The sequence below is a fragment of the Mycobacterium sp. NPDC003449 genome, from assembly GCF_053588415.1.
Genome location: NZ_JBSFPX010000035.1, coordinates 1 through 44,977 on the forward strand (window position 1 = coordinate 1; position 44,977 = coordinate 44,977).

General features: G+C 64.9%; 57 protein-coding genes. 14 read left to right on the top strand and 43 right to left on the bottom strand.

Annotated elements, in window-relative coordinates; all coding sequences use genetic code 11:
• The 5 genes from ACWDTP_RS12045 to ACWDTP_RS12065 form a co-directional block, all read right to left on the bottom strand.
• Window positions 1-1,370, bottom strand: a 1,370-nt coding sequence (locus tag ACWDTP_RS12045; protein WP_450019845.1) for an MCE family protein, incomplete at its 3' end; no start/stop codon positions are given.
• Window positions 1,367-2,395 (bottom strand): MCE family protein, encoded by a 1,029-nt coding sequence (locus tag ACWDTP_RS12050; RefSeq protein ID WP_450019847.1) that lies wholly within the window; start codon window positions 2,393-2,395, stop codon window positions 1,367-1,369. The genes ACWDTP_RS12050 and ACWDTP_RS12045, both read right to left, overlap by 4 nt.
• 37 nt (window positions 2,396-2,432) lie before the next feature.
• Window positions 2,433-3,884, bottom strand: coding sequence for an MCE family protein (locus tag ACWDTP_RS12055; protein WP_450019849.1), 1,452 nt, complete (start codon window positions 3,882-3,884; stop codon window positions 2,433-2,435).
• A gap of 3 nt (window positions 3,885-3,887) precedes the next feature.
• A complete protein-coding gene (locus ACWDTP_RS12060; protein ID WP_450019851.1) occupies window positions 3,888-4,742 on the bottom strand; it encodes an ABC transporter permease in 855 nt (284 codons plus the stop codon).
• Entirely contained in the window at window positions 4,739-5,509 is a 771-nt protein-coding gene (locus tag ACWDTP_RS12065; RefSeq protein ID WP_450019853.1) for an MlaE family ABC transporter permease, read from the bottom strand. Before ACWDTP_RS12065 ends, ACWDTP_RS12060 begins: the two co-directional genes overlap by 4 nt.
• A 479-nt stretch (window positions 5,510-5,988) precedes the next feature.
• Here ACWDTP_RS12065 and ACWDTP_RS12070 point away from each other — a divergent pair, with 479 nt between their 5' ends.
• The gene (locus ACWDTP_RS12070; protein WP_450019855.1) at window positions 5,989-7,953 is read left to right on the top strand and encodes an AMP-binding protein; all 1,965 of its coding nucleotides are present in this window, start codon (window positions 5,989-5,991) and stop codon (window positions 7,951-7,953) included.
• A 48-nt stretch (window positions 7,954-8,001) separates the two neighbouring features.
• Here the strand turns inward: ACWDTP_RS12070 and ACWDTP_RS12075 are convergent, their stop codons facing one another.
• On the bottom strand, window positions 8,002-8,586 hold the full coding sequence (locus ACWDTP_RS12075) for a TetR/AcrR family transcriptional regulator (protein WP_450019857.1): 585 nt from the start codon (window positions 8,584-8,586) through the stop codon (window positions 8,002-8,004).
• Window positions 8,587-8,890: 304 nt separating this feature from the next.
• On the opposite strand from ACWDTP_RS12075, the gene ACWDTP_RS12080 reads away from it, so the two are divergent.
• On the top strand, window positions 8,891-9,352 hold the full coding sequence (locus ACWDTP_RS12080) for a cupin domain-containing protein (protein WP_450019859.1): 462 nt from the start codon (window positions 8,891-8,893) through the stop codon (window positions 9,350-9,352).
• 61 nt (window positions 9,353-9,413) lie between these two features.
• On the opposite strand, the gene ACWDTP_RS12085 is transcribed toward ACWDTP_RS12080, so the two are convergent.
• Entirely contained in the window at window positions 9,414-10,226 is an 813-nt protein-coding gene (locus ACWDTP_RS12085; RefSeq protein ID WP_450019861.1) for an SDR family NAD(P)-dependent oxidoreductase, read from the bottom strand.
• Window positions 10,227-10,728: 502 nt separating this feature from the next.
• Here ACWDTP_RS12085 and ACWDTP_RS12090 point away from each other — a divergent pair.
• Window positions 10,729-11,289, top strand: coding sequence for a TetR/AcrR family transcriptional regulator (locus tag ACWDTP_RS12090; protein WP_450019863.1), 561 nt, complete (start codon window positions 10,729-10,731; stop codon window positions 11,287-11,289).
• A gap of 87 nt (window positions 11,290-11,376) precedes the next feature.
• Here ACWDTP_RS12090 and istB read toward each other — a convergent pair whose 3' ends face one another.
• Window positions 11,377-12,225 (bottom strand): IS21-like element helper ATPase IstB, encoded by an 849-nt coding sequence (gene istB, locus ACWDTP_RS12095; protein WP_450019865.1) that lies wholly within the window; start codon window positions 12,223-12,225, stop codon window positions 11,377-11,379.
• On the bottom strand, window positions 12,222-13,583 hold the full coding sequence (locus ACWDTP_RS12100) for an IS21/IS408/IS1162 family transposase (protein WP_450019867.1): 1,362 nt from the start codon (window positions 13,581-13,583) through the stop codon (window positions 12,222-12,224). The genes istB and ACWDTP_RS12100 overlap by 4 nt, the downstream gene beginning before the upstream one ends.
• A gap of 214 nt (window positions 13,584-13,797) precedes the next feature.
• On the opposite strand from ACWDTP_RS12100, the gene ACWDTP_RS12105 reads away from it, so the two are divergent.
• Window positions 13,798-14,983, top strand: a protein-coding gene (locus ACWDTP_RS12105; RefSeq protein WP_450019869.1) for an IS3 family transposase whose coding sequence is annotated in 2 segments (ribosomal slippage) — window positions 13,798-14,040 and window positions 14,042-14,983 — 1,185 coding nt in all. Because the reading frame shifts where the segments join, the coding sequence is not laid out codon by codon here.
• A gap of 21 nt (window positions 14,984-15,004) precedes the next feature.
• Here ACWDTP_RS12105 and ACWDTP_RS12110 read toward each other — a convergent pair.
• The gene (locus ACWDTP_RS12110; RefSeq protein ID WP_450019871.1) at window positions 15,005-15,313 is read right to left on the bottom strand and encodes a hypothetical protein; all 309 of its coding nucleotides are present in this window, start codon (window positions 15,311-15,313) and stop codon (window positions 15,005-15,007) included.
• A complete protein-coding gene (locus ACWDTP_RS12115; protein WP_450019873.1) occupies window positions 15,300-15,788 on the bottom strand; it encodes a hypothetical protein in 489 nt (162 codons plus the stop codon). The genes ACWDTP_RS12110 and ACWDTP_RS12115 overlap by 14 nt, the downstream gene beginning before the upstream one ends.
• Window positions 15,789-15,956: 168 nt before the next feature.
• On the opposite strand from ACWDTP_RS12115, the gene ACWDTP_RS12120 reads away from it, so the two are divergent.
• Both ACWDTP_RS12120 and ACWDTP_RS12125 read left to right on the top strand, forming a co-directional pair.
• Entirely contained in the window at window positions 15,957-16,436 is a 480-nt protein-coding gene (locus tag ACWDTP_RS12120) for an AAA family ATPase (protein WP_450019875.1), read from the top strand.
• Between the two features lie 119 nt (window positions 16,437-16,555).
• The gene (locus tag ACWDTP_RS12125) at window positions 16,556-16,855 is read left to right on the top strand and encodes a hypothetical protein (protein WP_450019877.1); all 300 of its coding nucleotides are present in this window, start codon (window positions 16,556-16,558) and stop codon (window positions 16,853-16,855) included.
• 92 nt (window positions 16,856-16,947) lie between these two features.
• On the opposite strand, the gene ACWDTP_RS12130 is transcribed toward ACWDTP_RS12125, so the two are convergent.
• From ACWDTP_RS12130 to ACWDTP_RS12140, 3 genes are read right to left on the bottom strand one after another with little or no spacing between them, the layout of a single operon-like run.
• Window positions 16,948-17,163, bottom strand: coding sequence for a helix-turn-helix domain-containing protein (locus ACWDTP_RS12130; protein WP_450019879.1), 216 nt, complete (start codon window positions 17,161-17,163; stop codon window positions 16,948-16,950).
• A gap of 49 nt (window positions 17,164-17,212) precedes the next feature.
• Complete coding sequence (locus ACWDTP_RS12135; RefSeq protein WP_450019881.1) at window positions 17,213-18,436, bottom strand: hypothetical protein; 1,224 nt, start codon at window positions 18,434-18,436, stop codon at window positions 17,213-17,215.
• A gap of 32 nt (window positions 18,437-18,468) precedes the next feature.
• A complete protein-coding gene (locus tag ACWDTP_RS12140; RefSeq protein WP_450019883.1) occupies window positions 18,469-18,744 on the bottom strand; it encodes a DUF7460 domain-containing protein in 276 nt (91 codons plus the stop codon).
• Window positions 18,745-18,957: 213 nt separating this feature from the next.
• Here ACWDTP_RS12140 and ACWDTP_RS12145 point away from each other — a divergent pair, with 213 nt between their 5' ends.
• Entirely contained in the window at window positions 18,958-19,221 is a 264-nt protein-coding gene (locus tag ACWDTP_RS12145; protein WP_450019885.1) for a hypothetical protein, read from the top strand.
• Window positions 19,205-19,453, top strand: coding sequence for a hypothetical protein (locus tag ACWDTP_RS12150; protein WP_450019887.1), 249 nt, complete (start codon window positions 19,205-19,207; stop codon window positions 19,451-19,453). Before ACWDTP_RS12145 ends, ACWDTP_RS12150 begins: the two co-directional genes overlap by 17 nt.
• A gap of 15 nt (window positions 19,454-19,468) precedes the next feature.
• Here the strand turns inward: ACWDTP_RS12150 and ACWDTP_RS12155 are convergent, their stop codons facing one another.
• The 3 genes from ACWDTP_RS12155 to ACWDTP_RS12165 are packed head-to-tail and all read right to left on the bottom strand — an operon-like array spanning window position 19,469 to window position 20,596.
• Window positions 19,469-19,783: a hypothetical protein gene (locus ACWDTP_RS12155; protein ID WP_450019889.1), complete on the bottom strand. Its 315-nt coding sequence runs from the start codon at window positions 19,781-19,783 to the stop codon at window positions 19,469-19,471.
• 60 nt (window positions 19,784-19,843) lie between these two features.
• Complete coding sequence (locus ACWDTP_RS12160; RefSeq protein ID WP_450019891.1) at window positions 19,844-20,146, bottom strand: hypothetical protein; 303 nt, start codon at window positions 20,144-20,146, stop codon at window positions 19,844-19,846.
• A 24-nt stretch (window positions 20,147-20,170) separates the two neighbouring features.
• Complete coding sequence (locus ACWDTP_RS12165; protein WP_450019893.1) at window positions 20,171-20,596, bottom strand: hypothetical protein; 426 nt, start codon at window positions 20,594-20,596, stop codon at window positions 20,171-20,173.
• A gap of 162 nt (window positions 20,597-20,758) precedes the next feature.
• On the opposite strand from ACWDTP_RS12165, the gene ACWDTP_RS12170 reads away from it, so the two are divergent.
• Window positions 20,759-20,896 (top strand): hypothetical protein, encoded by a 138-nt coding sequence (locus tag ACWDTP_RS12170; RefSeq protein WP_450019895.1) that lies wholly within the window; start codon window positions 20,759-20,761, stop codon window positions 20,894-20,896.
• 6 nt (window positions 20,897-20,902) lie between these two features.
• Here the strand turns inward: ACWDTP_RS12170 and ACWDTP_RS12175 are convergent, their stop codons facing one another.
• A complete protein-coding gene (locus tag ACWDTP_RS12175) occupies window positions 20,903-21,610 on the bottom strand; it encodes an HNH endonuclease family protein (RefSeq protein WP_450019897.1) in 708 nt (235 codons plus the stop codon).
• Between the two features lie 338 nt (window positions 21,611-21,948).
• Here ACWDTP_RS12175 and ACWDTP_RS12180 point away from each other — a divergent pair, with 338 nt between their 5' ends.
• A complete protein-coding gene (locus ACWDTP_RS12180; RefSeq protein WP_450019898.1) occupies window positions 21,949-22,323 on the top strand; it encodes a hypothetical protein in 375 nt (124 codons plus the stop codon).
• A 22-nt stretch (window positions 22,324-22,345) separates the two neighbouring features.
• On the opposite strand, the gene ACWDTP_RS12185 is transcribed toward ACWDTP_RS12180, so the two are convergent.
• The 10 genes from ACWDTP_RS12185 to ACWDTP_RS12230 all read right to left on the bottom strand — a co-directional run bounded on the left by ACWDTP_RS12185 (window position 22,346) and on the right by ACWDTP_RS12230 (window position 30,183).
• A complete protein-coding gene (locus ACWDTP_RS12185) occupies window positions 22,346-22,963 on the bottom strand; it encodes an exonuclease domain-containing protein (RefSeq protein WP_450019900.1) in 618 nt (205 codons plus the stop codon).
• Between the two features lie 65 nt (window positions 22,964-23,028).
• Window positions 23,029-23,676: a hypothetical protein gene (locus ACWDTP_RS12190; RefSeq protein WP_450019902.1), complete on the bottom strand. Its 648-nt coding sequence runs from the start codon at window positions 23,674-23,676 to the stop codon at window positions 23,029-23,031.
• Window positions 23,673-24,395 carry a hypothetical protein gene (locus ACWDTP_RS12195; protein ID WP_450019904.1) on the bottom strand — a complete coding sequence of 241 codons (723 nt, stop codon included), beginning with the start codon at window positions 24,393-24,395 and terminating at the stop codon, window positions 23,673-23,675. Before ACWDTP_RS12195 ends, ACWDTP_RS12190 begins: the two co-directional genes overlap by 4 nt.
• Before the next feature lie 61 nt (window positions 24,396-24,456).
• Entirely contained in the window at window positions 24,457-24,930 is a 474-nt protein-coding gene (locus ACWDTP_RS12200) for an HD domain-containing protein (protein ID WP_450019906.1), read from the bottom strand.
• Window positions 24,931-25,172: 242 nt separating this feature from the next.
• Entirely contained in the window at window positions 25,173-25,484 is a 312-nt protein-coding gene (locus tag ACWDTP_RS12205; RefSeq protein ID WP_450019908.1) for a DUF2694 family protein, read from the bottom strand.
• Entirely contained in the window at window positions 25,481-25,798 is a 318-nt protein-coding gene (locus ACWDTP_RS12210; protein WP_450019910.1) for a type VII secretion target, read from the bottom strand. Before ACWDTP_RS12210 ends, ACWDTP_RS12205 begins: the two co-directional genes overlap by 4 nt.
• A 9-nt stretch (window positions 25,799-25,807) precedes the next feature.
• A complete protein-coding gene (locus ACWDTP_RS12215; RefSeq protein ID WP_450019912.1) occupies window positions 25,808-27,628 on the bottom strand; it encodes a DUF4226 domain-containing protein in 1,821 nt (606 codons plus the stop codon).
• Between the two features lie 273 nt (window positions 27,629-27,901).
• Window positions 27,902-28,267 (bottom strand): DUF4226 domain-containing protein, encoded by a 366-nt coding sequence (locus ACWDTP_RS12220; RefSeq protein ID WP_450019914.1) that lies wholly within the window; start codon window positions 28,265-28,267, stop codon window positions 27,902-27,904.
• A 177-nt stretch (window positions 28,268-28,444) separates the two neighbouring features.
• Complete coding sequence (locus ACWDTP_RS12225) at window positions 28,445-28,894, bottom strand: hypothetical protein (protein ID WP_450019916.1); 450 nt, start codon at window positions 28,892-28,894, stop codon at window positions 28,445-28,447.
• 380 nt (window positions 28,895-29,274) lie between these two features.
• Complete coding sequence (locus ACWDTP_RS12230; RefSeq protein WP_450019918.1) at window positions 29,275-30,183, bottom strand: ParA family protein; 909 nt, start codon at window positions 30,181-30,183, stop codon at window positions 29,275-29,277.
• 856 nt (window positions 30,184-31,039) lie between these two features.
• Here ACWDTP_RS12230 and ACWDTP_RS12235 point away from each other — a divergent pair.
• Window positions 31,040-31,405, top strand: a complete 366-nt coding sequence (locus ACWDTP_RS12235) for a hypothetical protein (protein ID WP_450019920.1) — start codon at window positions 31,040-31,042, stop codon at window positions 31,403-31,405.
• Window positions 31,406-31,566: 161 nt separating this feature from the next.
• Here ACWDTP_RS12235 and ACWDTP_RS12240 read toward each other — a convergent pair whose 3' ends face one another.
• The 15 genes from ACWDTP_RS12240 to ACWDTP_RS12310 form a co-directional block, all read right to left on the bottom strand.
• The gene (locus tag ACWDTP_RS12240; RefSeq protein WP_450019922.1) at window positions 31,567-31,749 is read right to left on the bottom strand and encodes a hypothetical protein; all 183 of its coding nucleotides are present in this window, start codon (window positions 31,747-31,749) and stop codon (window positions 31,567-31,569) included.
• 255 nt (window positions 31,750-32,004) lie between these two features.
• On the bottom strand, window positions 32,005-33,945 hold the full coding sequence (gene dnaB, locus ACWDTP_RS12245; RefSeq protein WP_450019923.1) for a replicative DNA helicase: 1,941 nt from the start codon (window positions 33,943-33,945) through the stop codon (window positions 32,005-32,007).
• Window positions 33,942-35,084 (bottom strand): hypothetical protein, encoded by a 1,143-nt coding sequence (locus ACWDTP_RS12250; protein WP_450019925.1) that lies wholly within the window; start codon window positions 35,082-35,084, stop codon window positions 33,942-33,944. Before ACWDTP_RS12250 ends, dnaB begins: the two co-directional genes overlap by 4 nt.
• A gap of 725 nt (window positions 35,085-35,809) precedes the next feature.
• Window positions 35,810-36,343, bottom strand: a complete 534-nt coding sequence (locus tag ACWDTP_RS12255) for a hypothetical protein (protein WP_450019927.1) — start codon at window positions 36,341-36,343, stop codon at window positions 35,810-35,812.
• Window positions 36,340-37,308, bottom strand: coding sequence for an alpha/beta fold hydrolase (locus ACWDTP_RS12260; protein WP_450019929.1), 969 nt, complete (start codon window positions 37,306-37,308; stop codon window positions 36,340-36,342). Before ACWDTP_RS12260 ends, ACWDTP_RS12255 begins: the two co-directional genes overlap by 4 nt.
• Before the next feature lie 38 nt (window positions 37,309-37,346).
• Complete coding sequence (locus tag ACWDTP_RS12265; protein WP_450019931.1) at window positions 37,347-38,054, bottom strand: hypothetical protein; 708 nt, start codon at window positions 38,052-38,054, stop codon at window positions 37,347-37,349.
• Window positions 38,051-38,332 (bottom strand): hypothetical protein, encoded by a 282-nt coding sequence (locus ACWDTP_RS12270; protein WP_450019933.1) that lies wholly within the window; start codon window positions 38,330-38,332, stop codon window positions 38,051-38,053. Before ACWDTP_RS12270 ends, ACWDTP_RS12265 begins: the two co-directional genes overlap by 4 nt.
• A gap of 22 nt (window positions 38,333-38,354) precedes the next feature.
• Window positions 38,355-39,212 carry a DUF6551 family protein gene (locus ACWDTP_RS12275; RefSeq protein WP_450019935.1) on the bottom strand — a complete coding sequence of 286 codons (858 nt, stop codon included), beginning with the start codon at window positions 39,210-39,212 and terminating at the stop codon, window positions 38,355-38,357.
• 259 nt (window positions 39,213-39,471) lie between these two features.
• Complete coding sequence (locus tag ACWDTP_RS12280; RefSeq protein ID WP_450019937.1) at window positions 39,472-39,723, bottom strand: hypothetical protein; 252 nt, start codon at window positions 39,721-39,723, stop codon at window positions 39,472-39,474.
• On the bottom strand, window positions 39,720-39,905 hold the full coding sequence (locus tag ACWDTP_RS12285) for a hypothetical protein (RefSeq protein ID WP_450019939.1): 186 nt from the start codon (window positions 39,903-39,905) through the stop codon (window positions 39,720-39,722). Before ACWDTP_RS12285 ends, ACWDTP_RS12280 begins: the two co-directional genes overlap by 4 nt.
• Window positions 39,906-39,915: 10 nt before the next feature.
• Window positions 39,916-40,551, bottom strand: a complete 636-nt coding sequence (locus ACWDTP_RS12290; RefSeq protein WP_450019941.1) for a DUF1643 domain-containing protein — start codon at window positions 40,549-40,551, stop codon at window positions 39,916-39,918.
• Window positions 40,548-40,823, bottom strand: a complete 276-nt coding sequence (locus ACWDTP_RS12295) for a hypothetical protein (RefSeq protein WP_450019943.1) — start codon at window positions 40,821-40,823, stop codon at window positions 40,548-40,550. The genes ACWDTP_RS12290 and ACWDTP_RS12295 overlap by 4 nt, the downstream gene beginning before the upstream one ends.
• On the bottom strand, window positions 40,820-41,125 hold the full coding sequence (locus ACWDTP_RS12300) for a helix-turn-helix domain-containing protein (RefSeq protein WP_450019945.1): 306 nt from the start codon (window positions 41,123-41,125) through the stop codon (window positions 40,820-40,822). The genes ACWDTP_RS12295 and ACWDTP_RS12300 overlap by 4 nt, the downstream gene beginning before the upstream one ends.
• Complete coding sequence (locus ACWDTP_RS12305; protein WP_450019947.1) at window positions 41,122-41,811, bottom strand: hypothetical protein; 690 nt, start codon at window positions 41,809-41,811, stop codon at window positions 41,122-41,124. The genes ACWDTP_RS12300 and ACWDTP_RS12305 overlap by 4 nt, the downstream gene beginning before the upstream one ends.
• 38 nt (window positions 41,812-41,849) lie before the next feature.
• Window positions 41,850-42,281 (bottom strand): WhiB family transcriptional regulator, encoded by a 432-nt coding sequence (locus ACWDTP_RS12310; protein WP_450019949.1) that lies wholly within the window; start codon window positions 42,279-42,281, stop codon window positions 41,850-41,852.
• A 146-nt stretch (window positions 42,282-42,427) separates the two neighbouring features.
• Here ACWDTP_RS12310 and ACWDTP_RS12315 point away from each other — a divergent pair, with 146 nt between their 5' ends.
• The 3 genes from ACWDTP_RS12315 to ACWDTP_RS12325 form a co-directional block, all read left to right on the top strand.
• Window positions 42,428-43,213 carry a helix-turn-helix domain-containing protein gene (locus ACWDTP_RS12315; RefSeq protein ID WP_450019951.1) on the top strand — a complete coding sequence of 262 codons (786 nt, stop codon included), beginning with the start codon at window positions 42,428-42,430 and terminating at the stop codon, window positions 43,211-43,213.
• Complete coding sequence (locus tag ACWDTP_RS12320; protein WP_450019953.1) at window positions 43,197-44,036, top strand: C40 family peptidase; 840 nt, start codon at window positions 43,197-43,199, stop codon at window positions 44,034-44,036. The genes ACWDTP_RS12315 and ACWDTP_RS12320 overlap by 17 nt, the downstream gene beginning before the upstream one ends.
• Window positions 44,037-44,075: 39 nt before the next feature.
• Window positions 44,076-44,977, top strand: a 902-nt coding sequence (locus ACWDTP_RS12325) for a hypothetical protein (RefSeq protein ID WP_450019954.1), incomplete at its 3' end; no start/stop codon positions are given.

Here is a 44,977-nt window from a genome sequence, read left to right on the forward strand (position 1 = left end):
TCATTCGGCCGCGCATCGGCAATCGGCGGGCTGGCTACGGGCGGGGCGGGTTCGGCCGGCGCGGGGTGAAGCACCGGCGACGGCGTGGGTTGAGGTGTTGATCCGAGATCCGGTGGAGCCTCGGCGGGCGGGCCGGGGGGCGCTCCCCCGGGCGGTGGCGCCGGCTGCGATTCACGAGCGGGATAGCAGCCGGGGCCGGGTAGCGGCACACTCTCGGGACCACACGGTTGGTCGGCGGCGTTTCCACTGATCGCGTCGGGCAGTGTGAGGCGGGGATCTCCCGCTTGGCCCGTACGCGGGTAGGGCATGGGCAGTGGCGGGGTGCCGGGCTGTCCCACGGGGGGGTCGGCGATGCGGGTCGGCGGCAACGTGTTCGGATCGACTCCGAGGTCGGAGAACGCGGCGTCGATGAACGGCTGGACGAATTGTCCCGGCAGGAGGTTGCCGATGTAGGCTTGGAAGTACGGGCCTCCGGCGACCGTCTCGCCGAGAGCGAGCGCGAATCCGTTCAGCCTCTTCAGTGCCTCCTGTACTTCGGTTTTGCGGTTGTCGATGATCGCAAGGGCTCCGTTCAGTTTCTCCAGTGCCGGCTTGAGGGTGTCGCGGTTGTCCGCGATGAAGCCCTTGACCTGGGTCGCCAGAGTGGTGATGTTCTGCGAGATCTCGTCGAGCGCGGCACTCTGACTGCGCAGTTCGCCCAACAGCTGGCTTCCGTTCCTGATCAGACCGACCACCTGATCGGCTCGCTCGGCCAGCACTCCGGTGACCTTGTTGGCATCGGCGAGGAGGTGTCGCAACTGTTCGTCGCGTCGATTGATGGTGGTCGAGAATCGACCGACTGCGTCGACGGCGGCCGACAACTCCGGCGGGGTGTCCTTGAACGTCGTCGAGAGCGTCGCGAGCGAGTCGGACAGCTGACCGGTGTCGAGTCCGCTGATGGCGGTTGTGAGGTCGCCCAGTGCGTCGGGCAGCTGGTAGCCGGAGGTGGTGCGTTCGATCGGGATGGGACTGGACACCGTTCCGCCGCCGCGTGGGGTCACTTCGAGGATCTTCGAGCCCAGAAGCGTTCTGGTCTTGATCGCGACTTCGGTGCGATCTCCCAGCTGTATGCGGTCCGCGACGGTGAAATCGACCAGCACCCGCGGCCCGTCGAGGGAGACCGACTCCACTTGACCGGCCTTGGTGCCCGAAACCTCCACGGGCGAACCGGGTACGAGACCGCTCGCGTCGGCGAAGTACGCCGAATAGTCGTCACTCCTGTTGAAGAATGGCAGCGACTGGTAGTTGAGGGCGCCGATGACGATGGCCAGCGACAGTGCCACGCCGACGGCGCAGATGATGAGGGGGTCGCGCTCGGCGAACGATTTCATCTCGGGGCGCACCTTCCGGTGTCCTGACTCGCGACCTTGATGTAGACGGGCTGGCCGCCCTTGCCGTTGATCTTCAAGAGGACGTCGCACAGGTAGAAGCTGAAGAAGTTGCCGTACAACCCCTGTCGGCCCAGGGTCTTGTAGGTGTCCGGAAGCGTCTTGAGCAGCTCGTCGAGGTAGTCGTGATCCGCGACGACGATTCCCGATGTTCGATCGGTCTCGTGCACCACCTTCGACAGTGGTGTTCGCACCTGGGCGAGGAGATCACTCACCGATCCGGCAGCCGCATCGATGTGGGCGATGGCGTTCGCGATGTCCTTCTTGCGGTCGGCGAGGGTGGCGACGAGCGCCGACAGCGACTCGACCCCCTTCGCGAACTCCGTCTCCTGATCTCCGAGCGAGCCGAGAACCGTGTTCAGATTGACGACCACCTCGCCGATGAGCCGGTCTCGGTCGGCCAACGAATTCGTCAGTGCCGCAGTGTGTGTGAAGAAGGACCGGATGGAGTCGGACTGGCCTTCGAACGCCTTGATCAACTGACCCGTCAGCGCGTTGGTCTGATCCGGGTCGAGCGCGCGGAACAGTGGTCTGAAGCCGCCGATGAGAGCATCGAGATCCAGCGCCGGCGAGGTGTTCGACAACGCGATCGTATCGTCGGGATGCAGTGTCCGCGTGCTTCCGGCGCCTTCCTCCAACGACAGGTAGCGACCGCCGACCAGGTCGGCGTACCGGATGACGGCGCGACTGCCCTGCGTCAGAACCACCGACGATTCCACGCCGAATTCGACCAGAACCGTGGCGTCGGACTGGACTTCGACGCTGCGCACCTTTCCGACCTCGACGCCCGCGATGCGAACGAACTGCCCTGGTTCGAGGCTGCTGGCGTTGGTGAAGAGTGCGCGATACGGCACTTCGTCGGTGAATCTGAGTCGTCCGAAGATAGCTATCAGCGCGAAGAGGAAAAGACTGCATACTAGGACGAATGCCGACAGTCGCCAGACTGCGGATGCCAGTCTTGCTCTCATGTCTCACTCCTCCTGAGGTGGTTCGGCGGTCCTCCCATTACGGCGACGCCGGTGCTGGTGGTGGCGGTTGAACGGGAGTCGGTTGCTGTTCCATGGGGTGCGGCACCACGTACGGTTCGGCTCCCGGCGTCGGGCCCCCGTCGCGTGGCCGGCCCGGTGGCGGCGCGGGCGGAAGCCCCGGGTAGAGCGGTGTGCCGTCGCGTGCGTACAGCTGTGCTCCGTAGGGTGGGGCGCCGGGGTAGGGAGTCGGTCCCGGTGCGGGCCCAGGGAGGCACTGTCGCAGGCTGATGGATTCGGGGACACCACGCGTGGCCGGCAGATAGTCGACGTAACAGGGACTTCCGATGCCGGGGTTGGGTCGCATGTCGAGGCCCGTGCCCCATCCAGTGTTCGCTACGAGGTAGCGAAGGGGGAAGTTCTTCGATACGTCCGGCAGCGATCCGCAACCGGGCTGCCCGCCGGGACCGCCCTTGGCTCCGACGATGGGCAGGTTCTCCGGGTACTTGTACATGTCGTTGCCCATGAGCACCGCGCTGTCTGTGGTCAACGTCCGGCCGTTGCTCCCGGTCATGTCGTAGAAGCCGGTGTCCAGAAGGAGTTTCGCGCCGGTGAGCGTGCACGTGTAGATCGGGTTGTACTTGAGGAGCAGGCTGGTCGTGGGCTCCAGCGCGTTGATCCCGGTGACGAGGTCGTCCTTCGCGGGGCCGACGGCGTTGACACCGGCATCGGACAGGCCGATGGTGCTGAGCAGAAGCTGATCGAGCGCTTCGGCGTTCGACGTGAGGGTTTCGCTCGTCGTACTCGCGGCGTCCAGGACCTTCACGAGGTCGTCCGCGGCACCGAAATAGGTGTCGCTGAACCCCTTCAAGGATCGCCAATCCTGCCGAAACACGTCCGCTCTCGGGTTGAGTTCGTGCAGAACCTGATTGGCGTCCGTCATCGCCGTCCCTATAGCGTTGCCCTGTCCGCGCAGTCCTTCGGCGAAGGCAGAGAGGATGGAGTTCAGTTTGGCCGGATCGATCACCTTCAGCAGGTCGGTGAGGTTCTGGAAGACGGTGTTGACCTCCGTGGAGACGTTCTCCGACACCAGTACCGCACCGGACTTCAGCCGCGCAGAGGTCGGTTGCTCCGGCGGGATCAGTTCGACGTACTTCGCGCCGAACGCTGTGGTGGCCTTGATCTGCGCGGCGACGTTGGCGGGGATGAATTTCAGTTCGCTGCTGTTGATCTGGAGCTTCAGGTTCGCAGAGTCGTTGCGGCTCTCCACAGCCTCCACACGGCCGACCTCGACCCCGCGCATCTTGACCTTGCCCCCGGATTCCATGACAAGTCCGGCACGATCGGATGTCAGCGTCACTGATGCGTACGAGCGGTAAACGCCGCCGAACAGCGCCAGCGTCACGTACACCACGAGCGCGATCAGTGCCAGGAGAATGACAGTCCACCACGCCAGCGGAATGCCCTCTCCATCTCTGCGAATTGTTTCCATGACCTACCCGGAGAGGTGGAAGTTGCCGGACTGGCCGTAGATGGCCAGGGATACGAAGAGCGTCACCGTGACCGCCGCGATCAGCGATGTCCGCACAGCTCGCCCCACGGCGTCACCGACGCCGCCGGGCCCGCCGAAGGCGGTGAACCCGTAGTAGGTGTGAACGAGCATCACCACGATTCCGGTGACCACGGCCTGGAGGAAGGACCAGATCATGTCGGTCGGATTGAGGAACGTATTGAAGTAGTGGTCGTACGCCCCCGCCGACTGGCCGTAGATCATCGTCGTTCCGCTCCTGGTGGCGATGAAGGCCATGAGGACCGCAACGCAGTAGAGGGGGATCACGACGAAAATGCCCGCGATCAGACGGGTGGATGCGAGATAGGCGATGGCGCGGATGCCCATCACCTCGAGGGCGTCGATCTCCTCGCTGATCCGCATCGCCCCCATCTGGGCGGTCGCCCCGGCGCCGATGGTGGCGGCGAGTCCGACGCCTGCGATGATCGGGCCGACGAGCCGCACATTGAAGAACGCCGATGCGAATCCGGTGAGCGCATCGATTCCAATGTCCTGCAACTGCGGAAAGACCTGGACCGCGATCAGGGATCCGGTCGAGAGCGTGAGGAACCCGACAACGACGACCGTGCCTCCGATGAGCGCCAGTGCACCTACGCCCAAACCCATTTGCGCGACTTGGCGAATCACCTCACCACGGTGGCGGGTGATCGCGTGAGGTACCCCTCGAATGGTCTGCACGTAGAACCACATCTGGAAGCCAATTCGCTTCCACGTGGACGAGGCGCCGGTCGCCGCTCGCCGGAGTGTCGGGTGCAGGGTGCTGGGCCGGGTCTGCGTCATCGGGTGGCCTGAACACCGACGGCGGTCGCGACCACGTTGATCATGAAGAGCGCCAGGAACGTGAAGACCACGGTCTCGTTCACGGCGTTGCCGACGCCCTGCGGGCCGCCGCCTACGGAGAGCCCCTTGTAACAGGCGATCAATCCGGCGGCCATGCCGAAGATCGCCGCCTTCACCAGACCGACGAGCACTTCGGGTACGCCGACGAGGAGAGTCAGTCCGGCGACGTAGGCGCCCGGTGTCACGTTCTGCAGATATACGGAGAAGAAGAAGCCGCCGACGAGGCCCACCATGGTGACCACCGGCGAGATCAACAGCGAGACCAGGGTGGCGGCAAAGATGCGGGGAACGACCAGAGCCTGGACGGGGTCGATCCCCAGCACCTTCATCGCGTCGATCTCCTCACGAATGGTTCGGGCGCCGAGGTCCGCGCACATCGCCGTTGCCCCGGCTCCGGATATGACGAGGACCGTCACCAGTGGACCGAGTTGCGTCACCGCGGCGACGGCCGCCCCGGTACCGGACAGGTCGGCGGCGCCGATCTCGATGAGCAGAATGTTCAGTGTGAAGTTGATCAGGACGGTGAAGGGGATCGCCAGTAGAACGGTGGGCGCCAACGAGACTCGCGCGACGAACCAGGACTGAGCGAGGAACTCCCGCCAGGCCCACGGTGGTCGGAACGTCTGCAACAGCGCGTCGAGGCACAGGGCGAAGAAGGCACCGACGTTGCGCGCCGGCTTGCCGGCGACACTACTGATCGTGAGCATCCCATTCCCCAACTATCCGAGAACAGGCTGTCGGGCCTGTCCTGCGCGGCTGCCCGCACCTCAGTGAACCATCGTTATCAGTAAGCTGCGTCACAACGTGCCACGGTCCGCAACTCGGTGTCAAGCGTCGATGATGCGACGAGTCGGTTCTGGCGAATCTCGGGTGAGAGTGTCGACCCGCGGTGATATCTCATATGACGTCGTTAATCCATTGCATAGCAGTGCTTATCTTCAGTTCCACCGTGACGAACCCCGAAACTTGGGTGGTGCGCTGGCGAAGAGAGCCGCGCAACCTCGTGTGGTCGCTGCCGCGCATCGCGCTCATCCGGAGGGCATGGAGTAAGGCATCGTTAATCACTCGCCCACTAGCCGTGGAAGCTCATCCGGACGGCGATAATCGCGATCCCTCCGGCGGCTCCGTTCGTCGATGCTAACGTTAACCGTCGTTTACGTCAGCGAGTTACCGAGGTGAGATGCTCATGGCCGATCAGCTGTCTCCGTTCTTCCTGCACGATCGTTGGCGTCCCGATCCAGCGACGGTCGGCGACTATCGGGTGAGCAGGTTCATGGCGTCAGCCGGTCTCGATTCGTACTCCGAGCTGATCGACCGCGCCGCAGCGTCACCGGAGTGGTTCTATCCCGCCGCCATGGAGTTCCTCGGACTGAGCTGGATGCGCGAATGGTCCAGTGTGGTGGACGATTCACGCGGCCAGGCGTTCTCGCGGTGGTTCCCCGACGGTGGCACCAACGTCGCGTGGCTCGCCTTCCGACTACTGGACCCGACCGCGACGGCGGTCGTCTGGGAGGGCGACGACGGCGAAGTGCGCACCATCAGCGCCGCCGAACTCGACATCAGTGTGGCCCGTGCGGCCAAGGGCCTGCGGGAGATGGGAGTCGCCGGGGGCGACGTCGTCACGTTGCACCTGCCGATGATTCCGGAGGCGGTCGTCGCGATTCTGGCAACCGCCCGAATCGGGGCGATCATCGCACCGGCCTTCAGCGGCTACGGTGTGGAGGCACTCGCCGAACGGATCGAACTCGCCGGCGCGAAGGTGGTCATCACAGCCGACGGCTTCTACCGCCGCGGCGGCGTTGTTCGCATGGCCGAGACCGCGGTGGAGGCGGCACGACGGTCCCCCGCCGACTGCCGCGTCGTCGTCGTCCCCCGCCTCGACGCCGGCGCCACGCCGGCGGGAGCCACGCCGTGGTCCGACCTCGTGAGTCACGGAGAAGACGGTCCCCCCGAAGCGTTCGACGCCGGCCTTCCGTGGTGTCTAGCCTTCACCTCCGGCTCCAGCGGAAGCCCGAAGGGGGTTCTGCACACGCACGGCGGGATGCCGTACGGTGCGGCGATCGACGTCGCCTTCACGATGGACCTGGGCCCCGGCGATCGCCTGTGCTGGCCCAGCGACATGGGTTGGCTCGTCGGCCCGCTCACCGTGGTCGCGACGTTGACTCTCGGCGCCACCCTGGTGTTGTTCGAGGGCGTCATGGACTATCCCGAGCCGGATCGCCTGTGGCAGATCGTCGAACGACACGGCATCACGCATCTGGGCATCGCGCCGACCACCGCGAGGGTCCTGGCGATGGCCGGAGACGAGTGGGTCTCGAAGTACGCGCTCGATTCGCTTCGCGTCCTCCCGTCGAGCGGTGAACCGTGGACGACGCCCGCCTGGCGCTGGGTGCACCGCCACGTCGGTCGCGGAAAGGCCGCGATCATCAACTGGTCCGGCGGCACGGAGATCGGGGGCGGCATACTCGCGGGCTGTCCGATCGTCGAGACCCTCGAGGGCAGGTTCGCGGGACCGGTGCCGGGGATGGCGGTCGACGTCGTCGACGACGAGGGGCAGCCCGTGACGGGTCGAGTCGGAGAACTGGTCCTGAATCGAAGCTGGCCTTCGATGACCAACGGCCTGTGGCGCGAGCCGCAGCGATACGTTGACGCCTACTGGTCCAAGTACGGGAACCGTTGGCAGCAGGGCGATCAGGCGATCCGTCATCACGACGGCAGCTGGGAGGTGCCCGGTCGTTCGGACGACGTCATCAAGGTCGCCGGAAAGCGGGTCGGACCGTCCGAACTGGAGGCACTCGCGCTCGACGTGCCCGGAGTGGCGCTCGCCGGCGCCGTGGGATTGCCCCACGATCGCAAAGGGCTGGTACCGGTCATCGCGATCACCCTCTGTGACGGCGTGGATGATGCGGGGGACGTCGCCTCCTCGGTTTCGCAGGCCGTCGAGCGGTCCATGGGCAAGCCCATGCGCCCCGAGGCCGTCGTCGTCATGGCCGAACTCCCGGTCACTCGATCCAACAAAGTGCACCGCAGGGTATTACGGTCATGGCTCTCCGATACCGATGCGGGAGACATCTCGGGACTCGCGAATCCCCATGTGGAGCAGGCTGTCCGGATGGCCGGCCGAGCGGCGTTGAAGCGCGGGTCTCACTGACGCCGGATCCGGCATCCGCGTCAGGCGTCAGGCGTCAGGCGTCAGGCGTCAGGCGAAGATCGCCGCACGTGCCATGACGGCGATGTGGGCGCGCACGTCGTCGATCGGGTCGATGCCGTCCTCGAGTGCGACGTATCCGATGAAGACGTGGACGGCGTGCATGGCTCGGCGGATCACGCCGGTCGCAACGCCCGGACGCAATGCGGCGATCACCCTCAACCAATCAGACAGGTAGACGTCCTCGAGCGCGGCGACCTCGCGCATCGCTTCCGGGGAGATGTTGTCGTACTCGTTGCGGTGCATGATGAACGAGTAACGATCCGGACCGAAGGCGAAGTCGAGACGCACGTCGATGAGCGCATCGAGCCACTCGCCGGCGTCGGATTCCGGCCGAGCGACGGCCTGTGCCGATCGCAGCAGACGCTGCATGCCCTCGACGACGAGGGCGTCGAGTATCGCCTGCTTGTTGGCGAAGTGACGGTACAGGGCCGGGCCGGTGATCCCGGCCGCTTCACCGATCTCGTCAACGCCCGTTCCGGCGAATCCGCGCGCTGCGAACATCCTGCCCGCGACTCCGAGGATCTGCAGCCGTCTCGGGAGCCGCGGATCTATCGCCTCGTCGATCCATCTCACCTTCCGACCCACCTTCCGTCAGCTCCGAAAAGCGTTCTGCAGGCGCGGGATCGATGAGCCGCGCGTGTCGTCGTGACAGGTTCGTTCTCTCCGCGACGGCAGCGCGTTCGTGGGCGGTTCGGCGCGGCCTGTCTCGACGATCGTGGGGCGGATGGCCCGCACGAATCGGATTCCAATCGGTGAACGATGGCATACATGCGTCCTCATTCCCCGATATATTCGTTAAATGCCTGCGTAAGTTAGTATGGATCTGACCTTAACAATGATTCACTGTATGTGACTCAGCCAGGAGAAGGGCGGATCGATGCAGATCTGGCGTATAGCCGCGGACGACTATTGGGGAATCACCCCGCCCGAGGCTCAGTGGGCGGGTCCGCTGGCCGCTGCGGGAGAGCAACAGGGACTCCGAACGACCATGCACGTCCTCGGAGACCCCTCTGACGAAGGCAGTCCGGCGGCGGTGGTGGTGGAGTATCCACCCGACTACGTGCTACCGCGGCATTCGCACGACGGCGCTCGCCTCGAACTCGTCGTCCGCGGTGCGGTTGAAGTGGACGGGCAGTGGCTCGGCCCCGGTGACATATGGGCTTCGGGGGCCAACCAGTTCTACGGCCCGCACAACGTCGGCCCTCAAGGTTGTACGACTCTCGAACTGGCGACCACCGGTGGCATCCACCGGTTGACGTTCGACGCCGGCGACAACACGTTGAAGGTGGATTTCAGTGATCCCGAATCCGTTGCCGTCGCCGCGGAGTTCCTCGCGTAGTCGCGACGTCGAGGGGCGGCGTTGACGGGCACCGAACGGCTCGCAACGCCGCCCCGTTCGATCAGTAGGCGCTGCCGCCCAAGCGCCTGGCCTCGGCGAGGTGGGGCACGTGGGCGAGCAGTCCACCGTCGACGTGAACGATCTGGCCCGTAATGTACTCGGCATCAGGGGAACTGAGGAACACGGCGAGATTCGCTACATCCTCCGGTCTGCCCAGCCGGGGAAGCAGGCAGTTGTCCTCGATCAGGGCGTAGAGCTCACTTCGGTAGAAACCACTCGACTCGGCGGTGGGTCGGTCGGCATCGGAGAGATGAACGCCGGGAGAGATGGCGTTACAGCGGACGTTCTGCTTACCGAAGCTCGCCGCCACATAGCGCGTCAAGATGTTGACCCCGGATTTCGAAGCGGCGTAGGCGAAGTTCGCAACGTCCCCCAGAACCGCGCTGTCCGACGACATGTTGATGATCGTGCCGCCGCCTCTGGCGAGCAATCGGGGGACGACGTGTTTGCAGCCCAGCATCGTTCCGCGCAGGTTGACGGCCAGTATGCGATCCCACACCTCCACGTCGATGTCGAGCAGGCCCGTCCCGTGTTCCAGGCCGACCAGCCCGGCGTTGTTGAAGAGGATGTCGACTCCACCAAACTCCGCAGTCGCCCTGTCGATCATCTCGACGACGTCGCTCTCCTCGCTGATGTCCGCGGTGTGGGGACGAACGTCGCCCGACGACCCTGCCGCCGCAGCTTCGGCGCCGGCCGCATCGACATCCACCGCAAGCACCGATGCGCCCGCCCGCGCCATCGCGGACACGCTGGCTCGACCCAGTCGCCCTCCGGCCCCCGTCACGATGGCCACCTTGCCCTCAAGCGTCGTCATCCCGCTACCTTTCACCGCTTTTCCGGTCGCCGGCTCCCGCGTGGAACCGACTCTCGGCCATGCGCATTGAGCGATGGCGGATGCCACGTCCCGAAACCCGAGTGCTGCACTGGTCGGCTCGAATACCGTACGTCGAGCCCGCAGAACCAGACCCGGCACGTTAACACGAGTTCACTACACGATTCCATGACCACTCTCGTCGGTCAACAGTTCGGCGTCCGAGTCGTCCCTGAGGCAACGCCATTCGCCAGCCTTCACCCGCTCGACGATCCTCGGCTGAAGCGTCGTCGGCGAGTGCGTGACGGACCGGAGGGCGACACCGCCGGAGCAACCGCTGCGCCGCGGACGATGGCGTACGTTCCGCGTTGTGCTACTCGGGACAGTAGCCGCGTCGATGCATCGTGGCCTCGCCGTAGCCCGATAGGGCACACCGCGGGGGGCGGTTCGCAAAGGACTCCGGAGTGTGCGCACGGTCGAGTCGCCGGTGTGCGAAGGTGGACGGGTGAGCTCACCTGCGCGACCATTGAGAGCTGATGCCGTCCGCAATCGCGCACGCGTCCTGGAGGTCGCATACCAGGCGTTCGCCACCGACGGACTGATGATCGCGATCGATGAGATCGCCCGCCGGGCGGGCGTCGGCGCCGGTACCGTCTACCGCCATTTCCCGACCAAAGACCTGCTCGTTCAGGCGGTCCTCGTCGAACGGATGCGCAGCATCGTCGAGTCGGGACGCGCATTTCTGAAGACCGAGGGGCCCGAGGACGCGCTGTTCGTGTTCATCCGATCGATGGTTCTCGATTGGGGCGCGGATCGCGGCCTCGTCGAAACTCTCGCGGGCTCCGGCTTCGACTTCGACAAGTCGGTGCCCGACGCAGAGAAGGAATTCCGGAACCTCCTCCGCAGACTCCTGCATGCGGCACAGCGTGCGGGCACCGCGAGACGCGACGTCTCGGCCGACGAGGTCAAGGCTCTCATGATCGGGTGTCAGGCGTCGCAGATGTACGACGCGAGCCTCGCCGAATCAGTCACCCGGATCGCCTTGGACGGCTTGCGACCGCGGTGATGCGGTGAACGAGAGCCTCGTGGGGTGATCGCGCTCGTCGAAAATCCCCAGGGGTGCTCGTTGAAATTCCTCACCTGTGAGCGTCGGTCAGTGTAGTGGTTGGCGGGTTCCTGTGGCGGCTCGTCGGAGGGTGTCGGCGGCGGCGTGGTGGTCGCGTAGGCGGTAGGACTCGCCGTCGAGGTTGATGACCACTGACCGGTGTAGGAGGCGGTCGAGCATGGCGGCGGCGACGGTGGTGTCGCCGAGGATTTCGCCCCAGGCGCCCACCCCGCGGTTGGTGGTGATGACGATGCTGGTCTTTAGATAGCGTTGGGACACAACCTGGAACAATGCCGAGGCGGCTCCTGCGGGCAGTGGCAGGTAGCCCAGTTCGTCAATCACCAGCAGTGTCGGTCCGGCGTAGAACCGCATGGTGGTGGCCCAGCGTCCCTCGATGGCCGCACGGTGACAGCGGGCCGCTAGATCGGCGGCGGTGGTGAAGTAGGTGCGATACCCGGCATGGGCTGCCGCGCGTGCTAAGCCGACTGACAAGTGCGTCTTTCCTGTCCCGGGCCGCCCGATGAGCAGAACGTTGGTCGCTGACTCCAGATAGCGGCAGGTGCCTAGTTCGTCGATCAGAGCGCGGTCGACACCGGCGGCGGCATCGACATCGAAGTCGGCCAGCGTCGCGGGGGTGGGCAGGCTGGCGAACCGTAACCGGCCAGCCAGTCGGCGGGCGGTGGAGGCATCGACCTCGACGGCCAGCAGTCGTTCCAGGGCCACTGTCAGTGACAGCCCCTCGGCGGTCGCCTGATCCAACACCGACGGCAGCGCTTCGGCGGCAGCGCTGAGTTTGAGCTCGGCCAGATGCGAACGCAGCTGCTGATAGCGGCTCGCCGCAGCCGAGGGTGTCTGCGTGTCGGTGGTGGTCTTCGGGGTGCGGGCGGTGGGGGTCATTGCAGGGTCCTTAATTGGGCGGCCCGCTCGTAGACGGACATGTCGATGACAGTGGAATCGGTTGGTGGCATTGCTGATTCGGCGATACCAGCGTCGGTATCGCGGAGTTGAACGAGTTGTGCGGCAGCGGTTTTGGCGGCCGGCCCGGGTGGGATGCGTTCCTTGCGGCGGTGTGGGCGGCCGGTGGCCGCGGTGGCCATTGCCGCGGTGTCCAGGGCAATCACGTGGCCGCTGTCGCGGACCATCACCCCCAACCCGTCAGCGGCCATCCGGTGCCGCGCGATCACGATCCCGCTCGTGGTGGCGATATCGCAGAACTCACCACCGACGGGGTGGCTCACCGTGACCTGCGCGGCAGCCAGCTCCGGTGGCACCGAGTACCGGTTGCCGCGGTAGGACACCAACGCCTGCCTCGAGGCGGTCCGGGACTCGGACACGATCACCGGATACGGCGTCGCCGGCACCGGCGACAGGGGTTCGGCCTTGGCGACCACGGCCACCGAAGACCGTCCGTCGGCGGTGGCCCGGATCCGGGTGTCACCACGAACGTTGGCGAAGCGGTCCACGCTGGCTTGGGCCGCCTCGACGGTCATGTCGTCGGCCAGGGTGCGCCACCAGCGTTGCGCGGCAGTGTGGTTGACTTTTTCCACGACACCTTTGCGGTTCCCACGCCGCGGCGGGCAGATCGCCACCGAGACCCCGTAGTGCTTGGCGACCCCGGCGAACGAGGCCGTCACCCGGCCCGAGCCGGGATCGCAGACCGTGGCCATCCGGTCGAACCGCCACACCCGGGTCAGCCCGCCCAGACCACGCACGATCCGATCGATGGCGGCAACCAGGTGCGGTTGATCCATCGACGGTGAGAGCACCGCCCGCCACTTGCCGGAATGGGCGAGCGAGCCGACCAGCAGGAAGGCTTTCTTGCCCCAATCCCAGGATTCGGGTGGATCAGGCAATTCCAGCCAGTCCCATTGGGTTTCCTCACCCGGTGGATGCGCGATGATTGCGTTGGGCCGGTCGGTGGCGGTCCGGCAGGCTTGGCAGTCCGGGCGCAAACTACGGGTGCGGATGTTGCGGGTCAGGCTCTGATACGACAGTCCGAAACCCAAGTCTTCGAGTTCGTCGTAGAGGGTGCGGGCCCACAGATGCGGGTCCTCGGCCAACCTCGCGGTGACGTAGTCGACGAACGGGTCGAACGGATCAGGGCCGGGCCGGGCCCGCACCCCGGGCTCGGCGTCGCCGGCCAGATACTTGCGGACCGTTTTGCGGTCGAAGCCGGTGTGGCGGGCGATCGCAGAGATCGTCCAACCGCGTTTTCGTAGGGCGTGTACTTCCATGTCGTCCTCCCATGTGAGCATGAGAAAGCGGGCCTCCTTCGACTGGAGCTACTGGCGTCAGACACCAGCAGCATCGAAGGAGGCCCGCCCTTCTCGGCGGAGCCACACGGGTGGGGATTTTCGATGAGCGTCAGTGGGGAATTTCAGCGAGCGCGGTCAATGCACGGTTGGGGTTGACCCCTGATGGTGGACACCTGACTGGTGGGACTGCTGGTCCCGCGGGAAGGATGTCCGTATGTCGGGCAAGCGTAAGAAGTACACCCCGGAGTTTCGGGAGCAGGCTGCCCGCCTGGTGATTGAAACTGGACGGCCGATTGCGCATGTGGCCGCCGAGATGAACCTTGGTGAGCAGCTGCTGGGTCGGTGGGTGCGCCAGGCCCGTGAAGCGAGCGGCGATACTGCTGGAGTGTTCGATGCTGATGAGCGCACCGAGTTGGAGCGGCTGCGCAAAGAGAACGCTGAATTGCGTTTGGATCGTTGGAGCTTTTAAAAACAGCGGCGGCCTTCTTCGCCTCCGAACAGAACCGGTAGACGCCTACCGGGTCATCGAGACGGAGAAGGCCAACTTCACCATCGTGCGGATGTGCCGGCTATTGGCGGTGTCGCGGTCGGGGTTCTACAAGTGGCGCGCAGCCCAGGCTGGGGGGCCCAGTGCCGCTCAGCAGCGCCGTGAGCGGCTCGACACTGCGGTCTCGGGGTTTCATGCCGATTCGGACAAAGTGAATGGGGCACCGCGCATCCTGGCCGATCTCCGCGACGACGGCTGGACCATCTCGCGCAAGACGGTGGCAGCATCACTGCGCCGCCAAGGGCTGTACGGGATCAGCCCTCGCACCTTCGCCCCGCCAACCACGGTGGCCGATCCGGAGGCAGAAGCAATCCCGGACCTGGTCAAGCGCCGTTTCGACACCGGTGTGCTCAACCGGGTGTGGACCAGCGATATCACCTATCTGCGGACCGGGGAAGGCTGGCTGTATCTGGCGGCGGTGCGTGACGGGCACAGCCGTCGGGTGATCGGCTGGGCAATTGCCGACACGCTGCACACCGACGTCGTGGAGTCGGCGTTGTCGATGGCGATCGCGTTGCGCGGCGAGTTGGCGCGCAAGGTGATCTTTCATGCTGATCGGGGATGCCAGTACACCTCGCAGCAGCTGGCGCGGTTCGCCCGCGATCATGATTTGTTGCGTTCGGTGGGTCGTACCGGGGTGTGCTGGGATAACGCGGCTGCTGAAACTTTCTGGGCCACACTGAAAGTCGAGTTCTATGACCGGTACTTGTGGCCCACCAAAGCGGCCGCTAGGCTCGCCGTCGGTGACTGGATCGAACGGGTCTACAACCGGCGCCGACGCCACAGTGCACTCGGCATGATCAGCCCGGTCGATTTCGAGGACCGGATCAATCAGACGGCACAAGCCGCCTGACCCCGTGTCCACCAAACGGGGTCAAGCCCAGTCTGGGCAGCGGAATGCGGTGATGGTGCCGACCATGTGGCGGCCCTTGTCCAGTCGTGCGCGTCCGATCGCTGGTGGTGCGGTGGCAGGGTCGGTCCACACTCGGCCGAGGTTGATCAGGGGCGGCTGGGTGCTGCGGCAGGCCTCGCAGCGTTCGGGCCGGCGCGGCGGCGGGCAGATGAACCTGCCGGCGGTGTCATCCCATTTGCTCCATTCGACGGGCAGGCCGTCCCAGCGCGGTGGTAGGTCGTGGTCGCGTGGCCAGAGTTCGAGTGCTGGTTGTCCGCTATCGCTGGGCACCGGTCGCTCCGTGGTCGTGGTGCGAGCTCGGTGGGCGTTGTTGGCCTGCCGTGGTGAGCTCCAGCTGTTCGGTGACGATGTGGGCGGCCCGAGCGGCTTGGGTGGCGATGGTGGTGAACTTGTCGCGTAGGTCTTCGAGCCTCTGGCCGCGGATGTAGGTGACGAGTGTTTCGATGGGTCTGGGGTCGGCGCCGAGTTCGTCGTAAATCATGGCGGCGAGGTCGATGACGTGGTCGACGTCGCCGTCGCCTTCGCATGTGGGACAACGGCGTTCCTCTGGTACGTCGTTGTCTGGGCATTGAGCGTCGAGCTCGGCGTAGCGGATGCTGTCGAGCCAGAGTTGGCCCGGGTGCGTGTGTTCCCACGCGGCTCGTGCTTCGTCGTGGGCTTTCCACCATGCCGTCCAGGCGGGGTGTTCGATCGTTCCGCTGCCGGCGCAGTCTGTGCAGACATCGGGGTCGATGTGTGCGGTCATGGTCGGAATACACGGCGGGAGTTGGGTTTCGCGTTTCACTCAAAGGTCCGTGGATGAGCACTGTAGATCGCCGTGATTTAGATGTAGCTTTTAACCTACCCTTACTGTAGGCTAAAACCTACAGAGGTGGTCGATGGGAACCCTAACCCGACACCGAGGAGGTGCGAAATGTCCAACATCACACAGGACTTCGCCATTTCAGTTCTTCAGGGCCTCCCCGGCTCAGGCAAAAGCGCACACGCTGAGCAGTGGCTTGCGGGCGATCCGAAGCGGCGCGTTGTCGTCAACCGCGACCGGATCCGGTTTCATCTCTACCGCCAATACAGCGACCTGAGCCGCATCCAGGAGGATCTCGTCACCGGCGTCGAGTTCCGCCTGGCCGACCTCGCGCTTCGGCAGCGGAAATCGGTCATGGTCGACAACACCAATCGCCGGCAGGTGTACGTGGACCAGTGGATGCAGTTGGCCGACAACCACGGCGTGCCCTGCGCGGTGATCACGATCGGCACCCCACTGAGCGAGTGCCTGCGCCGTAACCGCGCCCGGGCGGCAGCTGGCGGACGCTTCGTGCCCGAGGACGTTATCCATGCCATGAGCCGTACCGCCCAATGGGTAACCGACCCGGACCGGAGCGGCAAGATCGCGTGATCAGTCTGCACGTGGACGTCGAGAAGCTCCCGGTCAACGCGTGCGTACACCCCTTCCCTCTACGGTGTGGCACACCAGCGGTCGCAGTCGGCGGCCACGTGAAACAGGAGTGCACAACCATGGTGAAGTTCTTTGTTGCCGACCAGGTCCGTTCATCGAGCGAGTTCGAGGTCAGTGAGAGCTATTTCCGGGAGAACCTCGACGCCGAGCGGGGCGGCGTCAGAATCGTCCGGGACGACGGCGTCACCGAGTTGATCGCCGGAAGCCGCTATCTGCCGCCTGACACTGGGATTCGCACCAAGATGCTCGACGGCAAGCTGCAGGTGGTCTACCGCGACACGGTGCTGAGGGAATTCACCCACTGGCTCGACGCTTCCGAGATCCAGCCGCGGGACTATCCGCTGGGCGCCGACCGGTAGCGGTCTCGGCAGGGGCGATGTCCCTTATTCGTGATCGCGATAGCGTCTGATAGCGCCGGCCGCCTGGCAGCCGTTCCCGGTCTACGTGGTGTTCAGTCAGGCAGGAGCGAGCCTGCGGGCACGCCGAGATGGTCAGCGATGCGATACAGGGTGCTCAGTGTGACGTTCTGTCGTCCGGATTCGATTGTCGATAGGTCAGGCCGTTGCATGCCAATAGCTTTGGCCAATGCTGTCTGAGTCACTTCGCGGTCTTGCCGGGCGGCACGGATGCGCGCGCCCACCGCGGTTAGGCGGGCGTCGAGGTCCATCACAGTGTGGATTATATCCTACGTTGGCAGTGGTGGCCGGTCCGCCTGGTCAGACGACAACAGTTATGAACACGATGAGCAGTATTAGCCCTGCCGCTGCTCCGATACCCCAACTGATCCATCGATCCAGTTGGCGCTGTCGCTCTTGCTCGCGAACCTCGGCGATCTTGCGTGCGCGTTCTGCGTTTTCAGCCTGCTGCCGGCGCTGCTCGGCAATGACCTTCTCTCGCTCCTGGCGGGAGCGTTCACGCTCCTCATCGATGGCTCGTTGTCTAGCCTGCGCCTCGGCTCTGCGCTGTTCTTCTTGCTCGATCCGCGCTCTCTCACGATCAGCCCTCAGGCGGGCGTGTAGGTCGGCGATCGCTTGGTCGTCTTGGACTTTCGAATCTGTTGGTGTTGTGACCACCCCGGTGATCGGGTCGATTTCGCACTTGACGATGTCGTCGGAGTGGAGCCAGGACCATTGGCCATCGACAACCGTGGTGGTGCGCTGGAGGTAGCCGCGTGGCAGGTCGGGCTCGCGCTTGCTTGAGATGCGCTGCACGAGTGTGCCGATCTGGCTGAATGTTGGGTCAATCCAGTAGACGGTTTCGCCGGCATTGATCATTGATGCGGCGTAGCTGCCGAACACTTCCACTTGCCAGGCGCCGTTATCGATGTACTTGGTATTGGCTGTTGTTGCCCAGGGCGAAACGAGCCACACCACCCCCAGGCCGATGGCATCTCTCAGTTCGCGGTAGTCGTCGACCCGGTTCTGCCACTGTGCGCGGTAGTCGGCCGGATCAGTGCCGGCCATCGACTGCTGTTGGCACTCAAATGCGACCCGGGCCCCGTTTTCAAACTCGACGTAGACGTCGGGTTTCCGTTGTCGCCCATCGCGCAGACGTGGCAGGTGCTGGTATTCGAGTTCGAGCACGGGAGGGTGCATGCCAGCCAGCCAGTCATGGATTGCGAGCTTGGCCTGCTGGTGCCAGATGGATTCGGGTCCGCCTCGGTGTATTTCTGGATCGGGCTGCTTCTCGTGGACGAAATGTGCTCGTCGTGCCGCCCCTTGACTGATGGTGCCGAAGGGTTCACATCCCGGTACTGGACACCACAACTCGCCGGCTTTGGTCACCTGTCTGTATGTTCGGCCGCTCGGATCGAAGGGTGCCGGTTCGTCTTTTGCGCCGCGCGGCAGGTAGATGATCTGTGCGTCGGCGTCGCTTCCCAGGCGGGCGTATACCTGGCAGGTCTTTTTGATCCACCAGTCACGCTCTGGGTTGCTGGTCATGTGGGTCAACCTAGCCGCGCCGTATGACACGCTCATCGCCCACGTCGCAGCCCGGCGGCCGCTGCCTGGATGGGATGGTGTTCATGCCCGTGTACAGGCGTCGTGGGCTCAATCTGCGCGGCGTTTCGCTCTGCGCTGATCATTCGGCCGATCGCGTGGTGAGCACTCATGGGCGAGCCGTCGAGCAGGACCGCGTCGCCTCCCCAGGCCCGCACGTCACGGCCGTGCTCCGCGCCCAGGGCGATAGCTTTCGCCACGGTGGAGTTCATCGACTGCGCCCGATTGTCGGTACTGCCTGTGTGGCTCATGCGGTGCACTGTAGGTCGAAACTCGGTTGCCGCGTTTCGTCGAGTTGCGTTGCCTTGCCGGGCCCGGCGTTTACGGTCTCGGTCCCGTCGACAGCCACCGCGTGTACAGGCGCACTGATAAGCCCCCTTATCAGTGACGATTGTTGATCACTGGCGCCTCAGCGGTGAAAGTGGTTTGTGTACAGGACAATACAAGCCGCAGGAGATGCCGCGATGATCGACCAGACAGGGCCCGGGCCGGGGCGATGGAGTGATTTCAGCAGGCCGGTGTTTGATTTCGCGGTCGTGTTGCGGGATGCCGAGGTCATGCCCTACGACGAGGACGAGTACTGGGACAAGCCGCATAAGTGGGATCGCGAGCACCAGCTGTGGCTCGATGCCGGCGCACCGTCCTGCCCTGAGCCGGGAGCACCGCCGGCGCTGAGCTGGCAGCAGTTTCTTCGCAGCGTTGGAGGGGACGGTGACGATGATGAATGAGCTGTCAGCCGCCCGGTTCGCCGGCCAAAAGTTGATCTACCGCGGAGTGCGTTACACGATCGACGATGCTGACGACCTGCCCGAGCTGCTACCAGATGGGACCGGAATGCTCCTGGCGCGCAACCGCCGTGGTGATCTCGTGATCCTGGCGGTCCTCGCTCGTGACGGACGGCTTGAGCGCGCGGCCACTCTGCGCGGTCCGTGGGCGGATGTCACGATCGTTGAGCAGTGAACCTGTCGGCGCCCGTCAGGACGACCTGGCTAGAACCTTCGCGGGGGTCAATCCGTTGATGGTCATTGTCGGTGCGATTCGTTTGGCCAGCTGCAGGGCCTCGTCGAGGCTGTGGCGGAAATTGCGCTTGAATTTGTCGGTGCGGCTTGACGGATTGGCCTCGTATTCGGCGTTGCCGTTCAGGTCGTAGCAGTATGCGCCGTCGGTGACGCACCAGCTGTCCGGGTTGGTGCTGCGCCGTTCGACACTCAGCGAGAAGTGGTGGGCGTCTGGATGGACCGCCGGCAGGCAGGACACCTGGTATCTGGTGACCTCAACAGTTGGTTCCATGGTCTCCCCCGATTATCGACGGACATTGCGATGAGAGTTGTTTAGCACCAACGTCTGACATCACGCTCCGGCGTAGTGGGCCTCTGCCATTTGAGTTGCGATGCTGAGGGGGACATCGGCCTGGCCAATAGGGATGTAGCCGCGCAGCCAGCCGTCGAGGAGGTATTCGCGGCGGATCCACTCGTCGATGTCTTCGCCGGCGGCGTCGAGTTGGTCGAGGATCTGCGCTGCGCGTTGCAGCTGGCCGGTGTCGACTCCGTTGCGTTGGGCGGTGTCATACAGGTCGGTCACGTCTTCGCCGCTTCGTTGCGCGGTGAGCACGATTGCAGCGAGTTCGAAAGTGTAGGGCCGGTTTTCGGGCATTGCGAGTGTCTGGCCTTTCTTTTGTCAGCTGCCGACGACGTAGCCGATGGACATGCCGAGTTCGATGATGAGCAGTGCGGCCGCGGAGGCGGCCAGCGACAGTCGGGTGTTGAGCCGTTCACGAATTGTGGCTGCTGGCTGCGGTCCGGTGGACTGTTGGGGGAACCTGGCGCGGACTTGTGCCCACCGTGTACGCATGTCGGCGAGTTCGTCACCGGAGATCGGTTCTTTGGCGCAGAATCGCACGAGGTCGTACCGGATGCCGGCGGCGATCATGTCCCGGGCGATGCAGGCCCGGTCGACGCTCTCGGCACTGTAGACAGCGGCGCTGGTGTGATACGCCGTATCGGATTTCAGTCGTGGGAGCAGGTCTCGGACGAGGGGCCCAGGCAGTCCCGATTCACGCATGACGTCGAGCTCGGTCAGTGGAGCTGTCGCGGTGATGGTCATCCTTTGCCCCTCGAATAATTGCACGTTGTGTGCCGAGTTTATCCCGGTCTAGATTTTCCCGTTTCACCCAGAAATCGGTATCTACCAGCGGATTTCCTCAGACCACCCTGCTCGATCGGCTCGTCTTGGAACCGGATGTGGCCCGCGTGCGTCCAATCGGACATGGACGCTGAGGAACGCGCCGAGCTGCGCGCGCAGGGGTTGGATCCAGATGACCCTCGGGTGGTGGCAGCGATCGACCTGGTGCGCTGGGAGCTTTCCCTGCTGTGGGTCGACCTCGGCTGCGGTGATGGTGTGTGAGCGGGCTCAGGCGGCGCCGGGCGGGCATGTCGATACTGCCGTGGCGCGATCGGCGGGGCTGATCGGCAGGTGGTACTTGGCGGTCACGCGAAGGAAGCGGGCAACGTATGTGCATCGCTGGGTGTCGGGAAGCCATTCCGACAGGCTTGAATCCTGCTTTGAGGAGTTGCTGGACGCGGAGACAGCCAGCAGGTTTTCGGGGTCGTTGGCGAAAGCCACGCGCTGCTCTAGCGGCCATTGCCACGCACCGGCATTCCATGAAAATGACAGCGGAACAATGTGATCGATAGACGTCTGCTTCAAGGTGATCCGACTTCCGGTGTACGGGTCGGTCGTCCATCCGGCGATTACCTTGCAGTTGCGGGTGCCCGGTTTGTACTCGACATCATGTGGCTGGGCGCGCAGAATTCTGGATCTTGTGTCGCACCCCGAGTGGTCTTGGGGGTCGTTCCACGCCGGCCCGTACACGCAGCCGTGCCCCTTATTGCAGCTGCGGTCGTATCCGTCGACCCGTCCGATCTCGGCAATGGGTGTGGCGTCGAGCAGGTCGGCAATCTCGGTGGAACTGGCAGCTGGCGCCGCCGGCGCGGCCTGCACACCGCCGGGCGCGGTGGCCAGGGTGGGCAATTTGTCGTGGGCTCCGAGGGTGAGGGCGAGCGCGGCCAGGGCGCCGGCGCCGATCGTGATCAGTGATCTTTTGTGTTTGCGTCTCATGGCCGATCGTCCTTGCCCGGTTGGCTGGCGTGCGACTCCGAGGGGGTGTGCCTGTCAGGAGTCGCGCTGCTTGGTCACACTGTGTGGCGAGTGTATCCCGGTTCAATTTTCCTCGTTTCGCCGCGATTTACGCTCTGCACCAAGTGCTTTCATGTCTGCGCGGCTCGGGTGGGCATCGAATGGCCTGGGCCCTGCGGCTGCTCCGGGCGGCCGCCGCGTGGTGGCGGTGGCCGTAGCTGACGCATTCGTGGCGCAGCTCGATCGCGGTGGTTGCCCCGCTGGTGAGCTCTCAGCCGGTCCCACTGACGGCGCGATGCGCACGGTCTAGACTCGAACGGGTGTTCGATCTGTTCGCCGGATGGGAGGAGTCCCCGGACTATCCGACGTTGTTCCGGGTTGATCGGCAGGTGCGTGTCGAGATGGGCCGGGTGCTGCCGCCTTCTGGTCGGCGGCAAGACGAGATCCCGATGGCCATCAAGGCGGGCGGGTTGCGGTTGGAGCCGTGGATGGAAGCTCGCCAGGTTGCGTGGGTGCGGCGGGCGTGCGGCGGGTGGTTGGCGGTGGTGCTTGTGCCGGCGGGGAGTGCCAATGGGCGGTCGGCGGTGACCATGCAGCTATGGGTGCCTCCGGAAGTCATCACGACTGACCTAACGGTTGGCGGTGATGCGCCCGGCGCTCATCGGCGATCACGTGACGAAACTCGGCCCGGGTGACCGGATATTGCGTTGCAGCGAGTTATGCGGCGTCGGCGAGCTGCGCGAAGTCGCTGAGTTCGCCTGGGGTGGTGATGCCGTGGGCACGGGCGCGGTCGATCAGTTCGTGGAGTACTTCGGCGGTGGCGCGTGCATCGTCGAGTGCGCGGTGGGTCGGCAGGTTGGTGGCGCCGAGCAGTTCGGCCAGGGCGCGCAAGGCGACCGTTGGCGCTTCGTCGCGGCTGAACAGTTTGCGCGCAAGGCGCACTGTGCAGATGGACGTGAGGGTGGGCCAGGTGATGCGGTGTGCGGCTGCGGCCGCGGTCAGGAAGCCGAGGTCGAATTCTGCGTTGTGTGCGACGAGGACGGCGCCGTGTGCGAACTCCAGGAAGGCGGGAAGCGCGTCGCTGATCGTGACGGCGCCGGTGACCATGTCTTGGGTGATGCCGGTGAGTTTCACGATCTCGGGGGGTATGGGTTGTTGTGGGTCGACCATGGTGGACATCTCGTCGACGATGCTGCTGGCGCGGTAGCGCACTGCCCCGATTTCGGTGATGGCGTCGCGGGTGGGATCTTCGCCGCAGGTTTCGAGATCGACGATGACGAACGTCGCGGTATCCAGTGCGAGCTGGGCGGGACTGGTTGTGAGTGTGGTCGTCACCGTTTCGCCTCTTTCCCTTGCTCTTTCGTTGATTATCGCCGCACCCACTGACATGGCGCTGATGGCTATTTCTGCCGCTTGCTTTTCTGTGATCGCAGTGTTGTTCGGCGGGTTCCGCTGCTGCTGACCTTGATCGGCTTCTTCTTCGCGGACTTCTCGGCGGCGACGCGTGCGACTTTGACCACCTGGTGGCCCTCGGTGCTGGCCACGACCTTGGACTGCAGGGCGATGTCGCGGAAGGCCCGGATGCGCCCTTGGCGTAGGTGGCTGGCTAGCTGCAGCGCCACCTGCCGTTTCGTCCCGACCGGGTAGGTCTTGTAGACGATCCACGCCCCGACCGGGGTTTTCTGCAGCACGGCGGCCCGGGCGTGGGCGATGTCGGCCGCGGTCGCTTCGTCGGGATCGGCCAGGGTGTTCGCGCCGATCACCTCGGCCGGGGTCATCCGGTTGGTCTCGGCTTTCATGTGGTCGAGCAGGAACTTGTTGGTTCGACCGTTGATCTTGCCGACGTCGCCGGCCTTGATGATGGCGGCGGCCTGCTCGGCGGTTTGTGGTTCGTAGGTCATGTTCTGATCGATCAGGAAGTCGACCGACATGGGTTTGTTGTAGACGAAGGCCTCGACGTTGGGTACGTAGCCGTAGAGCTTGCCGTCCCGTTCTGCGGCCAGGACGACGGTGCGGTCGCCGTCTTTGACCAGGTAGAGAGCGCTCATTGTTCCTCCCTGGGTCGTTGGGTTGGGGTGAACGTGTATTTCTTGACGATCATCGTCACGCCGGCGAGGCTGCGCACGTTCAGCAGGCCGGTGGGCGTGGGGACGTTGTCCCACAGTGCGGCTGATCGGTTGAACGCTGCTTTGCGGATCTCGACGGGTTGGTCGATGTCGCGGTAGGTCTCGTAGTCGGCGTGGCCATCGTTTTTGATCCCCAGTGCCGATTCGGTGTGGAATTGCACTTCGCAGCGGTGTCCGTCGGGGCCGACGAGCACCAGGTGGATGCCCTTGTAGGGGTTGCTCCGGACGAACGAATGCTCGGCGCCGTGTACCGACCAGCCTTGTGCCGTCAGTGTGTCGATTGCGGCGGTCATCGTGGGCACCAGGTCGGCGAGTCGTTTGGTGGTGACGGTGTAGCGCAGGATGTCGTCGAGGCTGTCGGCCGCCTCTTTCGGGCTCATCATGCGTTCGATGGCCTTTGTAGCGATCTTGCGGGCCAGCGACGAGGGAGATTTCAGGCGTTCCTCCAGCCAGGGCATGGCCGCCTTGGTGCCAATCGCCGCGAGAAGCTGTGTCGTCATGGTCTTTTCGTGCTCGCACGCATTCAGCAGTGCGGTGAGCGCGGCGTTGGCGACTTGCTTCGGAAACTTCTTGTAGATGTCGGCCGGCTCCTCCCCCGCCCACCTGAGTTCGGGGGTGTCGTCGCGCCGTTCGGGCAGCAAGTGCTCGGCGGTGAGTTCTTTGAGGTGCCGATCGCATCGTCTCGGTCCTCCTGGGTCGTTCTTACCGCGGCACACGGTCGCGTCGCAGTTGCCCGTCGTTGAAGTCGACTCCGAGCTGCTTGTAGGCCGCCTCGTACTTGGCGATGAGCTTGTCGACAGTGGCGGCCGGCAGTTGCGCCAGACGGTCGGGGTCGGTGTTGTCGGCCAGGTCGGCGAGCTTCACTTCCAGTGCGACGGGGTGCTGCCGGATCTGTGCGTAGTACTCCTCGGCCGGTTTGTTGGTCCGGTCCAGGGCTTCGACGACTGCGATGACGCGTTGTGGGATGCCGGCGTCGATCAGATCGGCGGCGGTGCCGGCGCGGTCTTCGAGGTAGTCGTGCAGCAGCGCCGCGGCGACGGCGTCAGGGTTGGTCTGGTCGACGTAGGAGCCCACTCTGCGTAGGTGTCCGATGTAGGGCTGGCCGGCCTTGTCGCGCTGGTGGGCGTGTGCGCGGTCTGCGATCTGGTCGGCTGTCGCTACGAGGGTGTGCACCACGGTCTTGAGCCTTTCGTGGACGGGAACCTCAGTTCGTGTCCCTATTTACATAACCATGATAGCGCATGATAGGCCGGGGGTGTGACAAAATTTTTCAGCAAAGATTTCACGCCGGTGCAGACATGCAGAAGGGGCAGACCGCGGTCAAGGGGGGAATTTTGGCGGTCTGCCCCTGGTCCAGAAGCCTAGCGCATTCCCGCGAGGCGTGTATTCACTTACCAGTTCTGCACTTTCAATGCCTTTCAGTCGTGCCGGTACGGAAGGACGTGGGAGTTGAGTTGCTCGATAGCGTTGTCGAGATCGACCTGAGTCGGCAAGTCCTGCGCCCCTTCGTCAGGCTGTGCAGCAACTACTTCTGCGCGTATTTCCATCGCCGCACGCAGGAATGACACCGACGCTGTCCGCAGGATTCCCTCGGCGAGGCTGCTCGCATCGGAGGCCATGGCCTGTTCGGTCAGCGTCACGCTATTCAGGCAGCCGCCCCGGCTGGAGCGGAACATTATGGCGCCGCTGGGGTGAACGGTGTCAAAGGCTGGATCTGGTTGTTCGTTCATGCGTTGTCGGCCACCTCACGGAACCGTTGAGCAGCGTCCTGCTCGTGGGTATCCCAGCGGCTGTGCGCCTCATACAAGTTGGTGGCGGTGCGCTCGTGCTCGTCGGCCTGGGCGTGGTAGCTGCGCTGCCTCTCGTCGAGTTTGAGGCGGCCTTCCTCGCGCAGCTCGGCGAACACCGGCCCCAGGGAGTCCAGCGTGGCCTGGATCTCGGCGTTGCTGTTGGGAACCCCACGCAGGTAGGTGGCCGCCTCGTCGTGCCCGGTCGCCGCGGACTGCAGAACCTCGGGCGTGATGTGGATGTTCGGATTGGTCATCGTGCGCTCCTATTTCGAGGTTGGCGTAAGCAGTGTGTTGGGGGTAGCCGATGGCGCGCTGTGGGCCACGGCCGGCGCAGCGGGAACGGGTGTTGGCTCACCGGGTGCCGCTGCCGGCGCAACCGGTGCCTGCGTGGTTGTGGCCGGCGCCAGGGGTGCCGTCGGCAGATCTGGCGGCGCCATCCAGCCGAGGAACCCCGGGCCCGCGGCTTCGGAGATCGGTCGTATTTGGCCGTTGATGACGGCCAGATCCTTGCTCAGCGCATAGACCTGGTGGTCGGTGAACTGACCGACAGCGCCCAGACGCAGCTGCGAGGGATCCAGCGGATTGGGTACCGCTGCCCCAGGAGGTGCGATGTTCACGCCAGCATGCTGGCGGAACGACTCGCCGATCGGCTGGCCGCCAGCGATGGCCTTGGTGACCTCGGCCATCTGCGGGTTCGGCGCGGTGACGGTCTGGCCGTTGGGCAACTGGACTTGGGTCGGGCCAGCTCCGGGCGGCACAGGTGGGGCCAGCGGCGCCGGTACCGGCGCACCCGGAACGGGCTCCTGATTCTTGTTCTCCTCCCCCGGCTTGTCGCCGGGCTTGTCCTCGCCCTTCGGGTCAAGCAGGTTGGGCTGTTCGGGCTTGTCCCCTGCGCCTGGGTCGTCGCCCAGCAGCGGATCCAACAGCGGATCGAGCTTGTCGGAATCGCCGGAGGAGTCTTTCGGCTTGAGCAGGTCGCCGAGGCCGCCCCCAGGACCGCCGCCACCCAGGAGACCTGGGAGTCCCCCACCGCCGCCGCCCAGGCTGGGCATCTGCGGCATCGGGATTTGCGGCATCTGACCGGCACCGCCGTTGAGGAGACCCGGGTCGCCCCCGAGCATGCCGGGATCGCCGCCGAGCAGATCAGCGAGCGGATCGCCGCCGTCAGCGTCGAGACTGCCAGCGCCCCCGGGATCGCCGCCTCCAGCTCCGGCGTCGCCGCCAGCGCCTCCACCGGCGCCCGAGCCGCCCTCTCCGCTGTTGCCCTTGTCGCCGGTGCCGCCGTCGGTCTTGCTTCCATCCGAGTTCGACTTGTCATCGGGATTCGGCGCAGCGTTCAGGTAGGTCAGACCCGCGAGGATCTGCGCCTTGGACTTGTCGTCCAAGTCGGCTGTAGCGACTACTTCGATGATCTCTTTCTGCTTGGACAGTAGGAACTTCTGAAATTCGCGTGCACCCATCGGGGTGTCCAGTGCCGTTTGACGGTTGACCGCGTCCTCGATCGACTGTTGCAGCGTGGCAAGTTTCGCCTTGCCCTCGATGCTCGTCGAATGCGCCGACAGCACCGCGGCCGCCAGGCTGCGATCGGCCGAAGCGACAGTTGAATTCTGGTCCTTGAGAGCCGATTCCAGTTTCTTGATGGCCTCTGCAGCCTTGCCCTCTTGGGGGGCCTCGTTGTCGGACGACGGGGGTGGTGGCTGTGGTGGCGTGGGTGCTCCGTTCGGTTGTTTCGGGCTGTCCAAGCTCGGGTCAGTGGTGGTCGGGCCGTTGGCGTGCGGGGCCGGCGGGTTCGCCGCGGGCCCCGGAGGTGGGGTCGGATCGGGAGGCGGCGCGGTTGGAGGGGCGGCCGGCGGCGTCGGCCCCTGCGCAGGAAACGTCAGCGCGCCGGTGTTGGTGAACAAGTTCGGGTGCTGATTGCGCAGGGCGCCGATCAGTGTGTCGGGCACCTCGCCGCCATGGGAGTCGCGCCACTCGGCGATTCGCCGCTGATCAGGAAACGACAAGCCGTCCCGCCACGCGTTCGGATTTCCCGTCTGCACATTAATGTGTGAGAGGGCTTTGTTGAGTTCTTCGACGGTTGCCATTCTTGATCGCCTTTGTCGTCACCGATTCTTCTGGCCGATTACTGAAAGAATTTCTTGACGACCGATTCGTCGGGCGCAATGTTCTTAGGCGGGGCTATCGGCGAAGCGCCGAAAAGCTTCAAAGCCTGTCGCACGTCGGCGCGTACCTGGTCCAGGTGCTGTTGCAATGCTGAGCCCTCCATGAGGCGTCACTGTACCGAGGCGTAGAGGGCTCCACCACTCACCCTTTGATCTCACGTGGGCTTATGGGGAGTTATGTAGTGACGTGCCGTTTTAGGCCTGCGGAGGTGCTGAATCGTCGAAGTTCAGTTGACGTAGCCGATCGCGCCGGGTGGTGGCATCGGTGGCGGCGTCCGAGACGATTTTTGCGATTTCTCGTTGCTTAGCGAGCAGGAATTGATGAAGCTCGCGTCCAACCATCGGCGAGTCTTCTGGCAACGACTCTTGAGCAGCTGCGCGCTGCTCAATTTCTTCCGAAATTCGGGTCAACCGAGCCTTGCTGTTCACGGCGTTTTCGTAGGCGCCGGAGATGATGTCCTCAAGTTCGCGGTCGGCCGCGCTGCTCTTGGCGTTCCGGGCCACGAGGCGGTCCTCGTGCTCGGGAATTGTGCCGGAGGGATCGCTGTTTTGACCGGCCATGCCCACCATCGTAGGTCCGGCAGATTGCCCGCTCAACGGAACACCCGCCTAGCGCGTGTCGGGCGCCGCCGCAGAATGCTCCACTGCGCCTCACATGCCTGTTGCAGGCGTTATCGCAGCATCTGTCAGTGCTGTTGTTGCAAGTGCTGTCACCTCTGCTGTGGCGGAGTCCCCTCGTCAGCCGGGCGAGCTGGCGTTCTCTGGATAACTCGCAGCAAGAGCCGCCGTGACGACTTCGGACCTGGTGGTCTTCTTCCGACCCGGGTGACCTTCGGTGATCTCACGGGACACCCAGTCGACGATGCGGCCCAGGGCCTCCACCTCGCCGGCCAGCGGACGCATATAGATCGCGACCCACGGTTCCTGTTTCTGCACGGCGGCGCGTCGGAGGAAGAATCCGGCGGTCTGCGGCCGTTCCTCGGGACGGCGTTCCAGCACCAGCTGCGGCAACCGGGCCAGATGCTCGTTCACCGCCTCCAGGATCAGTTCTGTTTGCGGAGGCTGGCCAGCCTGGTCGGCGACGGCCTTGAACCGTTGGCCTACGGAGTTGGCCACGCTGACGCGTGTCGGCATCGGCACGTGCATCAGCGCGTCGGCCCAGTCGATGGAAAGGTCGGGCAGATCCACCTTCCCGACGGTGTCCTTCTCACTGCTGCGGTCTGACTTGCCGGCCTTGCGGCTGGTCTCATCGGGTGTGAACTCGGACTCCCCAGGGTCTGGCTTACTGGCGACGCCCTGGTCAGTCCCCTGGGGTGTGGTGTCACTGTGCTGGTCGGACTCACTTGGCGCCGGCGGCTCCGGTGCAGGGGCAGACTGCTGCGGCTGACGTGGCGGCTCAGGCGCCGGCTCGGGAGCCACACTGAGGTGGGATGCCGGCGTAGGCGCCGGCGGCTGTTCCGCAGCCGCTTGAGTCTTGGTCGTATCGGGTGCCGCTGGATGCCGGGGCGGCGGAACGCTGCGGGTAGCGCGATTGCGACGGCCAGCGCGAAGGCCTTCAATTCCATTGCTCACGGCAGCTCCTCCTGCTTCAGTGCGTGACGAACAGCGACCTCGAGGATGCTTCGGGTCACCGCCTGCATTTCGGAGACGAATGCGGCCGATCGCGCGGGGATGCCTGATCGCCCAGGCGCGCACACAGCCATCGTCAGTTTTCGCCGTTTGAGGAAGGTGTGGTTGTAGACCGCCGGTCCTACGGGGATGTCGTAGGTCTTGCTGATCTCTTCCAGCTGACGCAGTTCAGCTTCGGGTGCCGCTTCAACTCTGTTGGGAATGAACAGCAATGGGTAGCCGCCTTGCAACTCTTTGGCCATCGCTTCGGCCGCTTTGAGTGCCCGGGTTTCAAGGTTGATCGGCACGACGATGACGTGGGCCGCGGCGACAGCGCCCAGTGTTGAGCTGACGCCACCGGGGTGTGTGTCGACCACCAGGGCGCGCCCGAACGACTGCGACCACTTTTCCAATGAGCTGGCCATCCGGTCAGCGGGCGGCTGGTTGGTGGCGAAGTCGGGGTGTGAGGGGATGAGGTCGGCGCGGACCCGGCCACCTGACAGGGCGCGGGGAACGCGGTCGGCTTCCAGCGCATCGAGCAGCGGGGCGGTGGTGCGGGTTTCATGGCGGAATCCCCACGCCCGTGTCGCACCACCTTCGTCCCAGTCCAGATCGGTCAGGATCGCGTCGAGCAGCCAGGCGATTTCCTTGGCGAGTTCCGTTTTACCGACCCCGCCCTTCCATGCGGCGACAGTGACGATCAACCGCGGCAGCAGCCAGTACACGACGTCGAGCGAGTCGAGGCCGAGGCGCGCACGGAACTCGTCGAGCGGACTAGGTCCACCGTCGGCCGATCCGACCCCCGTCAGACCGATGCGGGCGAGTACATCATCGGGTGCCGGTGATGACACATCGTCGATAGTTGTCATCACACCGCACTCCCCTGTTCGCGGCAGCACGTGCGTGTTATACCGCTGTTATCGACTACAGCTCTGCCTACCACCGTGGCTACCCCTTCTGTCTACCTCTTCACACACCGTCACTCTGTGTGACTGCACAGCTGATGGTACCGCTGTTATCGCAGCTGTGTTCACCACTGCTGTCACGCGCCTGCGCGCTACATGTTGTCAGCGCCACTGTCGCCGCCCCCGCCACATCCCGCTATTGCCGTTGTTTGTTGTGTTTTCCGTCACCATCGGCACCTCTGTCTATTAGCACATCTCTACACACCTGTCAGCGCTGCGCGTTCTGTCAGCTTCGCTATCGCATGTTGAGTTACAGCTCTTGTTGTCGACTGCTAACACAGTCTGATAGCAGAGATACTGTTGCATGCACTATCACCTATGACAGAGGCTTGTGACAATACCGATTGATGGCCCAGCTGACCGCGTCGCGCGCCCAATGCCTTCTCGGCGGTACACATACTCAGAAGCCTCCGTTTGTGCGTCAGGAGCGAAACTGGGGCGTTTTCCCAAGTGGTATTTCGCTCGCTCCGCTGCAGCTCTGATGCGGTGTTGCGTGGGCTATCACCGCAGCTAGCACCGTCTTTGTTGCAGCCCGTGTTGCACTTCGGTCCAGCGGTTCGAGCCGCAACAGCGTCCGCGCGCGCCGCGCTGGCGCGGGGTAGCGCACAGCTGGCGCACTCGGGTCAGGCGTTGGCGCACCTGGTTCGCTTCTGTCGAGGTCTGCCGACCGCTCTGGCGCACCTTTTCGCCATCGTTCTGGCTGCCGGCCTCGTATCATCGTCGCGACCTCATGCCACCTCATCGCCCAGGAGAACCCTTCGTGACCGCTCAGACGCCCAATCCCAACCGGCGCGCAGGTATCGCCGTCGCCGTGATGGTCGCGGTTGTCGCTTGCGGGATCGGGGCGGCTGCCATTTTCGGCGGTGAGGACGTACCACCGCCAGACGAGGACGCGTACGTCGAAGCATTGTTCACCTCCAAGTGGGACCGATTGCTACCCAAACGGCCGTTCATCGAGCAGGGTTACGAAGCCTGCGAACTGCTGCGGTCCGGCCACACGGAACAGGAGGCGACCCTGGCCATGTTCGGTCGGGATACCAGCACAGGAACGGTGCCCGAAAAGGTGCGAGAGCGGTACGAACGGCAGACTGTCGCCGCGCATAAGCACCTCTGCCCAGGTACGTGAACCCGGCGGCTGCCTGCAGCTTCCAGGGCAGCGATCGCCGGTCTTCTTCGCAGTTTGTCGGCAACAGCGTGCGCCGCTGACCTGGGGGTTTTCGATCCGTCTCAGTACCTAGCGAGGTAGCGGCGGGTATGCCGACCTGCATACCCGCCGTCACCTAAGTGCTACTTCCGGCCCGGGCGCCGGCCGAGGGCGATAAGGACGGCTTGGAACACCACCACCGCGGCACCCGGATCCTTCAGATGCCAGGCCACTCCCGCGTATCCAGTCGCCACTGCCAGGGCCACATAGCCGCCGCGATTGGGCTGCTGGGAGCGCCGAAGGCCTTCGTTATCATTGCTTGTCATGCCGCGGTACTCCGCTCGTCGAAACCAAACGGCCGGACAACGTTGACGCCACCCGCCGCGACCCCGAGTGGGGTCGTAGTTTCTGGGCGGAACTCGGCAAAAACACATGGTCGGGCCCACAGGGCTTTCCGCAGAGTTCGTCGGAGCGGGGCAGCGAGGCGTGCCGGGCCGGCGGGCGGGACGGACGGCGTCAATTCACGTGTGGCATCACTTGTGAGATTCCGCCGCTATCCGTGAGACACTTAGCTCAGCTAATTATTGTCGTGCGAGTGCCGCGAACCGACTCATGTGCAGCTGATGGGCCAGAGTTATCGTCGCGGTGGGGCCGTTGCGGTGCTTGCCGAGGATCACGTCAGCTTCGCCGCACCGGGGATGGTCGCGATCGAATGCGTCGGGACGATACAGCAGGAAGATCATATCGCTATCCTGTTCCAAACTGCCGCTTTCGCGCAGGTCAGAGACTTGCGGGGCTTTATCTGCCCTTTGCTCTGGACCTCGGTTTAGCTGGCTGACAGCGACCACGGGGACATTCAGCTCTTTGGCGAGCAGCTTCAAGCTGCGCGAGAAGTCCGACACCTCCTGTTGACGTGACTCGTACTTCTTTCCCGAGGTCATCAGTTGGAGGTAGTCGATAACCACCAGTTTGAGATCTACCCGTTGGCTGAGCCGGCGAGCTTTGGCGCGGATCTCCATCATGGTGAGGTTTGGCGAGTCGTCGATGTAGAGCGGGGCTTCGCTGATCTCACCCATGCGACGAGCCAGCCGTGTCCAGTCCTCATCACGCATCCGGCCGGAACGCATGTCCGCGAGTTTGACGTTGGCCTCGGCAGACAGCAGGCGCATGACGATCTCGGGCTTGCTCATCTCCAACGAGAAGATGATGCTCGCTTGGCGGTGGCGGATTGAGCAGGATCTCATGAAGTCCAGCGCCAGGGTTGAGTTGTGGGTGGGGACTCGTCCGGGGCCGGCAAGGTAGAGGTGTTCGGCGTTGTCCACTTGGACGCATCGCACCGGAACGGTGTCGATCGGCGAGACCGCGACAATGTGCCGTTGCACCGCGCCAGTGATGCGCCAGTAGCCACTCGCCGGAGGTGCCGGCGTCGGCGATCCGGAGGCCACGGACTGCGTGATCTGTCGGTAGCTCGTCAGGGGCGCCTCGCCCCCGATTTGAGGTGCGCCACCGGGGGTGCCGAGGCGCGCCAACGTCCGCTGTTCGTGCGCCACCTGCGCGGATTGGATGAGGGACACTGCGCCACTGGTGGTGGTGGTGCGCCAGATCTGTTCGGTGGTCTGGATTCCCGCGCCAGTCGGCCACTGGTGGTGGGCGTCGGCGACGATGTGGGTGTTGTCGTCGAAAGTCACTGAGTAGCAGGGCCGGTCGTGCATGACGTCGGTGACTGCCACGACGGCGGTGGGCTGTCCGGAGGCGTCGAGCAGTTGGTCTCCGACGGTGAGGGTGCCCATCGTTGTCCATCCGGTGGGCGTGGGTAGGGGAGTGTCGAGGGCGAGTGCTTTCCCGACCCCGGGCCTGGCGGCGACGATGATCATTTGTCCGGGGTGCAGGCCGTTGGTGATGGTGTCGATGTCGTCGAAGCCGGTGGGAACACCTCTGGCGACGCCTCCGTGGGAGGCGATTGTGTCGAGCTCGTCGAGCGTGGGTTGAAGCAGGTCGTCGAGGGCCGATATGTCTTCGGACGCCCGGTCCTCGGTGACGTCGTAGATTTCGGCCTGGGCGCGGTCGACGACGTCGGCGACCTCGGCTCCGTCTGCACCGGCGTAGCCGTATTGCACAACGCGGGTTCCTGCCTCGACGAGGCGCCGGAGGATGGCTTTGTCGCGGACGATGCCGGCGTAGTAGCCGGCGTTGGCTGCGGTGGGAACGGTGGCGATCAGGGTGTGTAGGTAGGGCGCGCCGCCGGTTCGGGAGAGCTGGCCGCGCCGGTCGAGCTCGGCGGCCACGGTCACCGCGTCGGCGGGTTCGCCGCGGCCGTAGAGGTCGAGGATGACGGTGTAGACGTTCTCGTGTGCTGGCTTGTAGAAGTCGCCGGGCCGGAGTTTTTCCACGACGTCGGCGATCGCGTCTTTGCTCAGGAGCATGCCGCCAAGCACCGACTGTTCGGCGGCCAGGTCTTGCGGTGGTTGACGTCCGGTGGTGTCGTGAGCAGGTGTTTTGGTGCGGCGTTCGGTGGTGGTCACGCGGCGATCTCCTGTGTCATTTCGGCATCGGTAGCGGCGTCATCGGTCCAGCAGTCGTCGCAGACTGGGATGGGCATGGGCAGGTCGTGGCGGATCTGGGCCGAGGCTGCTTGGCAATCGACGCAGCGCCCGATGACGCACGCGATGGCCATGAGCGTGGCGACGTCGGCGTCGGTCTCGTACATGGCGGCGGCCGGCAGGTCGGCGGTGGCGTCGCCGACCTGGGTGTGGGTCCAGCGCTGCAGTGCGTCCCCCAGTGCGAGCCGGGGGTGTTCTCGGACCGCCGTGCGCGCCGCCGCGGCGATCGCGGCTGTCGGGTTGTGTGGGGTTCCGAACTTGACCGCCGCTGCGCGCAGTAGGCGTTCACGCTGGTCAGGATTGGTGACGGTGGTGACCTGGGCCAGCCACTGGGCGGCTGAGTCGGCGGTGGCGGCGGTTTTTGCGGCTTCGGCGCGGCGGTCCCAAGCGCGTTGCAGCGGGGCCAGGCGGGGTCCGGATCCGATCTGGTTTTTGGTCAGTCGCCAGATGGCGAGCCGGAGCGGCCGTTGAACACCTGCTGGTAGCGGTGCTGCGAGGACGGTGAGGATCTGGTCAGGCAGCCAGCCGCGGGTGAGTTGGCGTCGGATCAGGCCGCCAAGGCGCCAGCGGATGCGCAGCGGAACGTCTTGGTATTCGGCGGGCAGGTTGGCCAGAACGTGTCGCACTTCGGCGGGATTGATTTTTACCTCGGCCGGTCGGGTGGTGGGTTCGTGCTCAGCGCTGCGTTGGGGGGTAGGGGGGTAGTTAGCCTTTGGCTTATAAGAGGTATGGGCCTCAGAAAAGGTGACGGATTGGGGCACGACGACACGGCCAGTTTCGTCACGGTGGAGAATATCGACGTCTTGGACGAACTGGCTGTGGATTTCGATCCGGGCGTGATTACCGCGGCCGCGTGCAGGGGTGTAGGCGATCAGCTCGTCGACGGCCAGTGAGGCGAGCGCCCGGCCGATCGTCTTGAGGTCGTAGCTCCGGCCTCCGCTGGCGGCGATGCTGTCGGCGATCTGCGATAGCCGGATTGCGTCGTCGGAGACGCGGCTCCAGCCACACAGCAGCTCAAGGACTGCCTTTAGAACTCCGCGGCGGGCACCGCGGAGCTGCATTTGTGACGCGTGTGATTCCACGCGTTTCTGGACCAGTCGCGCATCGGATTTGAGTATCCGAGGGCGTTCCTGGCTAATGCGGCGGCGACGTTTTCCCGTGATGCGACACGCGCAAGAGCCGCGAGTGTTCTCGCAGTTCAAACGGTGTTTCGGGGATTTGCCGTCGCAATTCGTCAGGGTAAGCGCTACCCTGGAATCACCTGGCACGGTAATTCCCTTCAATTTGAGGGGACCGAGAGTTCGAAGTTGGCGCTTCGGGTCTCACAGAAACTCGGGGTTGGCGCCCCGAGGATTCGCTTTCAGACGATTCCCAGATATCCCCCTACGGGGGGTCTGTCTTCTGTTCGTTTCCGATCAGTCCCGCTGTTCAGTTGTCGTGTCGGCCCGCGTTTGGGCCACGTATGCCCTTGGGGAACCTCCTTTACCTAGTCGTTATCCCCATGCGACCACGCCATTGGCCGCTGGAGCTGGAATGACACGGCTACGCGGGCACCTGGCGGTGCCGGGGCCGCGCAGCCGGGGAAGTGGTCATTTGCGCCCTGAATGGCGCTCACGGTCGCTAAACGGTGGGCGCTGTCGTGTTCCGTATCGGGCGCGGGCTGTTCGTGCCGTCAGGGCCAGCAGGGACTGGTTACCGGTGATGCTGGTGTTTCGGCTGGTGCGTGTGCGAGTCCGGTGGTTGATCACAGTCACCCGATCGGCTGGGGCGGAGCTTGTGGCCGGTGTCATGCCGCACCTTGTACGTCGCGCTCTGCGGGCGCTACCAGCCGGTTGGCGGCGTTGGTGTACAGGCGGACGATCCCGGTCAGGCGGATCTCATCGTTGAAGTCGGCGAGTGTGGCGCCGGCGGGCAAGACCGCGCGCAGCGCGTTGAGCAGGCAGCTGTAGGGCATGGTCATATCGGCTTCTTCCCAGGCCTGACGGGTGCATTCGTAGATGTCGTAGTGGTAGGGATGCCAGCTGTTGGTGGCGATGACGCCGCCGGCGCGAAGAGTCTGGGCGATGTCGGCGGCGGTTGGCTGTGGGGGTGAATCGTCGGCTGGTGGCGGCTGGTGTGGCCGCAGGTGGCTTCGGGCCTGCGCCAGGCACGCCGCGAGATCTTCGGCGTGGATGTCGGCGGTGAGGGCCTGTGGCGGAACGCTGACCGTTCCCGTTGTCTTGTCGACCAGGACAGTCCAGCCGCGGTGTTTGATGCGGACCTGGCGCGGCTTGGCGGTGCCGGATTGGGCGGCGACGGTGGCCGGTGCGGTGGTGTTCACAACGCCTCCAAGGCAGGGGTGGCGAATAGCAGGTCGGCCGGCAGCGGCGCGGCAGCTGTGGAGCGGGTGATGACGGTGTCGATGGCGTCGGCGACGGCGCGCGGTGCCTCGCAGAGCAACATGTGGCCGGCCTGGGGGAGGTGGTGGTGGATGGCACCGGGGATCCCGTCGGCGAGTTCGTGAGCGTGGGCGACTGGGGTGAGCAGGTCCAGGCCGCCGCTGAGCACCACGGTGGGGACCGTGATCGAGGAGAGTGTGGCCAGAGTGCTGTACTCACGCAGGAACTTCAGATATCCGACGGCAGTGGCCAACTCGGCGGTACGTACCGCTTCCACTACCGCCGTCGCGAGCGCGGCACGTTCTGCGCTACAGAGCCTGCGGGCCCGGGCAATGAGCTCGCAGGCGGGCCGGACCAGTGTGCGGATGACGTCGTCGGCCGCCCGGTGCGGTGCGTGGTTGACGAGCTCGGCGAGCAGTCCCAGGCCGGGTGCAGCGAGCAGGCGTCCCAGCCCGCGTTCGGTGAGCCGGCCACCGGCGGCGGCAATCAGGGCCAGGCCTGCAGGGTGGACGGTTCGGCTGGATTTGGGCAGGCCAGCGTAGGTGAGGGCCACCATCGCGCCCAGCGAGTGGCCGCCGATGATCGGTCGATTGACGTTGAGTGCGCTGAGCACGTGGCCGAGGTCGGCGGCGAGCCGTTCGGGTTGGTAGGTGGACATCGGTGCTGAGGTGGAGTTTCCGTGGCCGCGGTGGTCGTAAGTCAGGATCCGGATGCGGTTGCCGTAGCGCCGCCGCAAGTGTTGGATCGGTGGATCCCAGCTGGTCTTATCCAGGCACCAGCCATGCGACAGCACGAGTTCGTGTTCGGCGTGGCGGGGTCCGCAATCGACGACGGCGAGGTCGACGCCGTCGTCGGTGGGCACGATGACGGGGCTGCCTTCGCGCTGGACTGATGTCTGCTTTGACATTCGTTGACCCCCAGTTGTTTTCGTGGCGACCGTTGGCGTTAGAGCCAGGGTTGATCGCGGTCGCCGACCGGATTGCTGACTGTCTCGTCGCAGTTGACGCAGAAGCGGATCTCGATTCCGCCTGCCGTGACGTGGTTGGGGTGCTCGGGGAATTGGTGGCCGGTGAGCGTGCACGCCCGGCCTTTGGCGCACCGTGCGCAGCAGACCAGCACGTCGGTGACGAGCCAGTCGTAGTCGCGGGCCGCGATCTCCAACGCTTTTTCCGTCGAGCTGTGGTGCGGTTCGCTTTCGTCGTCGTCATTGACCGGATTGCCGCACTCTCCGCAGGTCAGCGTGACGCAGGAGCGTGTGGTGAATGCGCAGTGGGCACGACTGATGTACGGAACATGCACGCGGTGTTCGGGGATGGCCCGCTGTTGGTCGCACTGGCAGCTCAGGGGGAGCGCGTTATCGGAAAACAGTGGTGGCCAGCAGTACTCACACTTGAACACGATCACCGTGGAGGTGCCGGGGTCGGCGCTGTCGTCGCCGTGACGGTCGGTGCACGCCAGGCAGCGCACGTGGTCGTCGGTGATCGTCCATTCAGCGTCGGCGATCGATGCGAGGGCTTGGGCGATCGACTCGAAGTGCAGTGTCCAGTCTTCGCCGAGGGATTCTCCGCAGTCGGTGCAGGCCACCTCGATGCACTCGTGGTGGTCGAATTTCGGTGCGTCGGATGTGCGGATCGCGGGTGTTGACGTGCTCATACGTGGATCACCCACCCGCCGTCGTAGTCGTCGTATTCCTGGTCTGGCGAGACGGCATCGAAGGGTCCGTGGAGGTGGATCGAGAGCCCGCACCAGACCCATCCGCCGTGGCCGTTCTTGCTGTAGTCCCAGTAGTGCCAGCCGCAATAGCCGCCGGGCGATTCGGTGGGGTCACGCCATGCCCACACTGTGTCGCGCTGATCGACCCATTGGTGTTCACGCTGTGAACGGTCGGTGAAGTCCAGCAGTGTTGGGGGAGTGGCCAGTTCGAGGCTCATTGGTTCTTCATTCCGCTCCGGGTTAGGCCGTGCGGCTGAGGTTGTTTGAAGGTGCCTCGGTCGTTGCAGGGGCCGAGCGGGCGTTGCGGGATCCGCCGCCGAAGGTGCGTGGGCTGACCAGGATCGCGCGGCCGGGGACATGGCGGTTGCGGTTGTAGCGCTCCATGATCGCGATCGCGACGCGAACAGGCTTGGTGCCTGAGGGCAGCATCACGGCCTGGGTGGTGAGTTGCACCGGCAGGGCGCCGAGCAGGGTGTCTGCGAGCCGCTGTCGGTCGATCGGCTCGCGCAGGTAGTGCAGGACCAGGCCCAGGCCGCCGACGATGGGTGCGTCGTAGGCGTCGCGCCGAACGTCCCAGACGCCGACGATGAGCTTGAGGGTCTCGTGTACCAGGTCAGCGCCGCCGAGCCGGTAGAGCTTCTCGAGGGTGGCAGTGCAGCGAACGTTTCCCTCGGTCGGAGCATTGTCGATGCGCAGGCCAAGGCTGTTGACGACGGCCTCGAGTTCGACCACCTCCACGGCTGCGGTGCTCTTGCGGGCGCGCCAGTGGTCCCAGGTGGTGGGTTGACGGCGTTGCCGGTTGAGCCGATCGAAGAGGCGGGCTTCGTCGGCTACCGAGAGGCCTTCGTGGATCGTGGCGACCATCAAGGGTGCTGGATCGAGCAGTTTGGCAGCCTGCATACGGTGCTGGCCATCGATGACGGCGTAGCGCGGGCTGTGTTCGGGGCCGCGGTCGCTGACCTCGATTACGCCGGCCAGCCGACGATCCCACCCGGCCGCGAGTTTGTGCGCCCGGGCCGCGTCGAGCTCGCGCTGATAGGTGTGGTCGACGAACAGCTCATCGACACGGACTGCGTCGATGAAGGTGCCGCGCGCCACGGTGGCCGCCTGGGTTACTTCGGTCGTTGTCATGCTGAAATCCTTTCTGGCGGTGCACAAATAGCGGTTTCGTCGAAGATGAATGGAGTCCCGGCCACGTGGAGTTCGTGGCAGCTGTTGCAGCGGGGCCGGCCTGCCGAATAGGGGCGGACGCGGCAGTCGACGCACAGAAACTGGCGGTAGGCCTCGTGGCGCGTGAGCGGGGGTGAGGTCGGCACCGCGGCGGCCGACAGGGGGTGGATTGGTGCTGGCTTGGTCATCACAGGTCTGCTTGGTCGAGGATCTGCAGGGTGGGGCAGGGGCTGCGCAGCGCTCGGTGGTTGTGGGACTCGTAGCAGGCGAAGGTGCGGTGTGAGAGCCGGTTGCGGCAGCAGTGATCGCAGATGGTGGCGCCGCCGGGAATGGGAATGACTTCGTGCAGGGCCCGGATTTCGGTGGCCAGTGCGCGAAGCTGTTCGAGTGCCGCCGGGTTTTCGTTGGTGCTGGGCGTGCCTGGCAGGACCGCGGTCATGATGTAGTTCCTGCCGGTGTCACCGCGGCGTTGGCGTTGAACAGCTCGGCGACGGCGCTGGGGCCGGCGCACTGCAGTGCCACGATCAGGCCAAGCATCACGATGAACGCCGTGATCACGATTGCGGTGGCGGCGTGACGCCTGATCAGGCCGGGTGCGTGTGGTTTTGTACCGATCACCATGACTGCCTCCTCAGGCGCGGGATGTGGTGGTTGCCGGTGTGGCCGTGTGGCTGTCGATGTCGGTGGTGTCGGCGATGAGCTGGAGCCAGCGCGGATCGACGTCGAGGGAGTCGGGGTGACCGTCTGCGGTGAGGCATTGCAGTGGTGTGGCCCGGGGGACGTAGAGCGGGTGACGGGGCTGTCCGTCTGCTGTCCAGCCGAGTGCGCCGAGTGCGCCACCGGATTCGCGCAGGCCTCGCCACAGCATGCTGGTCACGGCCCGGGCGCGCGCCGGGTCGGCTCCGGCGCCCCAGGCCAGGATGACCAGGTCGTAGCGGTGCGGGATCTCGGCGAGGTAGTCGTCATTGGCGGGCCCGATGGGATCGGGATGGGTGGCCAGGGCGGCGGGATCGGTGGAGCGCAGTGCGCACAGGTTGTACTTGCGCAGGCCGCCGTGTCCTAGAGCTCGGGCGAACGAGATCTCGCGGCGGATCGTGGGATCGTTGCGGTGCTCGCTGGCGGTTGAGGGGTTGAGTCCGACGATGGCCACCATGGGCAGGGTGTGGTCCCAGCAGCGGGTCAGCCGGTAGCGGTAGGTGCGGTCCTCGGAGAAGTCGGCACTGGATGGGGCGGTTCCTGGCCAGTGCAAGTCGAGTGCGAGGGTCATCGCAGTTCCCTGGTCGGTAGCGCCGAGGCCGCGGTTACGCGTCGGGTCCAGTAGACGTGGCGTCGGTCGCTGTTGCGGGCGCGCACGCGCTGGATCTCGCCTCGGCGGGCGAGTGCGTCGAGGTGCCGGTAGATCGCTTCGCTGGTGGTTTCGGCGAATTCGTCGGCTTCGGTGATCTTGGTGCGCAGTTCGGCAGTGGTGACGGCGCGACCGCTGCTCAGCAGCTCCAGCAGGGCATCACGCAGGGCGAAGTTGGTTCCTGGCCGGGTCATGTCGGTGCCTCGACGGTGGGTAGAAGTCGGCGCAGCTGACTTGCGTAGGCGGCCTTGGTCATTGGCGGCGTCATGGTCATGCCGAGCTCAGCCAAGGTGGCTTCCGGGTTGTCGATGCGGTGCTGCAGAACCGCGATCCAGCGCGCCGTGTCAGCGTCAGGTTGAGCGTGCTGCTGCAGGTGGGTGAGGGCTTGGCGGGCCAGGTCGGCTTGGCGCTTGCCGGTCTCGCGGGATCGACGCAGGTTGGCGGCGATCCCGTCTGCGGTCAGGCCCTTGTTGTTCTGGCGCTTACGAGGGGTCATGAGTTGGCCAGGTGGGCGGCGGCCCGGGCGCGGTGCAGGTCGGCTTTGTTGATGTGCTGCAGGTAATGCAGGCTGCCCTGATCGAGCAAGGGCAGAAGTCGGGCCAAGGCGGTGGCTGCGCTGCCGTCGGCGGGGATGCCGCCTGGGAAGATGGCGGTGACGTCGTTGGGAATGGCCGCGGTGAATCCTCCGTGCACCATGGGATCTCCCAGGTCGGTGACAGTCCAGCCGTAGTCGCAGATCAGGACCGCGAGCAGCCAGAATGCGGCCCGCAGGTTCGGCGGCTGGCGCAGCAGCTTGTCGTCGGGAATCGGGTCACGACGAGCGGGGAGTGCGGGCCGGGCACCGGCGTTGGGGTGGCGGGATACCAACCAGGCCAGATCTCCGATGTGGTCGTGCTGGTTGGCTTGGCCGAAGTCGGCCAGTGCTGCGGCCAGGCGTTTGGCGATGTGGATGTGTAGCAGGTGCACGCCGTGGTTGCGGTCGGTGCTGCAGATCGAGACCGCACGATGGGTGGGCGTGAGCGCTTCGACGATGCCGGCACCAGTGATCGGTACGTAGCGCAGTCGGCGCAGCTGCCAGCCCGCGTCGAGCAGGGCGATTGCGTCCCAATGGGCCACGCGGAGTTTCGGATCGATTTCGGAGTCGTCGACGCCGGGGACGGTGATAGCGCGATGGTCAGCCATGGTGGCTCTACCTCTCGGAATTGAGGTTTCGGGTTGTGTCAGGCGGATACGGCTGTGCTGGCGGCGCCGGCGATGGAGAGCTGGCGGGCGTCAGGGCCGATGCGCGGTGCGAGCAGGGCCAGCTGAGAACCCCGAAAGAGCTCGCGGTTGCTGGGATGAGTGCTCGGGTCGATCGAGCCGTCGACGATGCCCTGCAAGATTTCGCGGGCCGCGTTGAGCTGCGGGATCTTGCGGGTCTGCACTCCGGGCAGCTGCACGCCGGCCCACACGCCGTAGGTGGCGTTGGTGTCGAGAGCGGTTTGGGCGCATAGCTTCTGCTGGGCCAGTGGGCATTCACGAATGCAACGGGTGCGCGCGACCTTGGACAGGTGTGCGGCTCGCTGCTTCATCTCGACGGACGGTCCGGATTGGTCAGTGTGTGCGCCGAAGAACAGGTCCGGATCGCTGGCGCATGGAAGGTGTTGGTTCACTCAAGCCCCCTTGATGTGTACGTGTTGTGTAAGAAAGCGTATGCATAAACGGCGACACTCGCAAGGGGAACGCGGGAACAAGCGTATATGTGCAGGTGAGATGTGTAAGGAATGTGTACGATTCGGTGCATGTTGGGAGTGCTCGGATGAACCGAGAGGCCGCTGGCGCCGCGCTCCGCGCGCTTCGTGAGTCACGTGAGCTGTCGCTGGAGGAGGTTGCCGCCTCCAGCGGGGTGAGCGCTATGGGGCTGAGCTACCTGGAGCGTGGGATCCGCAAACCGCGCAAGGACACCATCCGCAAGGTGGAGATGGGTTTAGGCCTGCCCAGCGGCACCTATGAGCGGCTCAAAGTGGCCGACGATCCCAATGCTGAGCTCAAACAGATCCTGTCGGTGGCATCCGATCAGGCGGCCGCTACCCGCGCGAACCCTCCGGCCGGCGGAGGTCTGGTCGTCGGCCGGCGCAGCGAAACCAGTGCGCTGATCGAGGGATATGCCGAAGCCCAGATCGAGGCTCTCAACGCGGTTATCACCAGATTGCCATCGGAAACGGCGCCGGATTATGAGTCGTATATTGCGTTTGTGATCGACCGGTGTATTCAAGCGGAGGGATTAGCGGCGGACTCCTGGCGAGTCGCAGCCCATTCCGATCCCGGTGACGCCGATCGGCTGATGGGTCATCTGCAAACGTTGGAAGCCACACGCCAGGGCCTTGTGTCCCGGCTCGAATCGCGCAGTTTGGGAGCGCAGTTCAACCGCGCCTGCTCGGCCTCGTCGCTGTCGGACTCGGTCATTGCCCGGATGCTGGGCACCACCACGGAGAACGTCTGGGCTTGGCGCAACGAAACCGCCATCCCAGGCGACTCGGTCGAACTCATCCAGACGTTCATCGCGACCACCAAAGACAGAGCCAAGGATGACGAACCCAGATGAGATCGCCGTCCTGCGGCGCGCGCACGAACTGTTTGCTGGAAGTCCAGCACAGCCGACCGCGGCCGGCGCAGGTGACGCCGAGCGCGCACTGCGCGGCGCCAACAACACCGGCCTGAGCGGGGCCGCGCTCGACCGCTACCACCAGAGCACCGATACCGCCCGCGCGAACCTGCGCACGACCGCCGGCACGGACGGGCAACTGACCGAGATCCTGCGTGGCGCCCAGGCCGAACACGCTCAAGCCCGACGCAGCACCCGGGTGATCCTCGACGCCGCCGAATCCGATCGTGGCGCGGCCGCCGATACCCCGATGGGGCAGCGCGAAGCGATCCGCCGGCGCATCGCCCGGCTCAATGCCTCCCAACGGACCGTGTCCTCGGCACGGCTGCGGGCAGCTCGGCGGCGCGCACTGATTCGGGCCCTGCGGTACCGGCTGGCGCGCGGTGGGCGCATCGACTCGTCGAAACTTCCGCCGGCACCCAACAAGCGCGCGGCGCGGGCGATCCGCTTTGCGTTGTCCAAGGTCGGCCTGCCCTACGTATGGGGTGGCACCGGCCCACGGGGCTATGACTGCTCTGGCCTGATGCAGGCGGCCTACAGAGACGCTGGCGTGAATCTGTCGCGGACCACCTACACCCAGATCCACGATGGCGCGCCCGTGCCGCGGTCGATGATCGCCCCGGGGGATCTCGTGTTCCCCCACGCCGGGCACGTTCAGATGTACATCGGCAATGGCCAGGTTGTTGAAGCTCCGTATACCGGCGCGAACCTGCGTGTCGCACCATTGCGTGACACGTGGGCAATTCGACGCCCGTTGGTTTAGATCCGCACATTCGGGAATACGTGAGGGGAGAACCCCGAAATGGATATTAGCGACATGATGATGAGCGGCGATGCGCCGGCGCAGCCGCAGATCGACAAAAACACCGCTGCGCCACACCAGCTCGATGAGTTCGATGCGGACTCGGCACTAGAAGCCGACGAGCCTATCGACAATGGTGCACAGGAAATGTCCGCCGTGCAGCGTATTCGGGCCTACCGCGCGAACAAACTAGAAATGCCCGCCATCGGGCAGGTAGCTCCCGAGCCTGAAACCGCTGCGGATCAGGTGGAGGATTTCGGCGACGATTCGGACGATTCCGCCAGTGGCGATGAAATACCAGCCGACAACGGCGGTTCTGATTCCGCCGATTCGGCGGTGACTGGCGCGAGCTCGGTTAAAGGATGGTCGGCGCTCAGCGCGAATCGGCGTAAGGCACTTATGATTGGGATCCCGTTGGCGGTAGTTGTTGTGGCAGGAGTCATCCTTCCCGGTAAGGGTGAAAAAGAGAAAAACGACGATTCGGTTTCGAATATCGTTTCGCAGAGCGCGGCCGATAGTTCTCCCGCTGAGTCCACGACACCCGCCCCGGCCGCCGACGTGACGGCCGACAGCGTGATTCAGCCGGCAAAGGTGGAGGCCGCCGAATACCCGATCTCGCTCACGCCGCCGACAGATGCGTTCACCCCGGGTGGTGGAAAAGCCTGGGTCTGCGCCGGGCTGGATGGCACGGTGCTGACCATTACGCTGCCGACGCTGACCGCGGTCTCGGAAATCAATGTGCTACCCGGATTCGAGGGCCGCGACAAAGACGGTTCCGACCAGTGGGCAAAGCACCGCATCGTCACCTCGGCGATGTTCTACCTCGACTACGGCGACCCCATTCCCGCAGGGCCTGACGGTCAGGGGTACACCAACAAGAAGGAACGGCAGACCACGCCGAT

What these genes read in the sequence shown, in the direction of transcription:
- ACWDTP_RS12100 (WP_450019867.1), bottom strand. Translation starts at nt 13,583, where the DNA reads ATGCTCACATGGGAGGACGACATGGAAGTACACGCCCTACGAAAACGC.
- ACWDTP_RS12080 (WP_450019859.1), top strand. Translation starts at nt 8,891, where the DNA reads ATGCAGATCTGGCGTATAGCCGCGGACGACTATTGGGGAATCACCCCG.
- ACWDTP_RS12055 (WP_450019849.1), bottom strand. Translation starts at nt 3,884, where the DNA reads ATGGAAACAATTCGCAGAGATGGAGAGGGCATTCCGCTGGCGTGGTGG.
- ACWDTP_RS12155 (WP_450019889.1), bottom strand. Translation starts at nt 19,783, where the DNA reads ATGGAACCAACTGTTGAGGTCACCAGATACCAGGTGTCCTGCCTGCCG.
- ACWDTP_RS12300 (WP_450019945.1), bottom strand. Translation starts at nt 41,125, where the DNA reads ATGACCCCTCGTAAGCGCCAGAACAACAAGGGCCTGACCGCAGACGGG.
- istB (WP_450019865.1), bottom strand. Translation starts at nt 12,225, where the DNA reads ATGACCCCCACCGCCCGCACCCCGAAGACCACCACCGACACGCAGACA.
- ACWDTP_RS12065 (WP_450019853.1), bottom strand. Translation starts at nt 5,509, where the DNA reads ATGCTCACGATCAGTAGTGTCGCCGGCAAGCCGGCGCGCAACGTCGGT.
- ACWDTP_RS12230 (WP_450019918.1), bottom strand. Translation starts at nt 30,183, where the DNA reads ATGACAACTATCGACGATGTGTCATCACCGGCACCCGATGATGTACTC.
- ACWDTP_RS12250 (WP_450019925.1), bottom strand. Translation starts at nt 35,084, where the DNA reads ATGCAGCTCCGCGGTGCCCGCCGCGGAGTTCTAAAGGCAGTCCTTGAG.
- ACWDTP_RS12210 (WP_450019910.1), bottom strand. Translation starts at nt 25,798, where the DNA reads ATGACCAATCCGAACATCCACATCACGCCCGAGGTTCTGCAGTCCGCG.
- ACWDTP_RS12160 (WP_450019891.1), bottom strand. Translation starts at nt 20,146, where the DNA reads ATGCCCGAAAACCGGCCCTACACTTTCGAACTCGCTGCAATCGTGCTC.
- ACWDTP_RS12320 (WP_450019953.1), top strand. Translation starts at nt 43,197, where the DNA reads ATGACGAACCCAGATGAGATCGCCGTCCTGCGGCGCGCGCACGAACTG.
- ACWDTP_RS12145 (WP_450019885.1), top strand. Translation starts at nt 18,958, where the DNA reads ATGATCGACCAGACAGGGCCCGGGCCGGGGCGATGGAGTGATTTCAGC.
- ACWDTP_RS12265 (WP_450019931.1), bottom strand. Translation starts at nt 38,054, where the DNA reads ATGAGCACGTCAACACCCGCGATCCGCACATCCGACGCACCGAAATTC.
- ACWDTP_RS12280 (WP_450019937.1), bottom strand. Translation starts at nt 39,723, where the DNA reads ATGACCGCGGTCCTGCCAGGCACGCCCAGCACCAACGAAAACCCGGCG.
- ACWDTP_RS12260 (WP_450019929.1), bottom strand. Translation starts at nt 37,308, where the DNA reads ATGTCAAAGCAGACATCAGTCCAGCGCGAAGGCAGCCCCGTCATCGTG.
- ACWDTP_RS12290 (WP_450019941.1), bottom strand. Translation starts at nt 40,551, where the DNA reads ATGACCCTCGCACTCGACTTGCACTGGCCAGGAACCGCCCCATCCAGT.
- ACWDTP_RS12120 (WP_450019875.1), top strand. Translation starts at nt 15,957, where the DNA reads ATGTCCAACATCACACAGGACTTCGCCATTTCAGTTCTTCAGGGCCTC.
- ACWDTP_RS12270 (WP_450019933.1), bottom strand. Translation starts at nt 38,332, where the DNA reads ATGAGCCTCGAACTGGCCACTCCCCCAACACTGCTGGACTTCACCGAC.
- ACWDTP_RS12220 (WP_450019914.1), bottom strand. Translation starts at nt 28,267, where the DNA reads ATGGCCGGTCAAAACAGCGATCCCTCCGGCACAATTCCCGAGCACGAG.
- ACWDTP_RS12240 (WP_450019922.1), bottom strand. Translation starts at nt 31,749, where the DNA reads ATGACAAGCAATGATAACGAAGGCCTTCGGCGCTCCCAGCAGCCCAAT.
- ACWDTP_RS12190 (WP_450019902.1), bottom strand. Translation starts at nt 23,676, where the DNA reads ATGAGCGCTCTCTACCTGGTCAAAGACGGCGACCGCACCGTCGTCCTG.
- ACWDTP_RS12140 (WP_450019883.1), bottom strand. Translation starts at nt 18,744, where the DNA reads ATGAGCCACACAGGCAGTACCGACAATCGGGCGCAGTCGATGAACTCC.
- ACWDTP_RS12175 (WP_450019897.1), bottom strand. Translation starts at nt 21,610, where the DNA reads ATGAGACGCAAACACAAAAGATCACTGATCACGATCGGCGCCGGCGCC.
- ACWDTP_RS12060 (WP_450019851.1), bottom strand. Translation starts at nt 4,742, where the DNA reads ATGACGCAGACCCGGCCCAGCACCCTGCACCCGACACTCCGGCGAGCG.
- ACWDTP_RS12135 (WP_450019881.1), bottom strand. Translation starts at nt 18,436, where the DNA reads ATGACCAGCAACCCAGAGCGTGACTGGTGGATCAAAAAGACCTGCCAG.
- ACWDTP_RS12070 (WP_450019855.1), top strand. Translation starts at nt 5,989, where the DNA reads ATGGCCGATCAGCTGTCTCCGTTCTTCCTGCACGATCGTTGGCGTCCC.
- ACWDTP_RS12170 (WP_450019895.1), top strand. Translation starts at nt 20,759, where the DNA reads ATGGACGCTGAGGAACGCGCCGAGCTGCGCGCGCAGGGGTTGGATCCA.
- ACWDTP_RS12305 (WP_450019947.1), bottom strand. Translation starts at nt 41,811, where the DNA reads ATGGCTGACCATCGCGCTATCACCGTCCCCGGCGTCGACGACTCCGAA.
- ACWDTP_RS12130 (WP_450019879.1), bottom strand. Translation starts at nt 17,163, where the DNA reads ATGGACCTCGACGCCCGCCTAACCGCGGTGGGCGCGCGCATCCGTGCC.
- ACWDTP_RS12115 (WP_450019873.1), bottom strand. Translation starts at nt 15,788, where the DNA reads ATGACCGCACACATCGACCCCGATGTCTGCACAGACTGCGCCGGCAGC.
- ACWDTP_RS12215 (WP_450019912.1), bottom strand. Translation starts at nt 27,628, where the DNA reads ATGGCAACCGTCGAAGAACTCAACAAAGCCCTCTCACACATTAATGTG.
- ACWDTP_RS12295 (WP_450019943.1), bottom strand. Translation starts at nt 40,823, where the DNA reads ATGACCCGGCCAGGAACCAACTTCGCCCTGCGTGATGCCCTGCTGGAG.
- ACWDTP_RS12085 (WP_450019861.1), bottom strand. Translation starts at nt 10,226, where the DNA reads ATGACGACGCTTGAGGGCAAGGTGGCCATCGTGACGGGGGCCGGAGGG.
- ACWDTP_RS12315 (WP_450019951.1), top strand. Translation starts at nt 42,428, where the DNA reads ATGAACCGAGAGGCCGCTGGCGCCGCGCTCCGCGCGCTTCGTGAGTCA.
- ACWDTP_RS12050 (WP_450019847.1), bottom strand. Translation starts at nt 2,395, where the DNA reads ATGAGAGCAAGACTGGCATCCGCAGTCTGGCGACTGTCGGCATTCGTC.
- ACWDTP_RS12205 (WP_450019908.1), bottom strand. Translation starts at nt 25,484, where the DNA reads ATGAACGAACAACCAGATCCAGCCTTTGACACCGTTCACCCCAGCGGC.
- ACWDTP_RS12165 (WP_450019893.1), bottom strand. Translation starts at nt 20,596, where the DNA reads ATGACCATCACCGCGACAGCTCCACTGACCGAGCTCGACGTCATGCGT.
- ACWDTP_RS12285 (WP_450019939.1), bottom strand. Translation starts at nt 39,905, where the DNA reads ATGGTGATCGGTACAAAACCACACGCACCCGGCCTGATCAGGCGTCAC.
- ACWDTP_RS12125 (WP_450019877.1), top strand. Translation starts at nt 16,556, where the DNA reads ATGGTGAAGTTCTTTGTTGCCGACCAGGTCCGTTCATCGAGCGAGTTC.